The 56297-nt window shown below is 72.5% G+C and carries 53 protein-coding genes and 1 riboswitch (1 of these 54 running past the window's edge); of the genes, 19 read left to right on the forward strand and 34 right to left on the reverse strand.

The window, feature by feature from the left end:
- Positions 1-109: 109 nt before the first annotated feature.
- The 13 genes from IF88_RS0104105 to rsmH form a co-directional block, all read right to left on the reverse strand.
- Complete coding sequence (locus IF88_RS0104105; protein ID WP_030707334.1) at positions 110-829, reverse strand: YggS family pyridoxal phosphate-dependent enzyme; 720 nt, start codon at positions 827-829, stop codon at positions 110-112.
- Entirely contained in the window at positions 816-1604 is a 789-nt protein-coding gene (gene pgeF, locus IF88_RS0104110; protein ID WP_420710903.1) for a peptidoglycan editing factor PgeF, read from the reverse strand. The genes IF88_RS0104105 and pgeF overlap by 14 nt, the downstream gene beginning before the upstream one ends.
- Positions 1601-2806: a cell division protein FtsZ gene (gene ftsZ / locus IF88_RS0104115; protein WP_030707337.1), complete on the reverse strand. Its 1206-nt coding sequence runs from the start codon at positions 2804-2806 to the stop codon at positions 1601-1603. The genes pgeF and ftsZ overlap by 4 nt, the downstream gene beginning before the upstream one ends.
- Positions 2807-3085: 279 nt before the next feature.
- Positions 3086-3940, reverse strand: coding sequence for an FtsQ-type POTRA domain-containing protein (locus IF88_RS0104120; protein WP_078892705.1), 855 nt, complete (start codon positions 3938-3940; stop codon positions 3086-3088).
- Between the two features lie 29 nt (positions 3941-3969).
- Positions 3970-5064 (reverse strand): undecaprenyldiphospho-muramoylpentapeptide beta-N-acetylglucosaminyltransferase, encoded by a 1095-nt coding sequence (murG, locus tag IF88_RS0104125; protein ID WP_030707339.1) that lies wholly within the window; start codon positions 5062-5064, stop codon positions 3970-3972.
- Positions 5065-5070: 6 nt separating this feature from the next.
- Positions 5071-6432 (reverse strand): putative lipid II flippase FtsW, encoded by a 1362-nt coding sequence (gene ftsW, locus IF88_RS0104130; protein WP_030707340.1) that lies wholly within the window; start codon positions 6430-6432, stop codon positions 5071-5073.
- A gap of 70 nt (positions 6433-6502) precedes the next feature.
- Positions 6503-7942 (reverse strand): UDP-N-acetylmuramoyl-L-alanine--D-glutamate ligase, encoded by a 1440-nt coding sequence (gene murD, locus IF88_RS0104135; RefSeq protein ID WP_051836424.1) that lies wholly within the window; start codon positions 7940-7942, stop codon positions 6503-6505.
- Entirely contained in the window at positions 7924-8994 is a 1071-nt protein-coding gene (gene mraY, locus IF88_RS0104140) for a phospho-N-acetylmuramoyl-pentapeptide-transferase (RefSeq protein WP_030707344.1), read from the reverse strand. The genes murD and mraY overlap by 19 nt, the downstream gene beginning before the upstream one ends.
- Positions 8991-10421: a UDP-N-acetylmuramoyl-tripeptide--D-alanyl-D-alanine ligase gene (locus IF88_RS0104145; RefSeq protein ID WP_030707346.1), complete on the reverse strand. Its 1431-nt coding sequence runs from the start codon at positions 10419-10421 to the stop codon at positions 8991-8993. The genes mraY and IF88_RS0104145 overlap by 4 nt, the downstream gene beginning before the upstream one ends.
- Complete coding sequence (locus IF88_RS0104150) at positions 10418-12139, reverse strand: UDP-N-acetylmuramoyl-L-alanyl-D-glutamate--2,6-diaminopimelate ligase (protein ID WP_030707348.1); 1722 nt, start codon at positions 12137-12139, stop codon at positions 10418-10420. Before IF88_RS0104150 ends, IF88_RS0104145 begins: the two co-directional genes overlap by 4 nt.
- A gap of 44 nt (positions 12140-12183) precedes the next feature.
- Entirely contained in the window at positions 12184-14193 is a 2010-nt protein-coding gene (locus tag IF88_RS0104155; RefSeq protein WP_107050463.1) for a peptidoglycan D,D-transpeptidase FtsI family protein, read from the reverse strand.
- A 330-nt stretch (positions 14194-14523) separates the two neighbouring features.
- Positions 14524-15024, reverse strand: a complete 501-nt coding sequence (locus IF88_RS0104160) for a hypothetical protein (RefSeq protein ID WP_030707350.1) — start codon at positions 15022-15024, stop codon at positions 14524-14526.
- Positions 15021-15950: a 16S rRNA (cytosine(1402)-N(4))-methyltransferase RsmH gene (rsmH, locus tag IF88_RS0104165; RefSeq protein WP_030707351.1), complete on the reverse strand. Its 930-nt coding sequence runs from the start codon at positions 15948-15950 to the stop codon at positions 15021-15023. Before rsmH ends, IF88_RS0104160 begins: the two co-directional genes overlap by 4 nt.
- Before the next feature lie 341 nt (positions 15951-16291).
- Here rsmH and IF88_RS0104170 point away from each other — a divergent pair, with 341 nt between their 5' ends.
- The 4 genes from IF88_RS0104170 to IF88_RS0104185 all read left to right on the forward strand — a co-directional run bounded on the left by IF88_RS0104170 (position 16292) and on the right by IF88_RS0104185 (position 21784).
- Positions 16292-16843 carry a beta-class carbonic anhydrase gene (locus tag IF88_RS0104170; protein WP_030707352.1) on the forward strand — a complete coding sequence of 184 codons (552 nt, stop codon included), beginning with the start codon at positions 16292-16294 and terminating at the stop codon, positions 16841-16843.
- A 137-nt stretch (positions 16844-16980) separates the two neighbouring features.
- Positions 16981-17991: an AAA family ATPase gene (locus IF88_RS0104175; protein ID WP_037805485.1), complete on the forward strand. Its 1011-nt coding sequence runs from the start codon at positions 16981-16983 to the stop codon at positions 17989-17991.
- Positions 17991-19367 (forward strand): DUF58 domain-containing protein, encoded by a 1377-nt coding sequence (locus tag IF88_RS0104180; RefSeq protein ID WP_030707356.1) that lies wholly within the window; start codon positions 17991-17993, stop codon positions 19365-19367. Before IF88_RS0104175 ends, IF88_RS0104180 begins: the two co-directional genes overlap by 1 nt.
- Positions 19364-21784: a transglutaminaseTgpA domain-containing protein gene (locus tag IF88_RS0104185; protein ID WP_030707361.1), complete on the forward strand. Its 2421-nt coding sequence runs from the start codon at positions 19364-19366 to the stop codon at positions 21782-21784. Before IF88_RS0104180 ends, IF88_RS0104185 begins: the two co-directional genes overlap by 4 nt.
- A gap of 526 nt (positions 21785-22310) precedes the next feature.
- On the opposite strand, the gene IF88_RS0104190 is transcribed toward IF88_RS0104185, so the two are convergent.
- The 3 genes from IF88_RS0104190 to IF88_RS0104200 are packed head-to-tail and all read right to left on the reverse strand — an operon-like array spanning position 22311 to position 26018.
- Positions 22311-22943 (reverse strand): TetR/AcrR family transcriptional regulator, encoded by a 633-nt coding sequence (locus IF88_RS0104190; RefSeq protein WP_030707363.1) that lies wholly within the window; start codon positions 22941-22943, stop codon positions 22311-22313.
- A gap of 29 nt (positions 22944-22972) precedes the next feature.
- On the reverse strand, positions 22973-25066 hold the full coding sequence (locus tag IF88_RS0104195) for a YhgE/Pip family protein (protein ID WP_030707365.1): 2094 nt from the start codon (positions 25064-25066) through the stop codon (positions 22973-22975).
- Positions 25038-26018: an ATP-binding cassette domain-containing protein gene (locus IF88_RS0104200; protein ID WP_030707367.1), complete on the reverse strand. Its 981-nt coding sequence runs from the start codon at positions 26016-26018 to the stop codon at positions 25038-25040. The genes IF88_RS0104195 and IF88_RS0104200 overlap by 29 nt, the downstream gene beginning before the upstream one ends.
- 172 nt (positions 26019-26190) lie before the next feature.
- Here IF88_RS0104200 and IF88_RS0104205 point away from each other — a divergent pair, with 172 nt between their 5' ends.
- The 5 genes from IF88_RS0104205 to IF88_RS0104225 all read left to right on the forward strand — a co-directional run bounded on the left by IF88_RS0104205 (position 26191) and on the right by IF88_RS0104225 (position 30438).
- Positions 26191-26685, forward strand: coding sequence for an SAV_6107 family HEPN domain-containing protein (locus IF88_RS0104205; protein ID WP_051836428.1), 495 nt, complete (start codon positions 26191-26193; stop codon positions 26683-26685).
- Between the two features lie 88 nt (positions 26686-26773).
- Positions 26774-27532 (forward strand): methyltransferase, encoded by a 759-nt coding sequence (locus IF88_RS0104210; RefSeq protein ID WP_030707372.1) that lies wholly within the window; start codon positions 26774-26776, stop codon positions 27530-27532.
- A 297-nt stretch (positions 27533-27829) separates the two neighbouring features.
- Positions 27830-28231: a DUF3040 domain-containing protein gene (locus tag IF88_RS0104215; protein WP_030707374.1), complete on the forward strand. Its 402-nt coding sequence runs from the start codon at positions 27830-27832 to the stop codon at positions 28229-28231.
- A gap of 127 nt (positions 28232-28358) precedes the next feature.
- On the forward strand, positions 28359-28985 hold the full coding sequence (locus IF88_RS0104220; RefSeq protein ID WP_037805486.1) for a DUF4126 domain-containing protein: 627 nt from the start codon (positions 28359-28361) through the stop codon (positions 28983-28985).
- A gap of 37 nt (positions 28986-29022) precedes the next feature.
- Positions 29023-30438: a phytoene desaturase family protein gene (locus IF88_RS0104225; protein WP_199808024.1), complete on the forward strand. Its 1416-nt coding sequence runs from the start codon at positions 29023-29025 to the stop codon at positions 30436-30438.
- A 61-nt stretch (positions 30439-30499) separates the two neighbouring features.
- Here IF88_RS0104225 and IF88_RS0104230 read toward each other — a convergent pair whose 3' ends face one another.
- The 5 genes from IF88_RS0104230 to IF88_RS0104250 all read right to left on the reverse strand — a co-directional run bounded on the left by IF88_RS0104230 (position 30500) and on the right by IF88_RS0104250 (position 34882).
- Entirely contained in the window at positions 30500-31372 is an 873-nt protein-coding gene (locus IF88_RS0104230) for a hypothetical protein (RefSeq protein WP_030707379.1), read from the reverse strand.
- Between the two features lie 50 nt (positions 31373-31422).
- Complete coding sequence (gene metF / locus IF88_RS0104235; protein WP_030707380.1) at positions 31423-32337, reverse strand: methylenetetrahydrofolate reductase [NAD(P)H]; 915 nt, start codon at positions 32335-32337, stop codon at positions 31423-31425.
- 151 nt (positions 32338-32488) lie between these two features.
- A complete protein-coding gene (thiE, locus tag IF88_RS0104240; RefSeq protein WP_030707381.1) occupies positions 32489-33124 on the reverse strand; it encodes a thiamine phosphate synthase in 636 nt (211 codons plus the stop codon).
- 76 nt (positions 33125-33200) lie between these two features.
- A complete protein-coding gene (locus IF88_RS0104245; RefSeq protein ID WP_030707382.1) occupies positions 33201-33566 on the reverse strand; it encodes an Rv2175c family DNA-binding protein in 366 nt (121 codons plus the stop codon).
- 77 nt (positions 33567-33643) lie between these two features.
- Positions 33644-34882 carry an NAD(P)/FAD-dependent oxidoreductase gene (locus IF88_RS0104250; RefSeq protein ID WP_030707383.1) on the reverse strand — a complete coding sequence of 413 codons (1239 nt, stop codon included), beginning with the start codon at positions 34880-34882 and terminating at the stop codon, positions 33644-33646.
- An 81-nt stretch (positions 34883-34963) separates the two neighbouring features.
- A riboswitch (TPP riboswitch) is annotated at positions 34964-35075 on the forward strand.
- Between IF88_RS0104250 and thiO the strand changes: the two genes are divergently transcribed.
- The 6 genes from thiO to IF88_RS0104280 all read left to right on the forward strand — a co-directional run bounded on the left by thiO (position 35073) and on the right by IF88_RS0104280 (position 40899).
- A complete protein-coding gene (gene thiO / locus IF88_RS0104255; RefSeq protein ID WP_030707385.1) occupies positions 35073-36242 on the forward strand; it encodes a glycine oxidase ThiO in 1170 nt (389 codons plus the stop codon). Its footprint overlaps the riboswitch before it by 3 nt.
- Entirely contained in the window at positions 36239-36451 is a 213-nt protein-coding gene (gene thiS / locus IF88_RS0104260; protein ID WP_030707386.1) for a sulfur carrier protein ThiS, read from the forward strand. The genes thiO and thiS overlap by 4 nt, the downstream gene beginning before the upstream one ends.
- A 5-nt stretch (positions 36452-36456) precedes the next feature.
- Positions 36457-37251 (forward strand): thiazole synthase, encoded by a 795-nt coding sequence (locus IF88_RS0104265; RefSeq protein ID WP_030707387.1) that lies wholly within the window; start codon positions 36457-36459, stop codon positions 37249-37251.
- Between the two features lie 241 nt (positions 37252-37492).
- Positions 37493-39406, forward strand: a complete 1914-nt coding sequence (gene pknB / locus IF88_RS0104270) for a Stk1 family PASTA domain-containing Ser/Thr kinase (RefSeq protein WP_030707388.1) — start codon at positions 37493-37495, stop codon at positions 39404-39406.
- A 9-nt stretch (positions 39407-39415) separates the two neighbouring features.
- On the forward strand, positions 39416-40273 hold the full coding sequence (locus tag IF88_RS0104275) for a deoxyribonuclease IV (protein WP_030707389.1): 858 nt from the start codon (positions 39416-39418) through the stop codon (positions 40271-40273).
- Between the two features lie 92 nt (positions 40274-40365).
- Positions 40366-40899, forward strand: coding sequence for a DUF4396 domain-containing protein (locus IF88_RS0104280; RefSeq protein WP_030707391.1), 534 nt, complete (start codon positions 40366-40368; stop codon positions 40897-40899).
- Positions 40900-40917: 18 nt separating this feature from the next.
- Here IF88_RS0104280 and IF88_RS0104285 read toward each other — a convergent pair whose 3' ends face one another.
- Entirely contained in the window at positions 40918-41550 is a 633-nt protein-coding gene (locus IF88_RS0104285) for a sulfite oxidase-like oxidoreductase (RefSeq protein WP_030707393.1), read from the reverse strand.
- A gap of 201 nt (positions 41551-41751) precedes the next feature.
- Between IF88_RS0104285 and bfr the strand changes: the two genes are divergently transcribed.
- The gene (gene bfr / locus IF88_RS0104290) at positions 41752-42228 is read left to right on the forward strand and encodes a bacterioferritin (RefSeq protein WP_030707395.1); all 477 of its coding nucleotides are present in this window, start codon (positions 41752-41754) and stop codon (positions 42226-42228) included.
- Positions 42229-42274: 46 nt separating this feature from the next.
- On the opposite strand, the gene IF88_RS0104295 is transcribed toward bfr, so the two are convergent.
- Together IF88_RS0104295 and IF88_RS0104300 are read right to left on the reverse strand one after the other, a co-directional pair.
- Positions 42275-42526: a (2Fe-2S)-binding protein gene (locus IF88_RS0104295; RefSeq protein ID WP_030707397.1), complete on the reverse strand. Its 252-nt coding sequence runs from the start codon at positions 42524-42526 to the stop codon at positions 42275-42277.
- Positions 42527-42687: 161 nt separating this feature from the next.
- Positions 42688-44043 (reverse strand): class II 3-deoxy-7-phosphoheptulonate synthase, encoded by a 1356-nt coding sequence (locus IF88_RS0104300; RefSeq protein WP_030707400.1) that lies wholly within the window; start codon positions 44041-44043, stop codon positions 42688-42690.
- A 329-nt stretch (positions 44044-44372) separates the two neighbouring features.
- Between IF88_RS0104300 and IF88_RS0104305 the strand changes: the two genes are divergently transcribed.
- Entirely contained in the window at positions 44373-46289 is a 1917-nt protein-coding gene (locus tag IF88_RS0104305) for an anthranilate synthase family protein (RefSeq protein WP_051836430.1), read from the forward strand.
- Positions 46290-46425: 136 nt separating this feature from the next.
- Here the strand turns inward: IF88_RS0104305 and IF88_RS0104310 are convergent, their stop codons facing one another.
- From IF88_RS0104310 to IF88_RS0104325, 4 genes are all read right to left on the reverse strand, one after another.
- Positions 46426-47454, reverse strand: coding sequence for a 6-phosphofructokinase (locus IF88_RS0104310; RefSeq protein ID WP_030707405.1), 1029 nt, complete (start codon positions 47452-47454; stop codon positions 46426-46428).
- 155 nt (positions 47455-47609) lie between these two features.
- Entirely contained in the window at positions 47610-48287 is a 678-nt protein-coding gene (locus IF88_RS0104315) for a response regulator (protein WP_030707406.1), read from the reverse strand.
- Entirely contained in the window at positions 48284-49495 is a 1212-nt protein-coding gene (gene macS / locus IF88_RS0104320; protein ID WP_030707408.1) for a MacS family sensor histidine kinase, read from the reverse strand. Before macS ends, IF88_RS0104315 begins: the two co-directional genes overlap by 4 nt.
- A gap of 33 nt (positions 49496-49528) precedes the next feature.
- Positions 49529-50269, reverse strand: a complete 741-nt coding sequence (locus tag IF88_RS0104325) for a lysophospholipid acyltransferase family protein (RefSeq protein ID WP_030707410.1) — start codon at positions 50267-50269, stop codon at positions 49529-49531.
- 170 nt (positions 50270-50439) lie between these two features.
- Here IF88_RS0104325 and IF88_RS0104330 point away from each other — a divergent pair, with 170 nt between their 5' ends.
- Both IF88_RS0104330 and IF88_RS0104335 read left to right on the forward strand, forming a co-directional pair.
- The gene (locus IF88_RS0104330) at positions 50440-51219 is read left to right on the forward strand and encodes an alpha/beta hydrolase (protein ID WP_030707412.1); all 780 of its coding nucleotides are present in this window, start codon (positions 50440-50442) and stop codon (positions 51217-51219) included.
- On the forward strand, positions 51212-51796 hold the full coding sequence (locus IF88_RS0104335) for a hypothetical protein (protein ID WP_030707414.1): 585 nt from the start codon (positions 51212-51214) through the stop codon (positions 51794-51796). Before IF88_RS0104330 ends, IF88_RS0104335 begins: the two co-directional genes overlap by 8 nt.
- A 207-nt stretch (positions 51797-52003) precedes the next feature.
- Here the strand turns inward: IF88_RS0104335 and IF88_RS0104340 are convergent, their stop codons facing one another.
- The 6 genes from IF88_RS0104340 to IF88_RS0104365 all read right to left on the reverse strand — a co-directional run.
- Positions 52004-52765 carry an endonuclease/exonuclease/phosphatase family protein gene (locus tag IF88_RS0104340; RefSeq protein WP_030707419.1) on the reverse strand — a complete coding sequence of 254 codons (762 nt, stop codon included), beginning with the start codon at positions 52763-52765 and terminating at the stop codon, positions 52004-52006.
- A 112-nt stretch (positions 52766-52877) separates the two neighbouring features.
- Positions 52878-53819, reverse strand: a complete 942-nt coding sequence (locus IF88_RS0104345) for an ROK family glucokinase (protein ID WP_030707421.1) — start codon at positions 53817-53819, stop codon at positions 52878-52880.
- A 61-nt stretch (positions 53820-53880) separates the two neighbouring features.
- The gene (locus IF88_RS0104350; RefSeq protein WP_030707423.1) at positions 53881-54336 is read right to left on the reverse strand and encodes a DUF5304 domain-containing protein; all 456 of its coding nucleotides are present in this window, start codon (positions 54334-54336) and stop codon (positions 53881-53883) included.
- 79 nt (positions 54337-54415) lie between these two features.
- Positions 54416-55570: an ArsA family ATPase gene (locus tag IF88_RS0104355; RefSeq protein ID WP_030707425.1), complete on the reverse strand. Its 1155-nt coding sequence runs from the start codon at positions 55568-55570 to the stop codon at positions 54416-54418.
- Between the two features lie 34 nt (positions 55571-55604).
- Positions 55605-56045 (reverse strand): SRPBCC family protein, encoded by a 441-nt coding sequence (locus tag IF88_RS0104360; RefSeq protein ID WP_030707427.1) that lies wholly within the window; start codon positions 56043-56045, stop codon positions 55605-55607.
- Positions 56046-56181: 136 nt separating this feature from the next.
- On the reverse strand, positions 56182-56297 hold the end of the coding sequence (locus IF88_RS0104365; RefSeq protein ID WP_078892709.1) for a metallophosphoesterase family protein. 706 nt of this gene lie beyond the right edge of the window; the window shows 116 of its 822 coding nt (coding positions 707-822); the start codon falls outside the window, past its right edge — the gene reads right to left on this strand; its stop codon occupies positions 56182-56184.

Genomic DNA, 56297 nt, shown 5'->3' on the forward strand with positions numbered 1-56297 from the left:
GGTGCCGCCGTGTCACGAATGTCACCAACTGCCCGCGATCCACGTGGTCTGCCCGCTCATCGGCGGGAATGACCATATTTTCTGCTGTGGTCCGACTTTCTTCGCGACGTTACCCGAGCCGGGGTCTCGCGCCGAGTACCGCAGTGCCGACGCGTACATGTGTCGCACCGGCCGCAACGGCCTGTTCCAGGTCTGCGCTCATCCCGGCCGACACCATCGTGGCAGCAGGATGGTCCGCGCGCATGCGGGATGACAATTCCATCAACCGCTCGAAGGCGGCCTGTTCGCGTCCCGCGTAGGGGCCGGACAGCGGAGCGACGGTCATCAGTCCGTCGATCCGCAGCCCCGGTGCCCCGGCGACGAGGTCCGCCAACTCCGCGAGCTGCTCCGGCGCCGCGCCGCCGCGGGCCCCGCGCTCCCCCGACTCGGCGTCGAGGGCGATCTGCACGAGGCAGCCGAGTTCCCGGCCGGCGTTCGAGGCGGCGGCCGAGAGGGCGGTCACGAGCCTGGGGCGGTCGACCGACTGCACCACATGCGCGTATCCCGCCACGGAACGGACTTTGTTCGTCTGCAACTGGCCGACGAAGTGCCAGCTGAGCGGCAGATCCGCGCAGGCCGCGGCCTTGGGGGCGGCGTCCTGGTCGCGATTCTCCGCAACATGACGGACGCCCAGGTCCGCCAGCAGTCGTACGTCGCTCGCGGGATAGGTCTTGGTGACCACGATGAGCGTCACCTCGTCCCGCGCCCGGCCGGCCGCCGCGCACGCGGACGCGATGCGTTCCTCGACCCGCGCCAGGTTCTCGGCGAGCACCGACTTACGATCCGTCATTCTGCTTTCCCCCCGGGGGTCCGGGGGGCGTCCCCCGGGAAGACTCCGTCAACCAGACATATCCGGCGAGCCGTCCGGTCACCCGGTCTCGGCGGTACGAGAAGTGGTCCCGCGACTCCAGTGTGCAGACCGGGGAGCGGCGGCTGTTCACCACCCCCGCCTCCGCGAGCTGCGCGTGCACTCCGGCGACCACGTCCACGGCCGGTGTCCCCCAGCTGGTCTCGGCCCGGGCGGCGGGCACCACTTCGGCCACCGCCTCCCGCATCTGCGCGGGCACCTCGTAGCAGTGCCCGCAGACCGCGGGTCCGGTACGGGCGATGATCCGCCCGGGTTCGGCGCCGAGGGAGACCATCGCCTCGACGGCCGCGGGCACCACCCCGGCGACCAGTCCCGGCCGTCCGGCGTGGGCGGCCCCGGCGACCCCGGCGACGGGGTCCGCCAGCAGGACTGGCGTGCAGTCGGCGGTGAGCACCGCGAGGGCGAGCCCCCGACGTGCGGTCACCACCGCGTCCACCGCGGGGATCTGCTCGTCCGGACCCCAGGGCCCGTCCACCACGGCGACGTCGCGGCCGTGCACCTGGTTCATCCAGACCACCCGGTCCGGGGCCAGCCCCAGGGACTCCGCGGCCCGTGCCCGGTTCGCGCGAACGGCGGCCGGGTCGTCTCCGACCGCGCCGCCGAGGTTGAGCTCTTCGTACGGAACGGCGCTCACCCCGCCCCACCTGTCGGTGAAGGCGAAGTGGGCGCCGCCCACGTGGTGCTGCTCCGGTGTCACTTCAAGAAGTCCGGGACGTCCAGTTCCTCGGCCGGGCTGTCCTGGTACGGGCGGGCCGTGGGGACCTGCGGCGCGGGGGCCTGGGTCTCGACCGGGGCCGGCTCGACCGGAGCCGGCGGGTCCTCGCGCGGGGTGACCGTGCCGAGTCCGCCGAAGGCCGGGCGGGCCGGCTCGGCGGCGCGGACCGGAGCCGGGGCCGGCTCCTCGCGCTTGGTGGACGCCGCGCCGACGACGTTGTCCCGGCGGGCCGGGGGCTGTCCGCCGTCGAACCCGGCCGCGATGACGGTGACCCGTACCTCGTCGCCGAGCGCGTCGTCGATCACGGCACCGAAGATGATGTTCGCCTCGGGGTGCGCGGCCTCGCTCACCAGCTGCGCGGCCTCGTTGATCTCGAAGAGACCGAGGTCCGAGCCACCGGAGATGGAGAGCAGCACACCGCGGGCGCCGTCGATGGACGCCTCCAGCAGCGGCGAGGAGATCGCCATCTCGGCCGCGGCCACCGCGCGGTCGTCGCCGCGGGCCGAGCCGATGCCCATCAGGGCCGAGCCGGCCTCGGACATCACGGACTTGACGTCGGCGAAGTCGAGGTTGATCAGACCCGGGGTGGTGATGAGGTCGGTGATGCCCTGGACGCCCGAGAGCAGGACCTGGTCGGCCGACTTGAAGGCGTCGAGCACGCTGACCTGGCGGTCCGAGATGGACAGCAGTCGGTCGTTGGGGATGACGATGAGGGTGTCGACCTCTTCGCGGAGCTCGGCGATGCCGTCCTCCGCCTGGTTCGCGCGGCGCCGGCCCTCGAAGGTGAACGGCCGGGTGACCACACCGATCGTCAGGGCGCCCAGCGAGCGCGCGATGTTGGCCACGACGGGTGCGCCGCCGGTGCCGGTGCCGCCGCCTTCACCGGCGGTGACGAAGACCATGTCGGCCCCCTTGAGGACCTCCTCGATCTCCTCGCGGTGGTCCTCTGCCGCCTTGCGGCCGACGGCCGGGTTGGCGCCGGCGCCGAGGCCGCGGGTGAGTTCACGGCCGACGTCGAGCTTGACGTCGGCGTCGCTCATCAACAGCGCCTGGGCGTCCGTGTTGATGGCGATGAACTCGACGCCCTTGAGACCGACCTCGATCATTCGGTTGATGGCATTGACACCACCGCCGCCGACACCGATGACCTTGATGACTGCGAGGTAGTTCTGCGGTGCTGCCACGTCGAAGGCCTCTCGCCTCGAGTTACGTGTCGCCGCCTCGCGGGCCTGCGTTGCGACGACTGATGCCGAAATAGGGACGGTCCGAACGCGCCGACCCGAACCCTCACCCTGAAGTTTAGGGTTAGGGGTGTGTCTGTTCCTTGGACTCTTCCGAACAGGACACTAAGTCGACAAGTAGCGCGTGTTCAACGAACACGCCGAACCTCCCGTTTTTCTTTTCACCCTATGTGATCACCCGTATCGCTGGCCAACCAGGGTGCGTCGTTGTTCGACCGGGAGTCAACTCCCGGACACCGCAGGGGCGGTGGGGACGCTCACGTCGAAGTGACCGGCCTCGGGCGCGGCTTTCAGCAAAGCGGTCAGCGCACGCCCCTTCGCCTCGCTCTGTTCACCGCTCCCCCACGTCACGGAGCGGCCCCTCGTCAGCTCCAGGACCACGGAATCATAGGAACCCACCTTGACCTGCACGGTTTCCCTGGCGACCGGTTCCGGGAGGGCGCCGGCGACGAGGACGGCCTCGTGCAGCAGCCGTTCCTCGTCGAAGCGACGGGCGCTCGGGGATCGTGCGGCGTTCAATTCGAGGACCGGAACGCCCGCGGGTGCTTTCGGAACCGTGTCGAATCGCACACCCGAAGCGTCCACTTCGACGAAGTTGGCGTCCTTTTTGATGAGCAGGACGGGTTTGCGTTCCGTCACTTTCAGCCCGATTCCATGCGGCCAGGCCCGCACCACGTCGACCGAATCGATGCGGGGCAGCCGGCCGCGGACGCGGCTCTCGATCTCGTCGGTGTCCACGCTCACCAGGGGCGCGCCGACGGGCACGGTCGCGGCCGCCAGGACCTGCTCGGGGGTGAGCACCTCCGTGCCGGTGGCGGTGACCTTCTCGACGCGGAGCCAGGAGGAGCCGTAGAGCGCCCAGGTCCCGCCCGCGACGAGGAACACCGCGGCGGCCAGGGAGGCCAGCACGGGGCCCCGGCGCAGGCGTGCGCCGGGGCCCTGCGAACCGGATCCCTTCGCTGACGTGCCGGACTTGGGGGGCTTGGGTGGTTTGGGAGAGCCGGCGCCCTTGCGGGCGGGCCGGCCGGACCCGCCGGGACCAGGGGCCCCGCGCTGTGCGGTCGTCTCTCCGGCCACTCCTGTGCCTCCTGCGTCTGGGCTCCGCGTCAGCGGTTCCGGTGGGCTGCGATCGCCTCGTACACCATGCCGACCAGCAGTTCGTCGGCGTCGCGCCGGCCGAACTCACCGGCGGCGCGGGACATCTCGTACAGGCGGTGCGGGTCGGACAGCACCGGGAGGACCTGGCTGAGCACCCACTCGGGCGTCAGTTCCGCGTCGTCGACGAGGAGGCCGCCGCCGGCCTTGACCACCGGCTGGGCGTTGAGCCGCTGTTCGCCGTTGCCGATCGGCAGCGGGACGTAGGCGGCGGGGAGCCCGACGGCGGAGAGTTCGGCGACGGTCATCGCCCCCGCGCGGCACAGCATCATGTCGGCGGCGGCGTACGCGAGATCCATCCGGTCCACGTACGGTACCGGTACATACGGCGGCATCCCGGGCATGTTGTCGACACGCGGCAGTTCGTTCTTCGGGCCGACGGCGTGCAGGATCTGGACGCCGGAGCGCTGCAGGGTCGGAGCGGCCTGCTGGATCGTCTCGTTGAGCCGGCGGGCGCCCTGTGAGCCGCCGGAGACCAGCAGCGTCGGCAGGTTGGGGTCCAGGCCGAAGGCGGCGCGCGCCTCCGGGCGGACCGCGGCCCGGTCGAGGGTGGAGATGGTGCGGCGCAGCGGGATGCCCACGTAGCGGGCGCCGCGCAGCTTGCTGTCGGGGGTGGAGACCGCGACGGCGTGCGCGTACCGGGAGCCGATCTTGTTGGCCAGTCCGGGCCGGGCGTTGGCCTCGTGGACGATGATCGGCACCCCGAGCCGCTTGGCCGCGAGATAGCCGGGCAGGGCCACGTAACCGCCGAAACCGACGACGCAGTCGGCCTTGGTGCGGATGAGGATCTCCTCCGCGGCCTTGATGGTGCCGCGCAGCCGTCCGGGGACGGTGATCAGTTCCGGGGTCGGCTTGCGGGGCAGCGGCACGGCGGGGATCAGCCCGAGCTCGTAGCCGCGCTCCGGCACCAGGCGGGTCTCCAGCCCGCGCTCGGTGCCGAGGGCGGTGATGCCCACTGAAGGGTCCTGCCTGCGCAGGGCGTCCGCGAGGGCGAGCGCCGGCTCGATGTGGCCGGCGGTCCCCCCACCGGCGAGTACGACATGCACCGAAATTCACCGCTCTCCGGACGGACGCTTCTTCACGCGCCGTCTCATCGACTTCCATCTCACCCCGGTCCGCCACCAGCCGGTCTTCGGCTGTCGCATCGCGAGGGCCGCGCGCGCCGCCGGCTCCTCACGCGCGAAGGCGATGAGCAGTCCGACCGCGAACATGGTCGGCAGCAGGGCTGACCCCCCGTAGGAGAACAGCGGGAGCGGGACTCCGGCGATCGGCAGCAGGCCGAGCACCGCACCGATGTTGATCACGGCCTGGGCCGTGATCCAGGTGGTCACGCCTCCCGCGGCAAACCGTACGAAGGAGTCCTCCGTGCGTCCGGCCACGCGGATACCCGCATAGCCTAGAGCCGCGAACAGGGCGAGCACCGACAGCGTCCCCGCGAGACCCAGTTCCTCCCCGGTGATGGCGAAGATGAAGTCGGTGTGGGCTTCGGGTAGTTGCCCCCATTTTTCCACACTTGCACCCAGCCCGGAACCGAACCATCCGCCCGAGGCGAGGGCGTAGATCCCGTGCACGGCCTGCCAGCAAAGGTCGTTCTTGCCCGGGTCTGTCGCACCGAGGCACTCCAGCCGGTCCATCCGGTGCGGACTGGTCTTGATGAGCAGGGCGACGATCGCACCCGCGAAGGCCAGCACCCCGACGAACATCCGGGTCGGGGCGCCCGCGAGCCAGAGCAGGCCCAAGAGGATGGCACCGAGGATCATCGCGGTGCCCATGTCCCCGCCCAGCATGATCAGCCCGAGCAGCAGGAAGGCCACCGGGACCAGCGGCACCAGCAGGTGCTTCCACTGGCTGAGCAGCCCCTTGTCGCCCTTGCGCGCCAGGAGGTCGGCGCCCCACAGGATCAGTGCCAGCTTGCCGAACTCACTGGGCTGCAACATGAACGGACCGCCGAGGGAGATCCAATTCTGGTTGCCGTTGATCGAGACCCCTATCCCGGGGATTTGGACCAGGACCATCAGGAAGAGCGTGCCGGCGAGCACCGGATAGGACAGCGCCCGGTGCAGTTTGACCGGCATTCGGGAGGCGACCAGCAGCAGTCCCGTGCCGATGAGGGCCGCGAGGAACTGCTTCTTGAAGAAGTACGCGTCACCGAGGCCGAGCTGGAGGGCCTTGATCATGGAGGCCGAGTACACCATCACCAGGCCGAGCACGGTGATGAGCAGCGAACTGCCGAAAATCAGGTAATAGGCAGTGAGCGGACGGTCCCAGGCCTTGCGCAACTGCCGCTGCGTACGCCGCAGCCCGGCCAGCGGCCCGCGCCCCGCGGGCCGCTTCACCCGCATCACGGGCCGCTTGCGGCCCTGCGCCTTCACGGCGGACGGCCGCCGCCCCGGCAGCATCTGCTTGGCCGGCATCTGTGATCTTCCCCTCCACTCGTACGAGGCGAGCAGCCGGCCGGAGGGAACCCTGTCCCGGAGCCCCGGCCTAGACCGTGTCCGCGGCGCTCTCGGCGGCCAGTTCGCGCACCGCGTCGGCGAATGCGTCCCCACGCTCGTTGTAGTTCGCGAACATGTCCATCGAGGCACAGGCAGGTGCCAGCAGGACCGTGTCGCCGGGCTCGGCGAGCGCGGCCGCCTCCCGGACCGCTGCGAGCATCGCCCCAGTGTCGGTCCGGTCGAGGTCGACGACCGGGACCTCGGGGGCGTGTCGCGCCAGCGCCTCGGCGATCAGCGCCCGGTCGGCGCCGATCAGCACCACGCCGCGCAGCCGCTCCGCCGACTTCTGCACGAGCTCGTCGAAGGTCGCGCCCTTGGCGAGGCCGCCGGCGATCCACACGACCGGCTCGAAGGCGGCCAGCGAGGCCTCGGCCGCGTGCGTGTTGGTGGCCTTGGAGTCGTCGACGTAGGTGACCCCGCCGACCTCGTCCACGTGCGCGACGCGGTGGGCGTCGGGGCGGAAGTCGCGCAGCCCGTCGCGGACCGCGCGCGGCTCCACGCCGAAGGCGCGGGCCAGGGCCGCCGCGGCGAGCGCGTTGGCGATGTTGTGCGGGGCGGGCGGATTGACGTCCTTGACCTCGGCGAGCTCCTGGGCGTTCTTCTGCCGGTTCTCCACGAAGGCGCGGTCGACGAGGATGCCGTCGACGACGCCGAGCATGGAGGGGCCGGGGGCGCCGAGGGTGAAGCCGATCGCCCGGCAGCCCTCTTCGACGTCGGCGTTCTCGACGAGCTTCTCGGTGGCGGGGTCGGCCACGTTGTAGACGCAGGCCACCGTGTTGCCCTCGTAGATCCGGCCCTTGTCGGCGGCGTACGCCTCCATCGAGCCGTGCCAGTCGAGGTGGTCCGGGGCCAGGTTGAGGACGGCGCCGGAGTGGACGCGCAGCGAGGGCGCCCAGTGCAGCTGGTAGCTGGAGAGTTCGACGGCGAGCACGTCGTACGGCTGATCGCCGAGCACCACGTCGATGATGGGGGTGCCGATGTTGCCGACGGCGGCGGTGCGCAGACCGGCGGCCCTCAGGATCGACGCCAGCATCTGGGTGGTGGTGGTCTTGCCGTTCGTACCGGTGACGGCGAGCCAGGGCGCGGCGTTCTCGCCGCGCAGCTGCCAGGCGATCTCGACGTCCCCGACCACGTCCACACCCGCGGCGGCGGCGGCCGCGAACAGCGGGCTGTCGGGCTTCCAGCCGGGCGAGGTGACGACCAGCTCGGTGCCCTCGGGGAGGGTCTCGGCGTCCGCGAGGCGTACGGAGATCCCCAGCTCGCCCAGTTCGGCGGCGCGGGCCCGGTGGCCCTCGCCGTCGCCGCCGTCGACGACGGTCACGACGGCGCCGAGGCCGGCCAGGGCGCGGGCGGCACTGATGCCACTCACGCCGAGACCGGCCACGGTGATGTTCTTGCCCTGCCAGGAGGTCACTTGTCGGCTGCCCATCCCGCGTAGAAGAGACCGAGACCCACGATCACGCACATGCCCTGGATGATCCAGAAGCGGACCACCACAAGGACTTCGGACCACCCCTTGAGTTCGAAGTGGTGCTGCAGCGGAGCCATCCGGAAGACGCGCTTGCCGGTCATCTTGAACGAGCCGACCTGGATGACGACCGACATGGTGATGAGGACGAAGAGGCCGCCGAGCAGGGCGATCAGGAACTCCGTGCGGGAGCAGATCGCGAGACCGGCGAGCGCGCCGCCGAGGGCCAGCGAGCCGGTGTCACCCATGAAGATCTTGGCGGGCGAGGTGTTCCACCACAGGAAGCCGAAGCAGGCGCCCATCAGGGCGGAGGCGACCACCGCGAGGTCCAGCGGGTCGCGCACCTCGAAGCAGGCGTTCGGGCTGGGCAGGGTCTGCGCGTTGACGCAGGACTCCTGGAACTGCCAGACGCCGATGAAGGTGTAGGCGCCGAAGACCATGACGGCGGCGCCGGTGGCCAGACCGTCCAGACCGTCGGTCAGGTTCACGCCGTTGGACATGGCCAGGATCATGAACAGCGCCCAGACGACGAACAGCACCGGGCCGATCGACCAGCCGAAGTCCGTCACGAACGACAGCTTGGTGGAGGCCGGGGTCAGCCCGCGCGAGTCCTTGAACTGCAGCGCGAGCACCGCGAAGGCGATGCCGACGATCAGCTGGCCGGACATCTTGGCCTTGGCCCGCAGACCGAGCGAGCGCCGCTTGACGATCTTGATGTAGTCGTCGAGGTAGCCGACCAGGCCCATGCCCGCCATCAGGAAGAGGACGAGCAGGCCCGAGAAGCTCACCGCCTCACCGGTGATGACCTTCGTCAGGGCGTACGCGACGAGCGTGGCCAGGATGAAGGAGATGCCGCCCATGGTGGGCGTGCCCTTCTTCCCGGCGTGGCCGCGCGGGCCGTCGTCGCGGATGAACTGGCCGTAGCCCTTCCGGGCCAGCAGCTTGATCAGCAGCGGGGTGCCGACAACGGTGAGGAACATGCCGATGACACCGGCGAACAGGATCTGCCTCATCGGCCGGGGACCTCGCCCTCGACAGTGCCCTCGAGCAGGGCCTGGGCCACCCGCTCCAGACCGGCCGACCTGGAAGCCTTCACCAGCACGACGTCACCCGGGCGCAGTTCACTGCGCAACAGGTCGACCGCCGCCTGCGCGTCGGACACGAGCACCGACTCCTCACCCCACGAACCCTCGTTATATGCGCCCAGTTGCAGCCAGGAGGCTTCCCTGCCCCCGACTGCGACGAGCTTGCTCACGTTGAGCCGGACGACAAGTCGCCCGACCGCGTCGTGCTCGGCGAGCGCGTCGTCCCCGAGCTCGGCCATCGGGCCGAGCACCGCCCACGTGCGTCCCCCGTTCGCCCTGCCGGCACCGCCCATCGCGGCGAGCGCGCGCAGTGCGGCCCGCATGGACTCGGGATTCGCGTTGTAGGCGTCGTTGACGATCGTCACACCGTCCGCGCGCTCGGTGACCTCCATCCGCCACCGGGACAGCGTGCCCGCTCCGGAGAGCGCGGTGGCGATCTCCTCGACGGACATGCCCAGTACATGGGCGACGGCGGCCGCGGCGAGCGCGTTCGACACGTGGTGCTCACCGTACAGCCGCAAGGTCACGTCGCTGCACCCGGTCGGTGTTCGCAATGTGAAGGAAGCCTGTCCCCTGTCCGTCATGCGGACTTCGGTGGCCCGGACGTCGGCGTCCTCGGCCTCACCGAACAGCACCGTACGGGCCTTCGTGCGCCCGGCCATGGCGCGGACCAGCAGGTCGTCCGCGTTGAGGACGGCGACACCGCCCTCCGCCTCGGCCGGCAGCGCCTCGACCAGCTCCCCCTTGGCCTGGGCGATCTGCTCCCGGCCGCCGAACTCGCCGATGTGCGCGGTGCCGACGTTGAGGACCAGGCCGATCCGCGGGGGCGTCAGCCCGGTGAGGTAGCGGATGTGGCCGATGCCGCGGGCGCCCATCTCCAGGACCAGGTGCTGCGTCTCCTCGGTGACGCGCAGCGTCGTGATCGGCAGGCCGATCTCGTTGTTCAGGTTCCCGGGGGTCCACACGGTGGGCGCGTGGTGCTGCAGCACCTGCGCGATCAGGTCCTTGGTGGAGGTCTTGCCGGCGGAGCCGGTGAGGGCGACGACGTCCGTGCCCAGGCGGGCGACGACGGTCCGGGCGAGCGCCCCGAGGGCGGCCACCACGTCGGGTACGACGATCGCCGGTACGCCCACGGGCCGGGTCGCGAGGACGCCCACGGCGCCGGCGGCGAGCGCGCGTTCGGCGTAGTCGTGGCCGTCGACCCGCTCGCCGACGAAGGCGGCGAACAGGCTGCCCGGCCGGACCTCCCGGGAGTCGTAGACGACGGGACCGGTGACCTGGACGGACGGATCCGGTATGTCGTGGGGCCGCCCGCCGGTGATGTCGGCGATCTCGGCGAGGGAAAGGGCGATCACTGGTTCACCTCGGCCTGTCGGACCGTAGTCGTTTGATCGGCCGCCTGGTCGAGCACGGCCTGGTGCTCGATCGCGGCGCGGAGCACGGTGCGGTCGTCGAAGGGCCGTACGACACCGGCGGTGTCCTGTCCCTGCTCGTGGCCCTTGCCCGCCACCAGCACGGTGTCGCCGGGCCGGGCGCGCGCGACGGCCGCGGCGATGGCCGCGGCCCGGTCGGCGTCGACCAGGACGGTGCCCCGCTCGGCGGGCGGTACGGACACGGCGCCTTCGAACATCGCGGCGAGGATCGCGAGCGGGTCCTCGGAGCGCGGGTTGTCGGAGGTCAGGACGGCCACGTCGGCGTACCGGGCGGCCGCGGCGCCCATCGGGGCGCGCTTGGTGGTGTCGCGGTCGCCGCCGCAGCCGAGCACGACGTGCAGCTTGCCCTCGGTGACCTCGCGCAGCGCGCGCAGGACCGATTCCACGGCGTCCGTCTTGTGCGCGTAGTCGACGACGGCGAGGTACGGCTGTCCCGCGTCCACCCGCTCCAGCCGGCCGGGCACCCCGGGGACCGCGGCGACGCCGTCGGCGGCGGTCTGCGGGTCGAGGCCGGCGGCGGCGAGGGTGACGATCGCGGCGACGGTGTTGGCCACGTTGAACGGGCCGGGCAGCGGCGCGGCCGCCCGTACGCGCTGTCCCTCGGGGCCCAGCAGGGTCAGGGTGGAGCTCGCCGGCCCGAACACCACGTCCTCGGCGCGCCAGTCGGCGGCCGGGTCGCCGGCGGCGGAGAAGGTGACGACCGGGATCGTCGCCTCCTTGACCAGGCGGCGGCCGTACTCGTCGTCGAAGTTGACCACGCCCAGGCGGGCCCGACGGGCGGTGAAGAGCCCGGCCTTCGCCTGGAAGTAGTCCTCCATGTCGGAGTGGAACTCCATGTGTTCCGGACTCAGGTTGTTGAAGACGGCGACGTCGAAGACGCAGCCGTCGACGCGCCCGAGCACCAGGGCGTGGCTGGAGACCTCCATCGCCACGGCCTCGACGCCGCGTTCGCGCATGACCGCGAAGAGGGCCTGGAGGTCGGTGGCCTCGGGGGTGGTCCGCTCGGACTTGATGCGCTCGTCGCCGATGCGCATCTCGACGGTGCCGACCAGTCCGGTGCTGCGGCCCGCCGCGCGCAGGCCGCCTTCGACGAGGTACGCCGTGGTGGTCTTGCCGGAGGTGCCGGTGATGCCGATCTGGAGCAGGTCCTCGCCGGGGCGTCCGTAGATCGCGGCGGCGAGCTCTCCCATCCGGCCGCGCGGGTCGGCGACCGTGAGGACCGGCAGGCCGGTGGCCGCGGCGCGTTCCGCGCCCGCGGGGTCGGTCAGCACGGCGGCGGCGCCGAGACCGGCGGCCTGGGCGGCGAAGTCGGCGCCGTGCGTCCTGGCTCCGGGCAGGGCCGCGTACAGGTCTCCGGGGCGGACCGCACGGGAGTCGTGCGTGATCCCGGTGATCTGCGCCGCGGCGGGCGCCGGGATGCCCAGCAGGGTGGCCAGCTCGCCCAGAGGGGTCGGGCGGGCGGACGCGGGCCTGGGCGCTCCCGGCGGCGCTGCCGGGGCGTCTTTCTGGGTGGTTCTGGGCTGATCAGCGTGGGGCACGGCGGTGAGCGTACCGGGCGCGGCGGGCCGGTCGCGAAGTGAGGGCCCGGCCTCGGCGTCGGCAACCGGCTGGTTCCCGGGTTTCGGGGTGATCGTTGTCACTGATGGTGCCTCACGCTTTTCTGGCGGGCCGACCGGGCTGTGGGTCACTGACCGGGCTGCGGACTGGGCTGCGGGGCGGGCTGCGGGCCGGGTTCGTAGGTGACCGGCAGTCCGGCGGGGGCGGTTCCGGTGGGGGCGACCTGAAGGGTCTTGAGGGCGAACTCCATGACCTTCTTGTAGATGGGGCCACAGATCTGGCCGCCGAAGTAACTGCCCTTCGTCGGGTTCTGGATGGCGCAGTAGACGGTGATCCGCGGGTTGTCCGCGGGTGCGAAACCGGCGAAGGAGGCGGTGTAGCCCTTGTACCGGCCGGTGGCCGGATCCACCCGGTTGGAGGTGCCGGTCTTGCCGCCGACCCGGTAGCCGGGGATCTTCGCCTTGGTGCCGGTGCCCTCCTGGTCGTCGACGACGGATTCGAGCATCGCGGCGAGGGTCTTGGCGGTCTCCTGGCTGATCACGCGGTGCTGCTCGGGGGCCGGGGCCGGGGTGAGGCGGCCGTCTGGGCCCTTGGTGCCGCGCACCAGGGTCGGCTCGATGCGGACCCCGTCGTTGGCGATGGTCGAGTACACGGAGGCCGCCTGCATGGCGTTGAGGGACAGGCCCTGGCCGAAAGGAATCGTGTACTGCTGCGACGTGGACCAGTCCTCGGGATTGGCGAGGATGCCGCGGGACTCGCCCGGGTAGTCCAGCCCGGTGGGCCGGCCGATGCCGAACTTGCTCAGGTAGGAGTGCAGGACCTTGTTGGACTCGGGCTGGGTGGGCCCGAGCTGGCCGGTGGCCAGGATGGTGCCGATGTTGGATGACTTGGCGAGGACCCCGTTGAGGGTCAGGTACCAGGTCGGGTGGTCGATGTCGTCCTTGAACAGCCTGTCGCCGCGGTGCAGCCGGTTGGGGACCTCGACGCGGGTCTCGGGCGTGGCCTTCTTCTCCTCCAGCACGGCGGCCATCGACATCACCTTGGCGGTGGAGCCGGGCTCGTACACGTCCTGGAGCGCGGCGTTGCCCATGGCGGCGGAGCTGGCCCGGGTCAGGTCGTTGGGGTCGAACCCGGGGGCGTTGGCCATGGCCAGCACCTCGCCGGTGCGGGTGTCCTGGACGATGACGTACCCGCGGTCGGCCTCGGACTTCTGGACCTGCTCGGCGATGGCGCTCTGGGCCGCCCACTGGATGTCGCGGTCGATGGTCAGCACGATGTCCTCGCCGGGGACGGCGGGCTTCTCACTGGAGCCGGCCGTGGGGACCTTGCGGCCGCCGGACTGGGCGTAGGTGATCTCGCCGTCCTTGCCGGACAGCTTCTTGTCGAGGGAGGACTCCAGGCCGCCGCCGCCCTTGCCGTCGGCGTTGACGTAACCCAGTATCCCGGCGGCGAGGTCGCCGTTCGGGTACACGCGCTTGCTGCTGTCCTTCTTGAACACGCCGGCGAGGACGTTGGCGCCGGGGCCGTTGTTCTTCTTGTCGGCCGCCGCCTTGTCCCTGAAGACCCGCTGGAGGTCCTTGATCTGGTTCCAGACCTGCGGGGTCTGGCGCTGGGCGAGGACCACGTACCGGGTGTTCTTGGTGCTCAGCCGGGCGGCGAGCTCCTTGGCGTCCTTGCCGAGGATGGGCGCGAGGAGGGCGGCGGCCTGCGCCGGGGCGTCCGGGGCCTTGCTCTCCTGCGGCGTGAACATCTTCGGGTCGGCGGTGATGTCGTACGCGTCGACGCTGGTGGCGAGGGCCACGCCGCGGCGGTCGGTGATCTCGCCCCGCTCGGCGGCCAGCTTGACGCTGGTGTAGCGGTTCTTGGAGGCCTCGGCGGAGAAGGTCGAGGCGTCGACGGCCTGCACCTGGAGCAGCCGGACGACGAAGGCGAGCATGACGAGGGTCAGGCCGACGCTGACGAGGCGCAGCCGGGGGCGGGGGCTGCCGAGCCGGATGGTGTGGGGCCGCCTGGCCGCCGCCGGCCGCCGGGTCGCCGGGCGCGAGGCCGGGCGGGCCGTCGCCCGCGCCCGGTCACCCGGCCTGGGCGGCCGGGCCGGCCCCGGCACCCGCCGCCGCGGCGGCTCCTGCGGGCTCACGCGACCACCGCCTGCGGCGTGCCGATGGCGCCGCGGCGCCACTGCGCGAGCGCCCTGTGGCTCCGCCCCGGACCCTGCGTCTCGAACTCCCCCGGACTCCGTCCGGGGGTGCCCCCAGGCGGGGCTGAAAGATCCGGGGCTCCGCCCCCGGCCCCGCGCCTCGAACGCCGGCGAGGCCGGATGTGCCCGGCGAGGCTGAATCCTTCAGCCCGTCCGGCGTTTGAGGACCGGGTCCGGGCAGAGCCCGGGTGGGGGCTCCTCCCGGACGGGGTCTGGGGGAGGTGGAAGGGCGGGATGGGGGAAAGCCCCGCAGGGGTCCGCGTCACGACGTCACCTTCCAGAGGTCGGGTTGGACTGTGGCGGCCCGCTGGGGGCAACGGGCTGGCCCGGCGAGGCGGGCGCCGGGGGTGCGGCCGCAACGGTCGGGCTCGGGGAGGCCTCGGCCGGGACGGCGGTGCCGGCGACCTTGCCGTCCGGGCCGATGAAGACGGGGCTGCCGCCCGGGACCAGGCCGAGCTCCTGCGCCCGCCGCTGCAGCGCGTCGGGGGCCGAGTAGGCGTCCACGTCCCGCTGCAGCGCCTGCTCCTCGTCGGTGAGGGCGGTGGTCTCCTTCTTCAGCCTGGTCAGCTGGAAGGAGCCCTCGTTCAGCGCCGAGTTCAGCAGCAGCAGGCTGATCAGGCCGCCGCCGAGCAGCGCCACGACCAGCAGGACGAACGGCATCCGCGCGGCCTGCCCGCCGGGGCGGGGGCGGGCCGGGCGGCCGCCGAGAGCCCGGCCGAGCCGGGCCGCCTGCCCGCGGGTCAGCGTGGCGACCTTCCCGGCCTTGGTCACAGCCGCGCCTCCCGGATGCGTTCGACGCCGCGGAACCTCGCCGGGGCGGCCCGCCGGTTCTCGGCGATCTCCTCCTCGGTCGGCAGTTCCGCTCCGCGCGTCAGCAGCTTCAGCTTCGGCTGGTACTTCTCCGGTACGACCGGCAGCCCGGGCGGGGCCGTGGAGGTCGCACCGGCCGCGAAGACCTGCTTGACCAGGCGGTCCTCCAGCGAGTGGTACGAGAGCACCGCGATCCGGCCGCCGACCGCGATCCGGTCCACGGCCGCCGGGATGGCCTTCTCCAAGCCCGAGAGCTCGCCGTTGACCTCGATCCGCAGGGCCTGGAAGGTCCGCTTCGCCGGGTTGCCGCCGGTGCGCTTGGCGGCCTGCGGCAGGGAGTCGCGGATCAGTTCCACGAGCCGGGCGCTGTTGGTGAAGGGCTCCTTGTCCCGCTCCCGGACGATCGCGGACACGATCCGCTTGGCCTGCTTCTCCTCGCCGTACTGGCGCAGGATCCGGACGAGCTCGCCCGGGGCGTAGGTGTTCAGGACCTCGGCGGCGCTGATGCCCGTCGTCTGGTCCATGCGCATGTCCAGCGGCGCGTCCTGCGCGTACGCGAACCCGCGGTCGGCCTCGTCCAGCTGCATGGAGGAGACGCCCAGGTCGAAGAGGATGCCCTGGACGGCCGGGATGCCGAGCCCGTCGAGGACCTCGGCGAGGTCGGCGTAGATCGCGTGGACGAGGGTGGCCCGGTCGCCGAAGGGCGCGAGGCGTTCGCCGGAGAGCCGCAGGGCCTCCTTGTCGCGGTCGAGGCCGATCAGGTGGGCCTCGGGGAACCGGGTCAGCAGGGCCTCGCTGTGGCCGCCGAGGCCGAGGGTGCAGTCGACGACGACGGCCCCGGGCCTCTCCAGCGCCGGGGCCAACAGGTCCAGGCACCGCTGGAGCATCACCGGGACATGTCGGGACTCGCTAGTCAAAGCGCCCTCTCAGATAACGGCGCGGCAGGCATACGCCGCGCCGCGCACGCGGAGTGTTACCAGGGGGCCGGGCGGCCGGTCAGGGCCGGGCTCCGGCCGGTTCGCGTCACTTTAGTGCAACGGTCGCCGCGGTCAACGAACCGCCCCGCGTGCCGTCCACGCCTCTCGGACCGAACCGGCAAAAGCCGCTAATCACCCGAACAGCCGCCGCATACCCACCCCTGTGGGTTAGCTCACAACAAGGCTCGTTGACGTTCTTTGTCCCACCTCACGCACGGCCTTTACCGGCCGTGACCATTAACGTCGTACCCATGACGACTTCCGCATCCCTGCCTGCAGAGTCCGCGTCCGAGGCGCCCGCCGGCGGATCCGTCACCGACCGGCTGGTCGAGGCGAACCGGCGCTACGCCGCGGAGTTCACCGACCCCGGGATGGACGCCCGGCCCGTGCTCCACGTGGCCGTCGTGGCCTGCATGGACGCCCGACTCGACCTGCACAAGGCGCTCGGCCTGGAGCTGGGCGACTGTCACACGATCCGCAACGCCGGAGGCGTGGTCACGGACGACACCATCCGCTCCCTCACCATCAGCCAGCGGGCCCTCGGCACCCGCACGGTGATACTCATCCACCACACCGGCTGCGGTCTCGAAAGCCTGACCGAGGACTTCCGGCACGAGCTGGAGGACGAGGTCGGTCAGCGTCCCGCCTGGGCCGTCGAGGCCTTCCGGGACGTGGACCAGGACGTCCGCCAGTCCATGCAGCGGGTCCGCACCAACCCGTTCCTGCCCCACAAGGACGATGTGCGAGGCTTCGTCTTCGATGTGCACACCGGGCTCCTGCGGGAGATCGATCCCAGCTCTTGAGTGACACAAGGCCGTAACGCCGTCAAGAATGCGGGGTGGCACCACCCGGGATCCCCCGGGACCGGTGTCCGTGTTTCGGGGTGGGCCGGTCATGCGCCAAGGGCGTCGGCCCTGGGAATGGGCCGAGGAGAACCAAGGTGACGACGTATGACGACCGAGCGAGCCTCGCGGATCTGACCAGCACGGCGGAGCGGGTGCGCCAGTCGGTCGAGAGCGTGATCGAGGGCAAGCCCGAGGTCGTACGCCTCGCGCTCACCGTGCTGCTCGCCGAGGGGCACCTGCTGATCGAGGACGTACCCGGCGTCGGCAAGACGATGCTCGCCAAGACGCTCGCGAAGTCCATCGACTGCTCGGTACAGCGCATCCAGTTCACACCGGACCTGCTGCCCTCCGACATCACCGGTGTCAGCATCTACGACCAGCAGCGCCGCGAGTTCGAATTCAAGCCGGGCGCGATCTTCGCGCAGATCGTCATCGGCGACGAGATCAACCGCGCCTCGCCGAAGACCCAGTCGGCGCTGCTGGAGTCGATGGAGGAGCGCCAGGTCACCATCGACGGCACGACCTACACGCTGCCCAGCCCCTTCATGGTCGTCGCCACCCAGAACCCGGTGGAGATGGAGGGCACGTACCCGCTGCCCGAGGCCCAGCGCGACCGCTTCATGGCCCGCGTCTCCGTCGGCTACCCCAGCCCCGAGGCCGAGCTCCAGATGCTCGACGTGCACGGCGGGGTCTCCCCGCTCGACGACCTGACGGCCGTGGCGCACGCCCACGACATCATCAAGCTCATCGAGGCCGTCCGCGAGGTGTACGTGGCCGAGCCCGTCCGGCGCTACGTCGTCGACCTCGTCGCCGCCACCCGCAGCCACCCCGACCTGCGGCTCGGCGCCTCCCCCCGCGCCACCCTGCACCTGCTGCGCGCCGTGAAGGCCTCCGCCGCGCTCGCCGGCCGGGACTACGTCCTGCCCGACGACGTCCAGGCCCTGGCCGCCCCGGTCCTCGCGCACCGGCTGCTGCCCACCGCCCAGGCCCAGCTGAACCGGCGCACCGCCGAGCAGGTCGTCCACGACATCCTGCAGCGCACCCCCGTCCCGGCCGCGCACGCCCGCGGCGAGATGCCGCCCGGCGCGGGCATCCGGGGCTTCTGATGAGCGCCGGTGCCCCGCGCGGCGCCGGCGGCCCGGGGGACGGCGGCGGGTTCCGCGCTTCGCTGTCCGGGCTGACCACCCGCGGCCGCTCGTTCCTGGCCGCCGGGATAGCCGCGGCCGCCTGCGCGTACGTCCTGGGCCAGGGCGAACTGCTCCGCGTCGGCCTGCTGCTCGCCGTCCTCCCACTGATCTGCGTCTACGCCCTGCACCGCACCCGCTACCGGGTCTCCGGCAGCCGCCGGCTGAGCCCGGGACGGGTGCCCGCGGGCGCCGAGGCCCGGGTGCAGCTGCGCATGGACAACGTCTCCCGGCTGCCCACCGGGCTGCTGATGCTCCAGGACCGGGTGCCCTACGTCCTGGGCCCGCGCCCCCGCTTCGTCCTGGACCGGGTCGAGCCCGGCGGACGCCGCGAGGTGTCCTACCGGGTCCGCTCCGACCTGCGCGGCCGCTATCCGCTGGGCCCGCTCCAGCTGCGACTGACCGACCCCTTCGGACTGGTCGAGCTGACCCGCTCCTTCAGCACCTACGACACCCTCACCGTCATCCCGCGCACCGAGCCCCTGCCGCCGGTCCGGCTGACCGGCGAGTCCAACGGCTACGGCGACGGCAGCCGCCGCTCGCTGGCCCTGGCCGGTGACGACGACGTGATCCCGCGCGGCTACCGGCGCGGCGACGACCTGCGCCGGGTGCACTGGCGCTCCACGGCCCGCTACGGCGAGCTGATGGTCCGCCGCGAGGAACAGCCGCAGCGCAGCCGGGCCACCGTCCTGCTGGACACCCGGCGCCTCGCCTTCGACGGCGCCGGCCCCGACTCCGCCTTCGAATGGGCCGTCTCGGCGGCCGCCTCCAGCCTCGTGCACGTGCTGGAGCAGGGCTTCTCCGTACGGCTGCTCACGGACACCGGGGACTCGGTGCCCGGCGACGGCGGGGGCGGCTTCACCGCCGGCGGCCAGGAGTCCGCGGAGGCCGCCGGACTGATGATGGACACCCTCGCGGTGATCGGGCACTCCGACGGCGCCGGGCTCTCGCGGGCCTACGACGCCGTGCGCGGCGCCGGCGCGGGAGGCTTCGGCGGAGCCGGCGGTGACGGGCTCCTCATCGCCTTCCTCGGCGACCTGGACGACGTACAGACGGAACTGGCGGCCAGGATGCGCCAGCGCACCTCGGGTGCGGTGGCCTTCGTACTGGACTCCGCGGCCTGGGGCGGGCAGCCCGCACCCGGGCACGCCGTGTCCCCGCTGGAGGAGCGGCTGCGCAGGCTGCGCGACGCCGGCTGGACGGCGCTGGCCGCCCCGCCCGGGGTGGCCTTCGGCGAGCTGTGGCGACAGGCCGGTACCGCTCGCGTCGGTACGGGGACTTCCGGAGGTCGGGCATGAGCGGGCGGGCGAAACTGACGCTGTTCGCGGCACTGGCGACGCTGCTCACCTCGTGGTCGCTGGCCCCGCTGGTCGAGTCCCAGGCCTGGCTGCTGCAGGGGGCGCTGCTGCTGGGCGTCCAGAGCGCGGTGGGGGCCGGGGCCCGGCGGGTGCCGCTGGCGCGGTCGCTGACCGTGGCCGCGCAGCTGCTGGTGTCCCTGCTGCTGCTCGTGTTCCTCTTCGCCGGCAAGGGCGAGTCCACGGGGAGCGGGCCGCTGGCCTACCTGGTGGACGATTTCGGTTCGCTGTTCGGACAGGGCGTCCGGGACGTCGGCGAGTACGCGATCCCGGCCCCGCTGACGGACGGCATCCGGCTGCTGCTGGTGTCCGGGACGCTGCTGATCGGGCTGCTCGTGGACACGCTGGCGGTGGCCGCGCGGACGGCCGCCGCGGCCGGACTGCCGCTGCTCGCCCTGTACTCGGTGGCCGCGGGTCTGTCGGGCGGCGGGGAGGCCTCCTGGTTCTCCTTCCTGCTGGCGGGCTGCGGGTACCTGCTGATGCTGCTGGCCGAGGGCCGCGACCGGCTCGCGCAGTGGGGCCGGGTCTTCGGCGCGGCCCCGCGCGGCAAGGGCTCCGCCGACTCCGGTCTGAGCAGTGGTGCGGGCGGGCAGGCGACGGCCCCGGCACGGTTCGGACGGCGGATCGGCGCGGTGGCCCTGGGCGTGGCGCTGGCGGTGCCGGCGGCGCTGCCCGCCCTCGGCGGCGGGCTGCTCGGCGGCAATCAGGACGGCGGCGAGGACGGCGGCGGTGCGGGCGGGACCATCTCGGCGGTCAACCCGCTGGTCTCCCTGCAGAGCAACCTGAACGCGCAGGACAACCGGGTCATCCTCAAGTACCGGACGAACAGCCCGCAGCAGAGCGAGCAGTACCTGCGGATCCTCGCGCTGGACGAGTTCAACGGCGTCAAGTGGGAGGCCTCCGGGCGGGCCCTGACCGATGTGCCCGAGGTGCTGCCGAAGCCGACGGGGCTCAGCGACCAGGTGCGGGTGACCTCGACGGAGGTGACCACCACCCTCTCGGCCGCGGACAGCTACACGCAGCGCTACCTCCCCATGCCGTATCCGGCGACCTCGGTGAAGATCGACGGGAAGTGGCGGTTCGAGCCCGCCGGCCGGACCCTGGTCGGCGACCAGCTGGGCAGGGACAAGTTCCAGAACGTCCAGGGCGCGGGCTACTCGGTGCAGAGCCTGCTGCTGAGGCCGACGGCGCAGCAGCTGCAGAAGGCCCCGGAGCCGGACCGGGCCGTCCGCGACGAGTACACGAAGGTGCCGGACAACCTGCCGGCGGTGGTCGCCGACACGGCCCGCCAGGTGACGCAGGGGGCGAAGGACGACTACACGCGGGCGGTGAAGTTGCAGGACTACTTCGCCGTGAACGGCGGCTTCCGCTACAACACGAGGACGGCCTCGGGCACGGGCCCGCAGGCGGTCGCGCGGTTCCTCGCCGACAAGGAGGGCTTCTGCATCCACTTCGCCTTCTCGATGGCGGCGATGTCCCGCAGCCTGGGCATCCCGGCGCGGGTGGCGGTGGGCTTCACACCCGGTGAGAAGCAGTCCGACGGCAGCGTGAACGTGTCGATGCGGGACGCGCACGCCTGGCCGGAGCTGTACTTCGAGGGCGTGGGCTGGACGCGGTTCGAGCCGACGCCGCGCTCCGGCATCAACGTGCCGGACTACTCCCGGCCGCAGACCCCGGCGGCCCAGCAGCCGTCCGCGCCGGCGCCGGTGCCCTCGCAGAGCTCCGCGCAGCCGTCGGCGGCGCCCTCGGCGTCCGCCGAGTGCCCGCCCGCGCTGAAGAAGCTCGGCGAGTGCGGGACGCCGGCGGCCGCGCAGGGCCCGACCCACGGCGACGGGCCGTCGCTGACGACGGTGCTCGGCTGGACGGCGGCCGTGCTCGCGGTCCTGGCGGTGCCGCTGCTGCCACTGCTGTGGCGCAGCCGGCTGCGGGCCCGCCGCCTGGGGACCGGGGAGGTCCTGACGGCGTGGCGGGAGCTGGGCGACGCCGCCTGGGACGTGGGCGTGGTCCCGGACGAGGCGCTGTCCCCGCGCCGGGCCGCAGGCCGGGTCGTGGACCTGGGCCGCCTGGATCCGGAGGCCGCGGCCGCGGTCCACCGGGTCGCGGGCGCGGTGGAACGGGCCCTGTACGCGCCGCCGGGCGCGGAGGTCTCGTACCCGGGGCTGGCGGACGACGTACTGCTGACCCGCGCGGGCCTGCTGGCCGCGGTGAGCCGCCCGGCCCGCCTGCGCGCCCTGCTCCTCCCCCGCTCGGCCACCCGCCTGGCCTGGTCGGCCTCGACCCGCTGGTCCGCGGTGACCTCGTGGGTCTCGGCCCACCTGACCGCCGCCCGCCTCCGGCTCCCCCTCCGGGGCCGCGGCTGACCTCCGGCCCTGCGGCCGTCCTCCTGGGCTCCGCCCAGACCCGCGCCTCAAACGCCGGCGGGGCTGAAGTACAGCCCCGCCGGCACGAATCCAGCCCCTCCGGCGTTTGAGGAGCGGGGTCCGGGGCGGAGCCCCGGGTCTTTGAGGGGCGCCGGGCCGAGCCCGGGAGGAGACGGCCGAGCCCGGGAGGAGACGGCCGAACCCGCGGACGCGAAAACGCGGCGAGGCTCGATCCCCCCGAGCCCCGCCGCGTTCGCGTACTGCGTCACCGGGTTCCATGTCCCCCGCCCGGCCACGGTAGGAGGTACCCGGTCCGCTCCGCAGCCCCGTGTCGGCGGTGCGGACCGGGTCTCCTGTCCGTTGCTCCCAGTCTGGCGTCTGCGCAGGTGGGAGCCATCCGCGCACGTACTCATCTCCGCGCCTAGGTACGGATACTCAGCCGTCGCGGCAGGCCCCCACCAGTTGTACGGGCTGCCGCGCCCCCGCGGCACCGCCGACCGGGGGGTGCTCGCCGCGGCGTGCGGGCTCAGCGGTTGCCGCTGACCCGGCCCCGCAGCAGCAGGGACAGCGCCGAGTGGACGTCGTCGAGGGACCGCTCGCTCTGGAAGGACTGCCAGTCCAGCGCGGCCACCAGCACCATCCCGACCATCGCGGCCGCGGTGAGCGGCACGTCGATCTCGGCGCTCAGCTCACCGCGTTCGACGCCCTCCCGCAGCACCTTCTCCACGACGGCCACCGCCTCCTGCCGGACCACCATCAGCGTGGACTGCCACGCGCGGTTGGTCCGCCACAGCTCGGCGACGTACAGCTGGGTGAAGGCCGGGTAGCGGTCGATGAAGACCAGGCCGGCGCGGATCATCGCGTCGAGCGCCTCGACGCGGCTGCCGCCGCGCGCCTCCGTCTCCTCCGCCGCCGTCCGCAGCGAGACCGTCAGCAGCCCGACACCGTGCCGCAGCAGCTCCTCGAAGAGGTCGTTCTTGCTCGCGAAGTTGTAGTAGACGGTGCCCTTCGCGACGCCCGCCCGCTCGGCGATCTCATCGACGGTGGTCGCGGAGAACCCCTGCTCCGCGATGAGGGTGACGGCCGCTTCGTAGAGCTTCTGCCGGGTGGCCTGCCGACGGGCCCCGCCGGTACCCGTACCGGTGCTGCTGCTGTCCATGGCGCTGATTGTCACAGGTCAACACATCCCTACAGGCTCAGTTCGGGGTGCAGTCGGTCCATGGTCCACACCTGCTTGCCGCGGGCGGCGAGCGAGGTCAGGGCGAGCGCTCCGACGGTGAAGGCCGCGAGGACCGCGAATCCCTGCCACACCGGGGCGAGGTCGCCGCCGGTGATGAGGTGGCGCAGGCTCTCGACCACGTACGACATCGGCAGGTAGGGGTGGATGTCGTTGAAGAAGTCCGGGCTGGTCTGCACGGGGTAGGTGCCGCCGGCGGAGGTCAGCTGGAGCATCAGGACGGCGAGGACGAGGATCCGCCCGGCCGCGCCGAACTTGGCGTTGAGCCACTGGATGATCGCCGCGAAGCAGGCGCTGACCAGCAGCAGGAAGGTGATCGTGAGGGCCGGGTGGGCCATCTTGAGGCCGAGGTCCGGGGCCCAGCGGAGCACGGACATCAGCAGCGCGACCTGGGCGGCGCCGATCCCCACCACGGGCAGCCAGCCGGCGAGGGCGATCCGCCACGGCGAGGCGCCGGCGGACAGGGCCCGCCGGTTCATGGGCGCGATCAGCATGTAGGCGACCATCGCGCCGACCCAGAGGGAGAGCGGGATGAAGTAGGGCGCGAAGCCGGTGCCGTAGTTGGGCGCCTTGTGCAGGGACTGGTTGGCGAGCCTGATCGGGTCGGCCATGACCTCGGTGCGGGCGTCGCGCTGCTGCTCGTCGTAGTCGGGGATCTTGCCCGCGCCCTCGTGCAGGCCGCCGGCGAGCTCGCCGGTGCCGTCGACGAGCTTGTACATGCCGCCGTCGAGGCGGTGGGCGCCGTCGCCGAGCTTGCCGACGCCGTCGCTGAGCTTGCCCGAGCCGGTGGTGGCGGAGCCGAGGCCGGTGTGCAGCTGGGCCATGCCGGTGGCGACCTTGTGGGCGCCGGTGTTGAGGGCGTTGACCTTGGCCACGGCCGCGTCGAGGTCGCCCGCGAGCTGCGGGGCCTTGACGACGAGTTCCCGGGCCTTCTTCTCCAGGTCGGTCAGCTGGGTGCGGAGCTTGCCGACGTCCCCGTTGGCGTTCTTGACCAGGGCGCTGACGTCACCGGCGAGCTCGGCGGCCTCGGCCGCGTCGTCCCTGACCTTCTTCAGGTCGGGGCAGGAGGCGAGGTGCGGTTCGCCGCCGGGGGTGACGCAGTGCTTGGTGTAGTAGGCGTCCGCGCCGGTGGAGGCTCGCTTGGCGGCGGCCGCGGCGGCCGGTGCCTTCTCGGCGAACGTGTCGAGGTGGCCGTTGACCACCTTCGCGCTGTCGGCTACCAGCTCGGCGGTGTCCGCCAGGTTCTTGGGGTCCTTGACGAAGGGGCGGGCCTTGTCGGCCGCCCCGTTGACCTTGTCGGCGAGGGCCTGGGTGCCGTCGGCGACGTCCTTCGACCCGGTCTCCAGCTTCCCGGCGGCCGTGTTGAGCTTCTTCAGGCCGCTGTTGAGCTCGCCGGTCTTCTCCTCCGCCGTGTCGAGGCCCTCGGCGAGCTCCTTCGCGCCCTCCTGGGCCTTGCCCGCCCCGTCCTTGAGCTTGTCGGCGCCGTCGGCGGCCTCGGCGGTCTTGTCGTGCAGGTCGGAGAAGTTGACGAAGATCTTGTCGAGGAACCCGCGGGAGGCGTTGGCGGACGCCGCCGAGCGGACCTCGGAGAAGACGGAGCGCGAGATGGAGCCGACGACGTAGTTGTTGGAGTCGTTGGTGCGGACCTGGAGGGCTCCGGTGGCGGGGTCCTCGCCCGCGCTGGAGGCGATCTTCGCGCTGAAGTCCTCGGGCATGGTCAGGGTCAGGTAGTACGTCCCGTTCTCCAGGCCCTTGGCCGCCTCCTTGGGGCTGACCTCGCGCCAGTCGAAGGTCCTGCTGTCGCGGAGCTTCTTGGTGAGTTCACCGCCCGCGTCCAGGTGCTTGCCGTCGACGGTCGCGCCGCGGTCGGAGTTGACGAGGGCGACGGGCACCTTGTCGAGGCGGTGGTACGGGTCCCAGAAGGACCAGAGGTACAGGGCTCCGTAGAGCAGCGGGAGCAGGAGCAGCGCGATGAGGGCGGCGACGGGCAGCTTCCCCCGCCCGAACCGCTTCATCTCAAGCGCGGCCAGCTTCGGCGACCTCATCGTCCGCCCCCTTCGTGTCGTCGTTCTCGGTGTCGTTCTCGGTGTCGTTCTCGGCGGTGGCGGCGGTGTCCGGGCCGGCTTCCGCCTCGGCTTCGGCTTCCGCCTCGGCTTCGGCTTCGGCTTCGGTCTCGGCCTCGGCCTCGGCCGCGGGGGCGCTCTTGGCGGCGCTTCCCCAGGTGATCTTCCGGTCGGCGGCCGCCGGTGGGCCGGTGACGGCCGCCTCCGGTGCCTCCGGTGCGGCCGCCGCGTCCGGCTCCTTCGGGGAGGTCCGCAGGACCACCGCGTCGGCCGGCGCCTCGCTGCACGCCGCGAGGACCGTGGTCCCGCGGGCCGCGATCGAGCGGAGCAGGGCCCAGGCCTCGGTGCGCTCGGTGTCCGAGAGCTTGAGGTCGAGGTCGTCGAGGGCCAGCAGCCGCGGGGACCCCAGCAGGGCGATGGCGACGGAGAGCCGTACGGCCTCCAGGCGTTCCAGGTCCCGTACGGAGGTGCGCTCGCCCTTGGGCAGGGTGGCGAGGTCCAGTCCGGCGGCGGCCAGGGCCTCGTCGATCCGGGCCGCGGCGCGGGCGCGGCGCTCGGCGCGGGGCCGCAGCAGGGCGCGCACCGGGGCGTCGTAGCGGCGCTGGAGCAGGGCGCCCTCGCGCAGCTGTTCCGCGACGGTGAGGGCCTGGTCGAGGTCGTTGACCCCGGGGACGTGGGCGAGGGCGGCGATCCGGCGGACGGCGGCCATCTTCTTCGGCAGCCGGTGCTGGTCGATCTCGGCGTGGCCCTGAGTGGGCTTCATCCGTCCGGTGAGGGCCAGGAGCAGGCAGGTCCGGCCGCTGCCGGAGGGGCCTTCGACCGCGATGAGCGAGCCGGGCGCCGCGTCGATGCCGATTCCCCGGAACACCCAGCCGCGCGGGCCCTTGAGTCCGAAGTCCTCGGCTTTGACGGCCGCGCCGTGCGGGCTGTCCACGCCGTCCCCCTTCTTTTTGAACTGACCGGTCAGTTCAAAAACTAGCATCCTCTTGCGCACCAGGTGTGCAGGAGGGGGCAGTTGCAGGGGATACGACCATAAAAGTGCAGGTCAGGGCGATTGTCAGTGGGGCAGGTCACGATGGGGGCAACGCATCGACAGGAGGTTCGTCATGGCCACACCGTCCCCGTCCCCTGTCCACCCCGTCCTGCGCAAGTCGACGGCCGATCCGGCGGCGCTCGACCTGCTCGCCAAGGCCCGCAGCGGCCTGACCGAGGCCGCCCTGCTGACCCGGCCCAACGAGCGGTACGCCACCGCGCACCTGGCCGCCCTGCGCACCGCCGCGGCCGTGCTCGCCGCGCGCGGCCGGCCCGAGCCGGTGAACCCGCGGCGGCGGCCCCGGATCCGCAGCGCGTGGGAGCTGCTGCCCGAGCTGGCGCCGGAGCTCGCCGAGTGGAGCGCGCTCTTCGCCTCGGGTGCGGCCCGCCGGGCCCGGGCCGAGGCGGGCATAGCGGACGCGGCGAGCGGCCGGGACGCGGACGATCTGGTGCGCGCCGCCTCGATGTTCCTGCGCCTGGTGGAGCGGATGCTCGCCGCCCGGGCGCCCGCTCCGAGCCTGCAGCAGGCCCTGCCGCCCCCGCGCCCGGAGCGTCCGGACGCACGATGAGCTGCCCGGCTGCGGAAGGCCATAAGGTAGACCGGGGTGGGGCACGGACCGCTCACCCCTTCCCTACCGCGCCGAGGAGCCATCAGCCGTGTCGGACACTTCCCGCCCCCGTGCCTCCCTCCGCACCGCCGTGGTGTGGGAGGTCCTCAAGGAGGCGCTCGACCGCCGGGTGAAGGCGACCGGGCAGGACGTGCTGGACGTGCTCGACACAGGTGGCGGCACCGGCAAGTTCGCCGTGCCGGTGGCCCGTCTGGGCCACCGGGTCACCGTGGTCGACCCCAGCCCGAACGCGCTGTTCGGGCTGGAGCGCCGGGTGTCCGAGGCCGGCGTCGCCGATCTGGTCCGCGGCGTCCAGGGCGACGCCCAGGGTTTGCTGGACGTGGTCGAGCGGGACGCGTACGACGTGGTGCTCTGCCACGGCGTGCTGGAGTACGTGGACGACCCGGCCGAGGGCGTGGCCAACGCCGTCGCGGCCCTGCGGCCCGGCGGCACGCTCAGCCTGCTGGCCGCCGGCCTCGGCGGAGCGGTGCTCGCCCGCGCGCTGGCCGGGCACTTCACCGAGGCCCGCACCGCCCTGACCGACCCGGCCGGCCGCTGGGGCTCCGGCGACCCCGTGCCGCGGCGCTTCACCGCCGAACAGCTCTCCGAGCTCGTCGGCGGCTCCGGCCTGGCCGTCGGCGCCGTCCACGGCGTGCGGATCTTCGCCGACCTCGTCCCCGGGGTCCTGGTGGACACCGAGCCGGGCGCGGTGGAGGCGCTGCTGCGTCTGGAGGAGGCCGCGGCGGAGCTGCCCGCCTTCCACGCGGTCGCCACCCAGCTGCACGTCCTCGGCCAGAAGCAGGCCTGAACTGCGATCTTCCGCGCACGGAGTCGGCCGCAGACCCTACGTTCCGGCGGTCGGCCCCGTATGATCGAGTGCAGTGACCGGCATGGTGGACGGACCATTGGGGAATAAGGGCCTCAGTGACCGCTCCCGCGGCGGTACGGTTTTCGAGCAGTGGTTTTACCGGCTGTGTCATTTCTGGGCTGTGTGTCTTTTTGGAACGTGGCGTAGAGGGCGGGTGTCACGGGGGCGATTCCCCGCCTATCCTGAAGGGGACCCCTGGTCGCTACCCCCCGCGACCGACGGATGAGGAGGACTCCCGTGCCGCTCTCGGAGCACGAGCAGCGAATGCTCGAGCAGATGGAGCGAGCGCTGTACGCCGAAGATCCCAAGTTCGCGACAGCGCTTGAGGGAAGCGGACTGCGTACGTACACCCGGCGACGGGTCTACCAGGCAGTCGCAGGCATTGTGGTGGGTATCGCGCTCCTCATGACCGGTGTGATCATTCCGAACGTGCTCTGGATCAGCGTGGTGGGATTCCTCGTCATGCTGGGTTGTACGGTCCTGGTGGTCACCGGTTGGCGCAAGGCACCCAAGCCTGGCGAGCAGCCCGTCTCCGGAAGTGCAGACGGTGCGGCCCACGGCCGCAGCCGGCAGCGTCGGTCGATGATGACCCGCATCGAGGAACGGTGGCAGCGCCGCCGTGACGAGCAGGGGCAGTAGCCCCCGAAGAGTGTGAGCGAGGGGACGGCCGCCGCCGGGCGACCGTCCCCTCGCCGTTCTGTCCCCGTTCTGTCACCGTGCCCGCGTTCTGTCCGCCGGACCGGTGCCCGTACGACATGATGATCCAATGAGTGTGCTCCCCCTGGTCTTCACCAGCGGCTGGGCCAGTGGGATCAACGCCTATGCCGTGGTCCTCCTGCTCGGCGTCTTCGGCCGGACCGGTCTGACCGACGAGGTCCCGGCGTCCTTGCAGCGCACGGACGTGCTGATCGTCGCCGCGGTGCTGTTCCTCTGCGAGGCGGTCGCCGACAAGATCCCGTACGTCGACTCGATATGGGACGCCGTCCACACTGTGATCCGCCCGCTCTCCGGAGCCGTGATCGGTGCGCTGCTGGCCGGGCAGAGCGGCTCGCTGTCCGACATCACCGCCGGTGCGATCGGCGGCTCCACCGCGCTGGCCAGCCATTTCGTCAAGGCCGGCACCCGGATGGCGATCAACACCTCACCCGAGCCCTTCACCAACGTGGCCGTGAGCATCGCCGAGGACCTCGGCGTGGCCGGCCTCGTCACCTTCGCGATGTTCAACCCGCAGGCCGCCGCGATCATCGCGGCCGTCCTGCTGGCCGCCGGACTGGCCATACTCGTCTTCCTCTGGAGCCGGATCCGCCGCTTCCTGCGCCGCCGCGCGCAGCGCCGCGAGGAGAAGCGGCTGGCCGCCGAGGCCCGCGAGGTCACCGGGGCCCCACCCCTCTGACGACGGGCGGCCCGAGGGGGTCGATAGGCTCGGCCCCATGGCACGAATTGCGGTGATCGGCGCCGGGATGGGCGCGATGGCGACGGCGGCCCGGCTGGCCGTGGCGGGGCATCAGGTGGCGGTGTACGAGCGCGGGGCGACCTACGGCGGGGCCGTCGGCCGGTACGAGCGCGAGGGCTTCGCCTTCGACACCGGCCCCGGGCTGCTGCACCTGCCCGCCGTCTACCGCGACCTGTTCGTGAAGACCGGCAAGCGGTCCCTGGAGGACTGCGTCGACCTGGCCCAGGTGGACCCGGCCGTCCGGCACGTCCTGCCCCACCACGGCATCGACGTCGCCCTGCCGGGCGCCTCGCACGGCGGGGTCGCCGGCGCCCTCGACACCGCCTTCGGGCAGGGCGCGGGCGAGCGCTGGAACGCCCTGCTGGGCCGCGCCCGGGACGCCTGGGACGCCACCCGCCGCCCGCTGCTGGAGGAACCGCTGCGGGACGGGGCCCGGCAGGCGCTGTGCGAGGACCCGTACCCGGCCCTGCGCCGCGCCGGGCTGTTCCGCCGCCGCCCGCCGACCCTCGCCGAGGTGGCCGACCGGGAGCTGGGCGGCGCCCTCGGCGAGCTGCTGACCGGCGTCGTGCGCACGTACGGGATCGACCCCGCCACCGCGCCCGGTTCCGCCACCGTGCTCCCGTACATGGAGCAGACCTTCGGCAGCTGGTACGTGCGCGGCGGCATGCGCGCCCTCGCCACCGCCGTGTACGAGCGCTGCCTGGAGCGGAAGGTCGCCTTCACGTTCGGGGCGGAGGTGCGCGAGGTGCTGGTCCGCGACGGTCGCGCGGCCGGATTGCTGCTGGCCGACGGCAGTGAGGTGGCCGCCGATCACGTGGTCTGCGCGGTCGACCCCCGGCAGCTGTCCGCCCCGCCGCTGCGGCCGGCGGACGCTGCCCCGGCCCGCGGGTCGCAGGCACCCGGCCGGATCACGCTGCTGCTCGCGCTGCGCGGCGCCCGCCCCGCCACGGCCGTCCACCGCACCCTGGTGCACGCGCCGGGGGCGCAGGCCACCGTGCTGCGCCCGGACGACCCCGCCACCCGGCCCGACGCGGAGCACGAGGCGGTCACCGTGAGCGCCGTGTACGGGCCCGGGACCTCGGAGCCCGGGGAGCTGCTGGAGCTCGCGGAGAAGGCCGTCCAGGGGCTGCGGGAGCGGCTGTTGTGGCACGAGGTGCGTACGCCGGCCGATGTCGAGGCGGCGACCGGTGCGCCGGGCGGCGCGGTGCCGCCGCCCGCCCTCGCGGGGGCCGGCGGCCGGCTGCTCCGCCCGGCCAACACCACGGACGTGCCGGGGCTCTACCTGGCGGGCGGCTGGGCGCATCCCGGCGGCGGGCTGCCGCACGCCGGGATGACCGGGGCGCTGGTGGCCGGGCTGATCGTGGAGGGCGCGGAGTTCCGCGGCTCGCAGTGACCGCGCGCAGGGATGGGCGGACCGGTCCGGGGACCGGTCCGCGGACCGGTCCGCGCGGGGGTCAGTAGCGGTACTGCTCGTACTCGCCGGGCTGGGAGTACGGGTACTGCTGCTGCGGCGGCTCGGCCTGCTCGTCCGCGGGGTAGGGCTGACCGGCCCCGTCGGTGGACCGCTGCTGGGGGACCCAGACCCCGCCGGGCGGGGTGTCCGTGGAGTACTGCTGCTGCCCGTAGCCGGCGTACGCGCTGTAGTCGTACGGCTGGGGCGGGGCGACACCGCCGCCGGTGCCGATGTACGGGTCCGAGTAGGCGGCGTAGACCTGCTGCTGCCCGCCCGTCGGGTAGCCGCCGGAGTAGTCGTACCCGCCGCCCTGGTTCTGCTGGTCGTAGTACGCCGCGTACTGGTGGGCGTCCTGCTCCGCCGTGGTGAACGGCGAGGCGAAGGCCGCCGTCTGGCCTGCCTCGGGGGCCTGCGCGAAGCTCTGTATCCCGTAGGACCCGGTCTCCTCGGGCACCGGCTCCGGGCTGTAGACCTCATCTTCGGCCGCGGCCCGGTACGGGCGCTCGTCCGCCGCCCCGTCCGCGTCCTCGTAGGCGAGCGCGGTGACCTGGAGCGCCGGCTCCTGCCGCGTCGCCGGGCTTCCGGACCGGCGGCGTCTGGACTGCCGTACGGGTTCCCCGCCACGGCGCAGGGCCCAGCCGGCGACGAAGCCCTTGCGGAAGGAGAGCGTCACCAGGGTCTGGCCCACGGCGAACGCCGCCGCGCCGACCCCGATGACCAGCACCGACGGCAGCACCACTCCGGCGACCACGCCGAGGAAGCCCGCGAAGGCGAGCAGGCGCCAGCGGAGCCGGGCCTTGTACTGCATCAGGACCTCGGCAAGCAGCCACAGCGCGACGAAACCGAACGCGATGTAGAGGACCGTCATTCCCATGCATGGCCCCTCTCGGTACGGCCGCCGGCGCGGGAACGGGGGGCGGCCGCTCAGGCCCGCTGGTGCAGGCCCAGGTTCTCGTAGATTTCGAGAGTCGCCGTGGAATTGTTCAGCGTGATGAAGTGCAGCCCCGGGACACCCTCGGACAGCAGCCGCGCGCAGAACTCCGTGGCGAACTCGATGCCAATGGAGCGTACAGCGGCCTGATCGTCCTTGACGGCGAGCATGCGTTCTTTCACGTGCGCGGGGAAGACCGCGTTGCTGAGTTGGGGCAGCCGGTCGAGCTGCTTGATCGCCACAACAGGCATGACCTCGGGGATGATCGGGGTCTCGCAGCCCGCCTTCTCGACGCCGTCGCGCAGCCGCAGATAATTCTCCGGATCGAAGAACATCTGGGTGATCGCGTAGTCGGCGCCCGCGCGGCACTTGTCCACGAAGTGCCGGATGTCCGTGTCCCAGTCCGTCGAACGCGGGTGCATCTCGGGGAAGGCCGCGACGCCGACGCAGAAGTCGCCGGACTCCTTGACGAGGCGGACCAGGTCGGCGGCGTAGTGCACGCCCTCGGGGTGCGCCACCCACTCGCCCATCGGGTCGCCCGGCGGGTCTCCGCGCACGACGAGCATGTTCCGGATCCCGGCGTCGGCGAACTGCCCGATGACGTTGCGCAGCTCGGCGACCGAGTGGTCCACGGCGGTGAGGTGCGCGACGGGGGTCAGGGTGGTGTCCGCGGCGATCTCCTGGGTGGCCTTCACGGTGCCGCCGCGGGTGGAGCCGCCGGCTCCGTAGGTCACGGAGACGAAGCTGGGGGATACCGCCTCGACCCGGCGCAGGGCGTTCCAGAGGTTGCGTTCGCCCTTCTCCGTCTTCGGGGCCCAGAACTCGAAGGAGTACGAGCGCCCGGACGCGAGGAGGTCGCGGACCGTGTGTGCACGATCCGACCAGGTGGAAGCGGTACCAGAGGCCATGGGGGCAGGTTAGACGCGGCCGGCCGGTCACCGAAGCGCCGTCCGCCTTTTGGACACGTTTTTGGACACCTGGAGGGCCGGCTCTGGTCAAGCGGCGGTCCGAGGCGCTAGGGAGCGTCCTGCCCCCGCTCTCTGTCCGGGCGGACAGGACTCAGCCGAGCCGGGCCCGGACGCGCTTGGCGAGCTCGGCGGCGGCCGCACCGGGGTCGGTGGCCTCGGTGAGGGCGCGGACGACCACGACGCGGGTGGCGCCGGCGTCCAGCACCTCGTCCAGGTTCGTGCTGTCGATGCCGCCGATGGCGAACCAGGGGCGGTCCTGCTCCAGCGAGGCGGCGTACCGGACCAGCCCCAGGCCGGGGGCGTGGCGGCCGGGCTTGGTGGGCGTGGGCCAGCAGGGGCCGGTGCAGAAGTAGTCCACGCCGGGCTCGGCGACGGCCGCGTCGACCTCGTCCTCGGCATGGCAGGAACGGCCGATCAGCACTCCCTCGCCGAGGATGGCGCGGGCCGCGGGGACGGGGATGTCGCCCTGGCCGAGGTGGAGGACGTCGGAGCCGATGGCGTGGGCGACGTCGGCGCGGTCGTTCACGGCGAGGAGCTTGCCGTGGCGGCGTGCGGCCTCGGCGAACACCCGGAGGTGTTCGAGTTCCTCGCCCGCCTCCATGCCCTTGTCCCGGAGCTGGACGATGTCCACGCCTCCGGCCAGGACGGCGTCGAGGAACTCGGGGAGGTCACCCTGCCGCTTGCGGGCGTCCGTGCAGAGGTAGAGCCGGGCGTCGGACAGCTGCATGGGTGAACCCCCCGTGGTGGAGGCGGTGTACGGGCGCGGGGCCCGTACACCGCGGTGGAGCGAACTGCGGATCAGGTCAGAGGGCGAGCGCCTGAGCGCGGCGCTTCACCTCCGTGCCGCGATTCTCGCTCAGCGCCTGCACGGGCGTGCCGGGCAGGGTCGGATCCTCGGTGAAGAGCCACTCCAGGATCTCCTCGTCGGTGAAGCGGTCGTCGCGCAGCACGGTCAGCAGCCCGACCAGGCCCTTGACGACCTTGTCACCGTCGATGAAGGGGGCCGGCACCTGCAGGGCGCGGTTCTCGCCCCGGCGTACGGCGATGAGCTGCCCTTCCTTGACCATCTGGCGGACCCGGGTCACCTCGATGTCCAGCTTCTCCGCGATGTCGGGGAGGTACAGCCACGAGGGGACAAGGGCATCGATCTTTGCGTCAATCTCGGTCACGGACACAAGCCTGCCATCTCGGCTCCGCCGTCGGTACCTGGGCGGCCCGTACGGGTCGCCGCCGCGCCCCGGAGCCGTCAGGCGGTGGCCGACTTCAGGGGGGTGGCCGGGTCCGCCACCTTGGACGGGTCCAGCGGCACCGCTGCCTCGATGAGCTTGCGGCCCTGCGCCACATCGCGGGGGCGGCCCACCGCCAGGACCGCGACCAGCGCGCCGGCCCGCAGCCAGCACACCGACCAGGCCGCCCCGGCGGGGTCACCGCGCCAGAGCAGGGTGTCGGCCCCGCCGTGGTGCCCGGCGTACTGCACGAACCGCCCGAACTGCTCCGACCAGAAGTACGGCACCGGGTCGTAGACCTCACCCGCCTCCCCGGCCCCGGCCCCGACCTCGGCCAGGATGTTCGCCGCGACCGTCCGCGGCCCCTGGAGCGCGTTGTCCCAGTGGTGGACGAGCAGCCGCTTCCCGTACCGCCCGGAGGGGAAGGAGGCGCAGTCGCCGACGGCGTACACCCCGGGCAGGGAGGTGCGCAGGTACGCGTCCGCGGTGACCGAGCCGTCGGGGCCCCGTTCCACCCCGCTCCCGCCCAGCCATCCGGTGGCGGGCCGGGCGCCGATGCCCACGACGACCGCGCCGGCCGGCAGGGCGCGCCCGTCCGCGAGCAGGACGCGGCCCTCCTCGATCCCGGCCACCTTCGCGCCGGTGATCAGCTCGGCGCCGGCCTCCTCGTACCAGCGCGCCATCGGCGCGGCGACCTCGGCGGGCAGCGCCCCCGCCAGCACCCGGTCCGCCGCCTCGACCACGGTCACCGCGCAGCCCGCCTCGCGGGCCGCGGTGGCGAACTCGGCGCCGATCCAGCCCGCCCCGACGACCACCGCCCGGGGCGCGGCCGCCAGGACCGGGCGCAGCCGTGCCGCGTCGTCCAGGGTGCGCAGCAGGTGGACGCCCGGGACGCCCTCGGTGCCGGGCAGGGTCAGCGGCTCGGCGCCGGTCGCCAGCACGAGGACCTCGTACGGGACGGGGCCGGCCTCGGTGTCCAGCTCGCGGTCGGCGGCCCGCAGTCCGGTGACCTCGGTGCCGAGGCGCAGCTCGATGCCGAGCTCCTCGAAGTCCACGTCGAAGGCGGAGTCCTCGGCCTTGCCGAGCAGGACCGCCTTGGACAGCGGGGGGCGGTCGTAGGGCTGGTGGGGTTCGGCTCCCAGCAGGGTCAGGGGGCCGTCGAAGCCCTGCTCGCGCAGGGCGACCGCGGTCTGCACCCCGGCCATTCCGGCGCCGACGATCACGACGCCGCGCTGATTGTGTTCCGTCTGCTCGCTCACCCGGCCACCCTAGTCATCTGACGCTCCGTCAGGAATAGGTGCCGCCTTACCGGCCGTCCGCGGCCGGGTTAGTCTGGCCACCGTACCTATCGCGGGAGTCCGGCGCACCGGGCTGAGAGGGAGGCTGGCCGGCCTCCGACCGTACGAACCTGATCCGGGTCATGCCGGCGAAGGGAGGGGCTGGACGCCCATGCACTCATCTCTGAAGGGATCCGACGTCCTCGTCATCGGGGGCGGGATCATCGGCCTGGTCACCGCCTGGCGGGCCGCGGCGCGCGGACTGCGCACCGTACTCGCCGACCCGGCACCCGGCGGCGGCGCCGCCCAGGTCGCGGCCGGCATGCTCGCCCCCGTCACCGAGCTGCACTACGGCGAGGAAGCCCTGCTGGGCCTCGGCCTCGCCTCCGCCGCGCGCTATCCCGAGTTCGCCGCCGAGCTCGCCGACGCGAGCGGCGGCATCGACATCGGCTTCCGCACCTGCGGCACCCTCGCCGTCGCCCTCGACGCCGACGACCGGCTCCACCTGCGGGAACTGCACGCGCTGCAGCGCCGCTGCGGCCTGGAGTCCGAGTGGCTCACCGGCCGCGAATGCCGCCGCCTGGAACCCATGCTCGCCCCGGGCGTACGCGGCGGCCTGCGCGTGGACGGCGACCACCAGGTCGACCCGCGCCGCCTCGCGGCCGCCCTGCTGGCCGCCTGCGAGCGGGCCGGCGTGATCATCCACCGGGCGGCGGTGGAACGGCTGCTGGTCACCGCCGACCGGGCGGCCGGGGCCGCGCTCGACGACGGTACGGAGCTGCGCGCCGGCCAGGTGGTGCTGGCGGCGGGCTCGCTCAGCGGCCGGCTGGCGGGCGTACCGGCGGAGGTGGTGCCTCCCGTACGGCCGGTCAAGGGACAGGTCCTGCGGCTGGCGGTGCCCCCGGCCTACGCGCCGTTCCTCTCCCGGACCGTCCGGGCGGTCGTCCGCGGCAGCCACGTCTACCTGGTGCCGCGCGAGAACGGCGAACTCGTCGTCGGCGCCACCAGCGAGGAACTCGGCTGGGACACCACGGTCACCGCGGGCGGGGTCTACGAACTCCTGCGCGACGCCCACGAACTGGTCCCCGGCATCACCGAACTCCCCCTCACCGAGACCCGGGCGGGGCTGCGCCCCGGCTCGCCCGACAACGCCCCGCTGCTCGGCCCGACCGACCTGCCGGGCCTGCACCTGGCCACCGGGCACTACCGCAACGGGGTGCTGCTGACCCCGCTCACCGGTGAGGTGCTCGTCGAGCTGCTGGCCACCGGTGAACTTCCGGAGATCGCGCGCCCCTTCAGCCCCCGCCGGTTCTCCGCCGCACGTCAGGAGTCGTACGCATGAGCCTGCCCGTATCCGTCTCCGTCAACGGCGAGCCGCGCGAGGTCGCGGCCGGCACCACGCTCGACACGGTGGTCGCCACCCTGACCGCGGCCCCCGCCGGCGTCGCCGCGGCCCTCAACGAGACCGTGGTCCCGCGCGGGCAGTGGCCGGCCACCCCGGTGGGCGACGGCGACCGGGTCGAAATCCTCACCGCGGTCCAGGGGGGCTGAGCCACATGGCTGACGACCTCTTCACCCTGGGCGGCCGGACCTTCTCCTCCCGCCTGATCATGGGCACGGGCGGGGCCCCGAGCCTGGACGTGCTGGAACGCTCCCTGGTCGCGTCCGGCACCGAACTCACCACGGTCGCGATGCGGCGCCTCGACCCCACGGTCCAGGGCTCCGTCCTCTCCGTCCTGACCAAGCTCGGCATCGCGGTCCTGCCCAACACGGCGGGCTGCTTCACGGCGGGCGAGGCCGTGCTCACGGCCCGGCTGGCCCGGGAGGCACTGGGCACGGACTGGATCAAGCTGGAGGTGGTCGCGGATGAGCGGACCCTCCTGCCGGACGGCGTCGAGCTGCTGGACGCCGCCGAGATCCTGGTGGACGAGGGTTTCACGGTCCTCCCGTACACGAACGACGACCCGGTGCTCGCGCGGAAGCTGGAGGACGTGGGCTGCGCGGCGATCATGCCGCTCGGGTCCCCCATCGGTTCGGGGATGGGCATCCGCAACCCGCACAACTTCGAGCTGATCACGGAACGGGCGTCGGTACCGGTCATCCTGGACGCGGGCGCGGGCACGGCGTCGGACGCCGCCCTCGCGATGGAGCTGGGCTGCGCGGCGGTGATGCTGGCCTCCGCGGTGACGCGGGCGCAGGAGCCGGTCCTGATGGCGTCCGCCATGCGGGACGCCGTCTCGGCGGGGCGGCTCGCGTATCGCGCGGGGCGCATTCCGCAGCGCCGCTTCGCCGAAGCCTCCTCTCCTGCGGAGGGCCGCGCAGTCCTGGACCCCGAACGCCCGGCGTTCTGACCGCGGGTCCGCTCCTGGGGCTCCGCCCCAGACCCCCAACGGCGCTCCGCGCCCGCGCCTCAAACGCCGGCGGGGCTGAAATGCCCAGCCTCGCCGCACCATCCAGCCCCTCCGGCGTTTGCGGAGCGGGGTTCGAAGCGGAGCCCCGGGAGCGTGGCCGCGGGCGGCCCGGACGTCACAGCTGCGCTGCAAGGAGGACCACCCAGGCGGGGGAGGCGCGAGGCCCCAATAGAATCGCGGCGTGGATACGACCCTGGATGACCCCCTCGTCGGGCGCGTGCTCGACGGCCGCTACCGCATCGACGCCCGCATCGCGGCCGGCGGCATGGCCACGGTCTACCGGGCCGTCGACACCCGCCTCGACCGCGTGCTCGCCCTGAAGGTGATGCATCCGGCCCTCGCCGCCGACGCCGCCTTCGTCGACCGCTTCATCCGCGAGGCGAAGTCCGTGGCCCGGCTCGCGCACCCCAACGTGGTCGCCGTCTTCGACCAGGGCACGGACGGGCCGTACGTCTACCTCGCCATGGAGTACGTCTCCGGCTGCACCCTGCGCGACGTGCTCCGCGAGCGCGGCGCGCTCCAGCCGCGGGCCGCGCTCGACATCCTCGAACCCGTGCTCGCCGCGCTCGGCGCCGCCCACCGGGCCGGCTTCGTCCACCGCGACATGAAGCCCGAGAACGTCCTGATCGGCGACGACGGCCGGGTGAAGGTCGCGGACTTCGGGCTGGTCCGGTCCGTGGACTCGGTCACGAACACCACCGGATCCGTCCTCGGCACCGTCTCCTACCTCGCCCCCGAACAGATCGAGAGCGGCGTCGCCGACACCCGCGTGGACGTCTACGCCTGCGGTGTCGTCCTCTACGAGATGCTCACCGGCGCCAAGCCCCACCTCGGCGACAGCGCCGCGCAGGTCCTCTACCAGCACCTCAACGAGGACGTCCCGCCGCCCTCCGCCGCGGTCCCGGGGCTCCCCGTCGGGCTCGACGAGCTCGTCGCGGAGGCCACCGCGCGCAATCCCGAGCTGCGCCCCTACGACGCCGCCGCGCTGCTCGGCCTCACCCGTGAGGCCCGCGGCCGGCTCAGCGACGCCGAGCTGGACGCCGTACCGCCGCAGGCGCGCGCCGAGGTGCGGTCCTCCGCCGAGGACCGCACGGGTGTGATCCCGCGCCCGGTGGCCGCGCAGCCCGTGAACCTCACCTCCCGGCTGGAGACCCTGCCCCCGCCGCCCGCCGCGCCCGCTCCGCACCGGCAGGCTCCCGCCGGGCGGCCCCGCCGCGGCGTGTTCCTCGTCATCGCCGGGGTGCTGCTGGCCCTGGGGGTGGGCACCGGCGTCTGGTACATCAACTCCGGCCAGTTCACCAAGGTCCCGAACCTCCTCGGCAAGACCGAGGCGCAGGCCCGCTCCCAGCTGTCCGCGGCGGGGCTCGGCGTGAAGGGGGTCGACCGGAAGTTCAGCGACGCCTTCGACCGCGGGACGGTGATGAACACCGATCCCCCGGGCGGCCGCCGGATCCGCGGCAACGGCGCGGTGACCCTCACCATCTCCCGCGGCCCCGAGGTGGTGGCCGTGCCCAACCTCAAGGGCAGGCCGCTGGAGGAGGCCAAGGCCGAGCTGACGAAGGCCGGGCTGGCACCCGGCATCGTCACACAGGCCTTCAGCCAGGACGTCGCGCAGGGCACGGTGATCAGCTCCGATCCGGCGGTCGGCGACAAGCGGGCGCCCGACACGGCGGTCTCGCTCGTCGTCAGCAAGGGCCGCCCGGTGCAGGTCCCGACCGTGACCGGGCTGCCCGTCGACCAGGCGACGGCCGGCCTGCAGGCGCTGGGGCTCAAGGTGGCGACCGCCCCCGAGCAGGTCAACTCCCCCGCGGCGGCCGGTACGGTCGCGAACCAGTCGATCGGCGCCGGCAGCCAGGCCGCGGCCGGTGACACGGTCACCCTGACCGTGTCCAAGGGCCCGCGTCTGCTTCCGGTCCCGAACGTGACCGGCCAGGACGTGGACGCGGCCCGCAAGGCGTTGGAGGCCGCCGGCTTCAAGGTGAAGGTGGAGCGGCCCTTCCTCTCCTTCAGCAACACGGTGGACTCCCAGTCGGTGCTGGGCGGACTGAACGCCCCCGAGGGCTCCACCATCACCATCCGGACCAAGGGGCTGTAGGCCGCAGTGATACGCAATCCGGTCGGCGGGCACGTCCCCGTCGCGGGCGGCCTCGCCAAGGTGGGGCTGGCCTACGCCCGCGAGATGGGCGCCGAGGCCGTCCAGGTCTTCGTCGCCAATCCGCGCGGCTGGGCCACCCCGGTCGGCAATCCGGCCCAGGACGAGCTGTTCCGGGCGGAGTGCGCGGCCGAGTCGATCCCGGCGTACGTGCACGCGCCGTACCTGATCAACTTCGGCTCGCACACCGAGGCCACCGTGGAGAAGTCGGTGGAGTCGCTGCGCCACTCACTGCGCCGCGGCCGGGAGATCGGCGCGCTCGGCGTGGTCGTGCACACCGGGTCGGCGACCGGGGGCCGGCCGCGCGAGGCCGCGTACGCGCAGGTCAGGGAGCACATGCTGGCGCTGCTGGACGAGCTGACGCACGAGGACGACCCCTTCCTGCTGCTGGAGTCCACGGCGGGGCAGGGCTCCTCGCTGTGCTCGCGCACCTGGGACTTCGGCCCGTACTTCGAGGCGCTCGACCACCACCCGAAGCTGGGGATCTGCCTGGACACCTGTCACATCTTCGCGGCCGGTCACGACCTGGCGGAGCCGGGCGGGACGAAGGCGACGCTCGACCTGCTGGTGGACACCGTGGGCGAGGGCCGGCTGAAGCTGGTCCACGCGAACGACTCCAAGGAGGGCGTGGGCGCCCACAAGGACCGGCACGCCAACATCGGGCAGGGCCACATCGGCCGGGAGGCCTTCGCCGAGCTGTTCACGCACCCCGCGATGGAGGGCGTACCGCTGATCACCGAGACCCCGGGCGGCAAGGAAGGGCATGCGGCGGACGTGGCGCTGCTGAAGGAGCTGCGCGGCCCGCAGTGATCCGGTGATCCCTTGAGGAATACCCCAGGGGGGTATACGGTTCTGTCACATCGACAGCACCGCTACTCGGCATTTCCCACCAAGGGGTCGTCATGGAGCAGGCACACGCGGACCACGAACATCACGAGCACCACCAGCACCACGGCGGGCATGGCGGGCACGGTCACGACACCGGCCCCCACGCGGGCAAGGCCAGCTGGGCCATGGCCGCCCGGGCCACGCTCCACTGCCTCACCGGATGTGCCATCGGCGAGGTGCTGGGCATGATCATCGGCACGGCCCTCGGGTGGGGGAACGTGCCCACCATGATCCTGGCGATCGTTCTGGCGTTCTTCTTCGGCTACGCCCTCACCCTGCGCGGGATCCTCTCCGCCGGCGTCGACCTCCGCACGGCCGTCCGGGTGGCCTTGGCCGCCGACACCCTTTCGATCGCCGTCATGGAGCTGATCGACAACGGAGTGATCGCCCTGTGGCCCGGCGCGATGGACGCGCACCTCTCGGAGCCGCTGTTCTGGACGGTGCTCGCGCTCTCGCTCGCCGTCGCCTTCGTGGTCACGGTCCCCGTCAACAAGTGGATGATCGGCCGCGGCAAGGGCCACGCGGTCGTCCACCAGTACCACCACTGAGGGCGCAGGCCCCGCGGCCTACACCTCGGGACCGTCCCCCGGCTCTTCCTGGTACGAGTAGCGCTGCTCGCGCCAGGGGTCGCCTATGTTGTGGTAACCGCGCTCCTCCCAGAAGCCACGACGGTCGGCCGTCATGTACTCGACGCCGCGGACCCACTTGGGGCCCTTCCAGGCGTACAGGTGCGGAACCACGAGCCGCACGGGGAAACCGTGCTCGGCGGTGAGCAGTTCACCGCCCTGGTGGGTGGCGAAGACGGTTCGCTCGGAAGCGAAGTCGGCCAGCCGCATGTTGGAGCTGAAGCCGTACTCGGCCCACACCATCACATGCGTGACCTGCGGCGCGGGCGGCGCCAGGGCCAGGATCTCGCGGGCGAGCACACCGCCCCATTCGGCGCCCTGCATGCTGAACTTGGTGACGCAGTGCAGGTCAGCCACGACGGAGTCGAACGGCAGGGCCGTGAACTCCTCGTGGTTCCAGCAGTGCTTGTCCCCGCCGGCCGTCGCGCCGAAGACCCGGAATTCCCAGCGGTCCGGCTTGAACTTGGGGACGGGCCCGTAGTGGGTGACCGGCCAGCCCCGCTGCAGCCGCTGCCCCGGTGGAAGCTCCAGCGGCTCTGCTCCCGGAGATTCCCGGCTTTCCGGCTGACCCATGACTCCATGGTGACAGACTGGGCAGGGTGGTCATGACCAGGTCTGGACCGATTCGGGCAAGTCGTGCCAACTCCCACTAAGGAGGCACTTACTGGACGGCCCCCGACGGCAGTGCAAGGATGCGCGCAGATCCCCCAGTGAGCACTGGGAGGTACCCCAGCCCCGTCACGTGACTGACATTGCCTGGAAGGAGCCTCTGCGATGCAGGGCGACCCCGAGGTCCTCGAGTTTCTGAACGAGCAGCTGACCGGCGAGCTGACGGCCATCAATCAGTACTGGCTGCACTACCGCATCCAGGACAACAAGGGCTGGACCAAACTCGCCAAGTACACGCGTGAAGAATCCATCGACGAGATGAAGCACGCGGACAAGATCACCGAGCGCATCCTGATGCTCGACGGTCTGCCGAACTACCAGCGGCTCTTCCACGTGCGCGTCGGACAGACGATCACGGAGATGTTCCAGGCCGACCGCCAGGTCGAGGTCGAGGCCATCGACCGGCTCAAGCGCGGTATCGAGGTCATGCGCGGCAAGGGCGACATCACCTCGGCCCGCCTCTTCGAGGAGATCCTGGAGGACGAGGAGCACCACATCGACTACCTCGACACCCAGCTGGAGCTCATCGAGTCCCTGGGCGAGCCGCTCTACATCGCCCAGCTGATCGAGCAGCCGAGCTGACAGCCGGCCATCGGTCGTCGGGCGTCCCAGGGGCCGGCCCGGCCGATCAGGCCGCTTCGGCCAGTGCGGGCGAACGCTCCGTCCCGGCGGCGAGCACGGCCGCCGCGTCACCCCTCTCCAGCAGCTCCCGGCGCGGGCAGGCGCCGCGGCCGAGGATGCCCTGGATGGTGCGCACACAGGAGCCGCAGTCGGTTCCGGCCTTGGTGGCCGAGGCGATCTGGCGCGGGGTGCAGGCCCCGGCTGCCGCGTGGTCCTTGACCTGCTTGTCGGTGATCCCGAAGCAAGAGCAGACGTACACGCGGTCCTCCCTGGGCGGAATGGTTCGAAGCCATCCCCTATTCGGTGAGGCTTACCTAACCGTACCTAAAGTTAGGGTGACCTAAAAGCCCTGGATACGACTGTGGGGCGCGGATCACATCGATCCGCGCCCCACAGTCGTACGAACGTACTGCGTGATCCCTACTGGTCGCGGTACATCTCGGCGACGAGGAATGCCAGGTCCAGGGACTGGCTGCGGTTGAGCCGCGGGTCGCAGGCCGTCTCGTAGCGCTGGTGCAGGTCGTCGACGAAGATCTCGTCGCCGCCGCCCACGCACTCGGTGACGTCGTCACCGGTGAGCTCTACGTGGATGCCGCCCGGGTGGGTGCCCAGGGCCTTGTGGACCTCGAAGAAGCCCTTGACCTCGTCGAGCACGTCGTCGAAACGGCGCGTCTTGTGGCCGGAGGCCGCCTCGAAGGTGTTGCCGTGCATCGGGTCGGTGACCCAGGCGACGACCGCGCCGGAGGCGGTGACCTTCTCGACCAGCTCGGGCAGCTTGTCGCGGACCTTGTCGGCGCCCATGCGGACGACGAAGGTCAGCCGGCCCGGCTCGCGCGCGGGGTCCAGGCGGTCGATGTACGTCAGCGCCTCGTCCACCGTGGTGGTCGGGCCGAGCTTGATGCCGATCGGGTTGGCGATCTGCGAGCAGAACTCGATGTGCGCGTGGTCCAGCTGGCGAGTGCGCTCACCGATCCAGACCATGTGGCCGGAGGTGTCGTACAGCTTGCCGGTACGCGAGTCGGTACGGGTCAGCGCGCCCTCGTAGTCGAGCAGCAGCGCCTCGTGGGAGGCGTAGAACTCGACGGCCTTGAACTCGGCCGGGTCGGTGCCGCACGCCTTCATGAAGTTCAGCGCGTTGTCGATCTCCCGCGCCAGCTGCTCGTACCGCTGACCGGACGGGGAGGACTTCACGAAGTCCTGGTTCCAGGCGTGCACCTGGCGCAGGTCGGCGTAACCACCGGTGGTGAAGGCACGCACCAGGTTGAGCGTGGAGGCGGAGGCGTTGTACATGCGCTTCAGCCGCTCGGGGTCCGGGATCCGGGCCTCTTCGGTGAAGGCGAAGCCGTTGACGGAGTCGCCGCGGTAGGTCGGCAGGGTGACACCGTCGCGGGTCTCGGTGTCCTTGGAGCGCGGCTTGGAGTACTGGCCCGCGATGCGGCCGACCTTGACGACCGGCACGGAGGCCGCGTACGTCAGTACGGCACTCATCTGGAGCAGCGTCTTCAGCTTGGCGCGGATGTGTTCGGCGGACACGCCGTCGAAGGCCTCGGCACAGTCGCCGCCCTGGAGGAGGAACGCCTCGCCCTTGGCGACGGCTCCCAGACGGGCACGCAGCTGGTCGCATTCACCCGCGAAAACGAGCGGAGGATACGACTCGAGGTCCGCGACGACAGCGCGCAGAGCCTCGGCATCGGGGTACGAAGGCTGCTGCGCCGCGGGAAGGTCTCGCCAGGTCGCCTTGACGGCGGGGGCTTGGGTTTCAGCGTTCACGGTCACCTCGTACACATTACGGCGTCATACGTCTCATCCCGCCCTCCGCCCACAACGTGAGACGCCCTGCTCGAAGGCAGGGGGACCCCAACGGAACGGAATCCATGGTTCAGCCCACGCCGTGAGACGGCTCCGGCGCCGGAGGGCCGCACTGGGCTAGGGTGCCTCCCATGTACGCGCACTCGAACCAGAACTGGTGGTGGCCCGCTCCCGGCGGCCCACCTCTCGCGCGTACCTGAAGACGACACGCGACGACGCGAAGGCCGCCCCGAGGGGCGGCCTTCCGTGTTCTCCGACGCGGGCGCCGCTCCTCCCACCGGAAGGACGCCCCGCCCATGGACCCCAGGCCCCTGAACCGACCGAGCCGACCCGGCCGGCTGAGCCGCCTGCTCGACGACTCCTGCCCGCCCTTCGCCCTGCTGCGCCGGCGGACCCCCGGCCGCGACCACGACACCGTCGAGGTGCTGATCGGCGCGGTCCACGAGGCCGAACACCTCGCCGACCTGCCCGTACGGGAGCTGCCCACCCTCGCCCTCGTGCCCTTCCGGCAGATCCGGGAGCGCGGGTTCGACGTACGCGACGACGGCACGCCGCTGAGCGTGCTGGTCGCCGAGGAGGCCTACGAGATCCCGCTCGCCGAGGCGCTGGCCGCGCTGCCCGCGCACGAGGTACGGGTCGAGGACGGTGGCTTCGACGTCCCCGACGCGCAGTACGCGGCCACGGTCGAGCGGGTCATCGAGGACGAGATCGGCCGCGGGGCGGGCGCGAACTTCGTCATCCGGCGCACCTACGAGGGCCGCATCGACGGCTTCGGCCGCGCCGACGCGCTCGCCCTGTTCCGGCGGCTGCTGCTGGGCGAGCGCGGCGCGTACTGGACCTACGTCGTCCACACCGGCGAGCGGACGCTGGTCGGGGCCAGCCCCGAGGTGCACGTGCGGATGTCCGGGGGCACGGTCGTGATGAACCCGATCAGCGGCACCTACCGGTATCCGGCCGCCGGACCCACCGTGGACTCCCTCCTCGCCTTCCTCGGCGACCGCAAGGAGACCGAGGAGCTGTCTATGGTCGTCGACGAGGAACTCAAGATGATGTGCACCGTCGGCGACCGCGGCGGGGTCGTGGTCGGACCGCGGCTGAAGGAGATGTCCCACCTCGCGCACACCGAGTACGAGCTGCGCGGGCGCTCCTCGCTGGACGTGCGGGAAGTACTGCGCGAGACGATGTTCGCGGCGACGGTCACCGGCTCGCCGGTGCAGAACGCCTGCCGCGTGATCGAGCGGTACGAGAGCGGGGGCCGCGGCTACTACGCGGGGGCCCTGGCGCTGCTCGGGCAGGACGCGGCCGGAGCGCAGACCCTGGACTCCCCCATCCTGATCCGCACCGCCGACATCGCCCCGGACGGCGTGCTGCGGGTGCCGGTCGGTGCCACGCTCGTACGGCACTCCGATCCGGCGGGCGAGGTCGCGGAGACGCACGCGAAGGCGGCGGGGGTGCTGGCGGCCCTCGGGGTGCGGCCGGCCGCGACCCGGCCGGCCTTCGACGGCGCGCGGCTGGCGGACGACCCGCGGGTGCGGGCGGCCCTGGCGGCCCGGCGGTCGGACCTGGCCCCCTTCTGGCTGCGCATGCAGGAGCGGCCGTCCTCCCTGACCGGCCACGCGCTGGTGGTGGACGGCGAGGACACCTTCACGGCGATGCTGGCACACGTCCTGCGGGTGGCCGGGCTTGAGGTGACCGTACGCCGCTACGACGATCCGGGGCTGCGGGCGGCGGCCCTGTCCTGGCCGGGCCCGATCGTCCTCGGCCCCGGTCCGGGCAACCCGGCGGACGCCTCGGACCCCAAAATGCGGATGCTGCGCGCGCTGGCCGCGGAACTGCTGGCCGGGCACCGCCGCGGGCTGGTCGGGATCTGCCTGGGGCACGAGCTGCTGGCGGCCGAGCTGGGGCTGCCGCTGATCCGCAAGGCGGAGCCGGCGCAGGGGGCGCAGACCCGGATCGACCTGTTCGGGGCGCAGGAGGTGGTGGGCTTCTACAACACGTACACCGCGCACTGCGACGAGCCGCGGGCCGCGCGGCTCGCCGTGGACGGGGTGGAGGTGTCCCGCGACCCGGCGACCGGGGAGGTGCACGCGGTCCGCTCCGTCGGGGGCGGCTTCGCAGGGGTCCAGTTCCACCCGGAGTCCGTCCTCACCCTCCGCGGCGCGGACCTGCTGCGCGAGCTCCTGACCGGCGTGATGACCCCCGCCCCGGCATAGCCGCCGGGCCGCCGCTGCGCGGGTCTCCCGGGGCTCCGCCCCAGACCCTCCCCCGGACTCCGTCCGGGACCCCCGCCTCAAACGCCGGCGGGGCTGGATCCTTCAGCCCGTCCGGCGTTTGAGGGCGCCCGGCGGCTCAGCCGAAGAAGACCCCCACCTCCTTGTAGAGCGCGGGGTCCACCGTCTTCAGCCGCGCCGTCGCCTCCGCGATCGGCACCCGGACGATGTCCGTCCCCTTGAGCGCGACCATCTTGCCGAAGTCCCCGTCGTGCACCGCGTCGATCGCGTGCAGCCCGAACCGGGTCGCCAGCCACCGGTCGAAGGCGCTGGGCGTGCCGCCCCGCTGGATGTGCCCGAGGACGGTCGTACGGGCCTCCTTGCCGGTCCGCGCCTCGATCTCCTTGGCCAGCCACTCGCCCACGCCCGACAGCCGGACGTGCCCGAAGGAGTCCTTGGTGGCGTCCTTCAGCACCAGGTCCCCGTCCTTGGGCATGGCGCCCTCGGCGACCACGACGATCGGGGCGTAGCTCGCCTTGAAGCGGGAGGTCACCCAGGCGCACACCTCGTCCATGTCGAAGCGCTGCTCCGGGATGAGGATGACGTTGGCGCCGCCCGCGAGCCCCGAGTGCAGGGCGATCCAGCCGGCGTGCCGGCCCATGACCTCGACGACCAGCACCCGCATGTGCGACTCGGCAGTGGTGTGCAGCCGGTCGATCGCCTCGGTCGCGATGCCGACGGCGGTGTCGAAGCCGAAGGTGTAGTCCGTGGCGGACAGGTCGTTGTCGATGGTCTTGGGCACGCCGACGCAGGGGATGCCGTAGTCCTCGTACAGCTTGGCGGCGACCCCGAGGGTGTCCTCGCCGCCGATCGCGACGAGGGCGTCGACCTCGTACTTGGCGAGGTTGTCCTTGATGTCGCGCACCCCGTTCTCCGTCTTGAACGGATTGGTGCGCGAGGAGCCGAGGATGGTGCCGCCGCGGGGCAGGATGCCGCGGACGGCGGGGATGTCGAGCGGGACGGTCCTCCCCTCGACCGCGCCCCGCCAGCCGTCCTTGAACCCGACGAACGCGCAGCCGTACTCCTGGGTGCCCTTGCGGACGACGGCCCTGATCACCGCGTTGAGCCCGGGGCAGTCTCCGCCACCGGTCAGCACTCCGACCTTCATTGCATCTCCCTTCGCCATGACGGTCACGCTAGTGGTGACGCAGGTCACAGCAAGGGTCCTGAAGGGGTCAATTCCGGTGGAATCGCGGGGCGTTGCGTACGCCCGTTCACTCGTACGAGGGCGAAAGTACGATCGACGCCCGGTGACCGGGGTGCCTACGCGTCGTCGAGGCCCCGCTCTATGGCGTACCGGACCAGCTCCACCCGGTTGTGCAACTGCAGCTTGCCCAAGGTGTTCTGGACGTGGTTCTGCACGGTGCGGTGGGAGATGACCAGCCGCTCCGCGATCTGCTTGTACGAGAGCCCCTTGGCCACCAGGCGCAGCACCTCGGTCTCGCGGTCGGTCAGTTGTGGCACCTTCGGCTCGTCGGATGCGGTCGGCACCGGGTCGGTGGCGAGGCGCCGGTACTCGCCGAGCACCAGACCGGCCAGGCCCGGGGTGAAGACCGGATCGCCGGCCGCGGTGCGGCGGACCGCGTCGATCAGCTCCTGGGCACCGGCGGACTTCAGCAGGTAGCCGGTGGCGCCGGACTTCACCGCCTCCAGGACGTCCGCGTGCTCACCGCTGGCGGACAGCACCAGGACGCGCAGCGCCGGGTGGGCGCCGACCAGTTCCTTGCAGACCTGCACGCCCGGCATGCCGGGCAGGTTGAGGTCGAGGACCAGGACGTCGGGGGTGACGGCGCGGGCCCGGCGTACCGCCTCGGGGCCGTCGCCGGCGGTCGCCACGACGTCGAAGCCGGCGGCGGCCAGGTCGCGGGCGACCGCGTCCCGCCACATCGGGTGGTCGTCGACGACCATCACCCTGATCTCGTGCGGTTCCTTCGTGCTCATTGGGTCCTCCCCCTCGGTACCTTCAGTTCCACTTCGGTGCCCTGTCCGGGGACGGACACCAGATCGGCGCTGCCGCCGAGGTCGCGCAGTCGGCCGCGGATGGACAGGGCCACTCCCATCCGGCCCTCGCCCTCCGCCTGGTCGAGCCGGCCCGCCGGGATGCCCGGGCCGTCGTCGCGGACGGTCACGATCACCTCGTCGCCCCAGTCCTCGACCAGGATCCAGGCCCTGGCCCCCTCGCCCGCGTGCTTGCGCACGTTGTCGAGGGCGGCGCCGACCGCCGCGGCCAGCTCCTTCGCGGCGGGCACCGGCAGCGGGACCGGGGTGCCCGGCTCGGCGAAGCTCACCCGGGACCCGGCGTGCGGGGCGAGGAGCGTGCGCAGGTCCAGCTCGCCGTCGTCGGCGCCCGGCTCGTCCACCTCGTACGTGTCCACCAGCGCGCCGCGCGACTCGTCGGAGGAGACCCGGGAGGGGTGCGCCAAACCGGTGCTGACCAGCGTGCGCAGCGCCACCTCCTGCTCTCCCGCCATCCGGCCCAGCTCGGCGGCCTCGCCGCCCACCTCGGCGCCGCGCCGCTGGACCATGGCGAGGACCTGGAGGACCCCGTCGTGGATGTCGCGGGCGAGGCGTTCGCGCTCGCGGGTGACCGCCTCGATCTCCAGGGCGCGGGCGAGGGTGTTCTCACTGGCCCGGGCGACCTCGACGACGTAGCCGATGGCCACGGAGGAGACCCAGACGAGCAGCACGTTGTGCAGGGCGTCCCGGGTGGGCTGGCCGCCGTGGATGAGGATGGTGGCCGCGGCCACGAAGGTGGACGCGAAGCAGGCCCAGCGCCAGCCGCCCTTGATGGCGAATCCGAGGACCGCGCCCCCGGTCCAGATCGTGGGCAGGGTGGGACCGCCCCCGGTGATCCGCTCGTGGGTGTCGGCGAGCGGGGTCAGTCCGATCCCGACGATGGCGACGGTGAGGTCGGCGACGAGGAAGCCCTTGGTGCAGCTGGCGGCGTTGGCCACCTTCGAGGTGGTGGCCAGGGTCCAGACGGCGAGGAAGGCGAGGTAGCCGGCCGCGATCCAGGGGTGCGGGTACCGCTTGTAGGCGGATGCGAACAGCAGCACCGCGTAGACCATCGTCAGCAGCCGGTACGCCGTCAGGGCACGCCAAAGCGGCTGCTCGACCGACATGCGTACGACGCGTTCGCGTTTCGCCATCTCCCCCACCCCCTGCGGGCGGTACCGCCCGACCTACTCCGGCTTGCCGTCGGCCTTCTCGGCCTTGCCGGTCCTCTCCGCCCGCTCGGCCTTCTCGGCCTTTTCCGCATCGGCGATCTGGCGCTTGGCCGCCGTCGCGTAGATGTCGACGTACTCCTGGCCGGAGAGCTTCATGATCTCGTACATGACCTCGTCGGTCACCGAGCGCAGGATGAAGCGGTCGCCGTCCATGCCCTGGTAGCGGCTGAAGTCCAGGGGCTTGCCGATCCGGATGCCCGGGCGCATCAGCTTGGGCACCACCTTGCCGGGCGGCTGGATCTTCTCGGTGTCGATCATCGCCACGGGGATCACGGGTGCGCCGGTGGCCAGCGCCACCCGCGCCAGCCCGCCGGGCTTGCCGCGGTACAGGCGTCCGTCGGGTGAACGCGTGCCCTCGGGGTAAATACCGAACAGCTCCCCCCGCTCGATGACCTCGATGCCGCTCTTGATCGCGGCCTCGCCGGCCCCGCGCGCACCGGAGCGGTCCACCGGGAGCTGGCCGACGCCCTTGAAGAAGGCGGCCGTCAGCCTGCCCTTGACGCCCGGGGAGGTGAAGTACTCCGCCTTCGCGATGAAGGTGACCTTCCGGTCCAGCACGGCCGGAAGGAAGAAGGAGTCGGAGAAGGACAGGTGGTTGCTCGCGAGGATCGCCGGCCCCTCCGCGGGAATGTTCTCGAGGCCCTCCACCCACGGCCTGAAAGCAAGCTTCAGTGAACCGCCGATGGAGAACTTCATTGCGCCGTAGATCAACTCGAAAGCCTTCCTGTGTCTGTCGAACAGACCATATCCCCTGGCTCCCGCGGCAGCGGCCCGACGACCCTGGCCGGTGCCACCCCGGTCGCGTACGGTGAAGTCACACAGAGCAACGCACCCACCCGGCGTACATCATGATCAAGGAGACCCTGGTGCCCGTCCTCCCTGGAGCCGAGCCGTTCCGCCACGAGGGCGGAGAGGTCGGCGTCCTCCTCTGCCACGGCTTCACCGGTTCCCCGCAGTCGCTGCGCCCGTGGGCCGAGTACCTCGCCGGGCAGGGGCTCACGGTGTCGCTGCCGCTGCTGCCCGGACACGGGACGCGCTGGCAGGACATGCAGCTCACGGGCTGGCAGGACTGGTACGCGGAGGTCGACCGCGCCCTGCGGGAACTGCTGGACCGGTGCGAGCAGGTCTTCGTCTTCGGGCTGTCGATGGGCGGCGCGCTGACCCTGCGGCTGGCCGCCAAGCACGGGGACGCCATCAGCGGCATCGTGCTCGTCAACCCGGCGAACAAGGTGCACGACCCGCTGGCCGTCGCCCTTCCCGTGGCCAAGCACTTCATCCGGTCGACGCCGGGCATCGCCAGCGACATCGCGAAGCCGGGCTCGGAGGAGGTCGGCTACGACCGGGTCCCGACCCGGGCCGCGCACTCGCTGCGGAAGTTCCTGCAGCTCGTGGACGCCGACCTGCCGCAGGTCACGCAGCCGCTGCTGCTGCTGCACAGCCCGCAGGACCACGTCGTACCGCCCGTCGACTCCGCGCGCATCCTGGCCCGGGTCTCCTCCACGGACGTCACCGAGACCCTCCTGGAACAGAGCTACCACGTCGCGACGTTGGACCATGACGCGGAGCGGATCTTCGCGGACAGCTATGCGTTCGTCGGCCGACTGGCGGAGAGCGTGGGCAGGGAGGGGGCGCAGGCCGGTGGCTGAGCACGAGGAGCAGTCGGGCGGAGTCCCGCCGCTGGACGAGGAAGCGGCATGGGCGGCGATCGTCGCCGGGTACGGGCAGGAGCCGCCGGACCCGCCGGGGGCCCGGCCGTTCAAGCCGATCGAGAACCTCCTCCTGCCGGAGGAGGACGTCAAGCCGCTGCCGGCCGACCCGGAGGCGGGACCGGAGCCGAAGCCCGAACCGAGGCCCGAGCCCGGGCCGCCGGCCGCGGGGCTGGGCAGCTCGGTGGTCTTCGCCCCGGGCGTGGGCATGGCGGGCCCCCGGGACCACTCGCCGGCGCAACCGCAGGAGGACGACCTGACTCCGGCGGACGAGGGCCACTTCGTCCCGCCGGAGCCGGAGCTGCCGCCGGCGGACACGACGTCGAAGTTCGCGTGGCTCGCGGTGGTCGGCGGGCCGGTGCTGCTGCTGCTCGCGGTGCTGCTGCAGTGGGAGATGACGTGGTGGCTGACGACGCTCGGCATCGGCGGCTTCCTGGGCGGGTTCGCGACGCTGGTCGCACGCATGCAGCACGGTGACGACGAGGATGACGACCCCGGCCGCGGAGCCGTGGTCTGAGCCCCTGGGCTCCGTCGGCGAGGCTGACATACCGGGGCTCCGCCCCGAACCCCGCCGGGCTCCGCCCGGGCCCGCTCCTCAGACGCCGGAGGGGCTGAAAGATCCAGCCCCGCCGGCGTTCGAGGCGCTGGGGGTCCCCCCGGACGAAGTCTGGGGGAGGGTGTGGGGGCAGCGCCCCCGCAACGGCGGCGCACCCGGACCGCAGAGCTACGGCGCGGCCGGCAGGTGGAGGGCCGCCAGGACCGGGAGGTGGTCCGTGGCCGACCGGAGGTCGGTGGACGAGACGCCCGGCAGTCCCACCGGGACACCGCACGCCAGCACCTCCACGCCCCCGCTCACGAAGACCGCGTCGATACGGCGGTCCGGCGCGGACGCCGGGAAGGTCCGTTCTCCGCCCCAGGGGGCCGCTGACCAGCAGTCCCGCAGCGTGCCCGCGAGGCGGCCGAAGGCGGGACCGCCCGGGCCCTCGTTCACGTCGCCCGCGGCGATCACGTGGGGGACGTCCATCGCCGCGGCCCGCTCCAGCAGCATCTCCGCCTGCGCGACCCGCTCCGCCCGGTCCAGGGACAGGTGCGCGCTGACCAGCCCCGCGCGGGCGGCGCCGACACGGACCACCGCGGTGGCGAAGCCCCTCCGGTGCAGGCCGGGAGTGCGCGGCAGCAGGACGTCCTCCGTCCGCTCCACGAAGACCCGCAGCGAGCACAGCAGCAGCGGCCCGGCCGCCGTCCCGCCCCCGCTCAGCACCACCAGGTCACATTTCGCGGCGAGTCGCGCCGCGTGTTTGCGCCACCGGAAGAACCGCGGCGCCTCCTGGACGAAGACGAGGTCGGGCTCGCACGCCCGGATGACCCGGGCCAGCGCCTCCTCGTCGTCGCGCAGCGAGCGGATGTTGTAGCTGAGTGCCCGGATCACGGCAGAACCGTCGGGCTCCGTACGGGACTTCGGCAGCGAGGGCAGCAACTGGTCCATGCACCGCAAGATACGCAGCCGCCCGCCGCTCCCCCAAGGGGCGCGGCGGGCGGGACGGGTGGAAGGCGGGTTGGCCCCGGCGGGTCGGCCCCGGTGGGTCGGCCCCGGCGCGTCAGCCCTGGCGGGCGAGGTCCGCTGCGCCGACGAGGCCGGCCTTGCCGCCGAGCTGTGCGGCGAGCACCTGCGCGTGCGGCCGCCAGGCGCCGCCGACCAGCCAGCGCTTGAAGGACTTGCGGATCGGGTCGAGGACGAGGTCGCCCTCGTCGGAGACCCCGCCGCCGACGATGAACGCCGACGGGTCGAAGAGCGAGGCCAGATCGGCGAGGCCGGCGCCGGCCCAGCGGGCCAGCTCGCGGAAGGCGTCGATGGCCACCAGGTCGCCCTGCCGGGCGGCCTCGCTGATGTGCTTGCCCTCGATGCCTTCGGGGGTGCCGTCGCCGAGCGCGAGGAGGACCGTCGCGTTCTCGGGGGTGGCGTTGGCGCGCTGCTTCGCGTACCGGACGAGGGCGCGCCCGGAGGCGTACTGCTCCCAGCAGCCCTGGCTGCCGCAGCCGCACAGCAGGCCGTCGGGGACGACCCGGATGTGCCCGAACTCGGCGGCGACGCCGAAGCGTCCGCGGCGCAGCTTGTTGCCGATGATGATGCCGCCGCCCAGGCCGGTGCCGAGCGTGATGCAGATGACGTCGTCGTGGCCCTGGCCGGCGCCGAAGCGGTACTCGCCCCAGGCCGCGCAGTTCGCGTCGTTCTCGACGACGACGGGCAGGCCGATGCGCTGCTCGACCTTGTCCTTGAGCGGCTCGTGGCGCCAGTTGATGTTCGGCGCGAACAGTACGGTCGCGCGCTTGTCGTCCACGTATCCGGCGGCGCCGATGCCGACGGCGTCGATGGTGTGGTTGCTGCTGACCTCGGAGACGGCGGCGCAGATGGCCTCCGTCACTCCGTCCGCGGTCGGCGGGGTGGGCACCTTGTACGTCTCAAGGATCGTGCCCTCTTCGTCGACCACGCCGGCCGCGATCTTCGTGCCGCCGATGTCGACGCCGATGGTGAGTCCCATTAGTCCCTCGGTTTCCGGTCAAACCCCGCCACGGCCAACGGTACCCGAGGGCGGCGGGCCCTCAGTCGAGATCGATCCGCTCGGCGGGGCCCGCGTCGGGGCCGTCGTCGCGGGGGTCGCGCTCCCGACGGGGCGCGGGAGGGGTGTCCTGGGTCCAGCGGCGCTCGTGGCCCTCGACGGCGGAGCGGTAGGCGGCGAGGAGCTCGGAGCCGGCGGCCGCGAGGTGGTCGAAGACCTCGGGGTTGCGTTCGATGACGGGCTTGGCGGCGGTTTTGGCCTGGTCGACGACCTGGCGCACCGCGCCCTGGGCGGCGGCGCCGAACAGCGGGTTGTTCAGCCCGGAGACCTTGTCGGCGACGGCTTCGAAGAGCTTGAACAGTTCCTCGGCGGCGGTTCCGGTGCCGGCCGAGCCGGCCCGGTCCTGTCCGCGCATGCGCTCCCTCTCGGCGGCGAGGTCCTCGGCACAGGCCTTGGCCCACGCGTCGTCGTCGGTGGGGCGGTCGGTGGCCTCGCTCATGGCGGACTCTCCTGCGGCGGCTGCTGGGCGTGCGGTACGGGCTACCTTCGACGGTACCTGAACGGGGGTACGCCGTTCACTACGCGCGGGGCCACAGCCCCGGGTCGGGGGTGAAGCGGATGCGGAGCTCGCCGGCGGCCAGGGCGGCGCCGGAGACGGTGCAGCGGCGCAGCGCCGCGGGAAGCGGAACGATCCTGCGGTACGGGCCGGCCGTGAGCAGCAGCTCGTCGCCGCGGCGTACGAGGTCGAGGTCGCTCTTGTGCGCGCCGGGCAGCGGTACCACCCACACGAGCACCCCGTCCGCGGCGAGCCGGTCCTCCACGGCCCAGGCCCCGCGGGGTGCGGGCGGCGCCGGGAGGAGCCCGTCCGCGGCGGCGAGCCGGTGCAGGTCCTGCGGGCCGCGCGGGTCCCGGCCGAGGTGGGCGAGCGTGACGACGGGGATCTCCCCGGCCCACTCGGCGGCGTACTTCTCCTGCTGGGCGGCGAGCCCGGCGAGCCAGGGGTCGGCGGAGTCCTGGGGCAGCGTCCGATTGGCGACGAGGTCGCGGACGGGCAGCTGGTGGAGGGCGAGCCCGAGCCGTCCGAGGCGCAGCGCGTCGGCGGCGGCCGGTCCCGGTTCGGCGACCAGGCGCAGTTCGGTGGTGTCGGCCTCGACGACGGCCTGGACGGCGGCGAGCTCCTCGTCCCAGCGGGCGGCGGCCTCGTAGAGCCACTGCGCGGGCATGGGCACGCCGGCGAGCTGGGCCAGTACGGGCCGCAGGGCGCGGGCGGCCTGCTTCTCGGCGGGGAGCAGGCGGGCGAGGTAGCGGCGCAGCTGGGCGGGCAGGGCCAGGGTGGAGAGGGTCTGGTGGAGCGGGGGCATGTCGACGACGACGAGGTCGGTGCCGGGCGCGTCGGCGGCCCGCCGCAGGGCGCGCAGCAGGGCGAACTGCTCGGCGCCGGGCAGCTCGGTGAGCTCCTCGGCCCCGAGCGGGCGGGCCCCGACCATGGCGAGGAGCGCGGATCCGCGCTCCTGCAGGGCGACGAGCTCCTCGCGGAACTCCTCGCCGGAGTCGACCCGGGCCACCCGCAGACCGGGGACGCGCTCCTCCCCGGTCAGGGCGGCGAGCGGGTCGCCGACGTCGCCGGACAGCAGCAGCACCCGCCGCCCGTGGCGGGCCGCGGCGAGGGCGGTGGCCGCGGCCACGGTGGTGCGCCCGGCCCCGCCGGGGCCGGTGATCAGCAAGGTGTGCATGTGCGGGTGCCTACTGCCGGGTTGCCACGAGTGCTCAGACGGATTCGACGCGCTTCTTCAGGCCCGCCAGCGCCCGGTCGATGATGACCTTCTCCGCCTTGCGCTTGATCATGCCGAGCATGGGGATCTTGACGTCCACGGTCAGCTGGTAGGTGACCTCGGTACGCTTGCCGCCGTCCACCGGGGCCAGCCGGTACGAGCCGTCCAGCTGGCGCAGCATCTGGGACTTGTCCAGGGTCCAGCTGACCTCGTCCGTACCCTTCCAGGTGTAGGCGAGGGTGTGGTCGTCCTTGATCGCGCCGGCGTCGAGCAGCAGGCGGACCTTCTCGGCGCGCCCCTCGGCGTCGGTGGCCAGCACCTCGGCCTCCTTCACCTCGCCGGTCCATTCGGGGTAGCGGGCGAAGTCGGCGATCACGGCCATCACGTCGCTGGGCGCAGCCTCGATCGTGATGCTTGAGCTGGTGTGTTCCGCCATCGCGGTGGCTCCTCCGTGGAGTGTTTCGAGGATGTGTGCGGCCTCCGGCCGCCGCGTGAAGGCTACCGCGCGTGCGGGCTCCGCCACTCCAGGGCCTCCCCCGGCCCGCTGGGGGCCGTCGGGAACCGGCCGCCGGTCACCATTCCAGCACCCACGGCCGGCCGGTCGCGGCGAAGTGGCCGACGTTCACGCACTCCGTGGCCCCGATCCGCATCCGCCGCGCCAGCGGCTGGTGCACGTGCCCGAAGAGGG

This window comes from Streptomyces sp. NRRL F-2580, assembly GCF_000720115.1.
GTDB lineage: Bacteria > Actinomycetota > Actinomycetes > Streptomycetales > Streptomycetaceae > Streptomyces.

What these genes read in the sequence shown, in the direction of transcription:
- IF88_RS0104105 (WP_030707334.1), bottom strand. Translation starts at nt 829, where the DNA reads ATGACGGATCGTAAGTCGGTGCTCGCCGAGAACCTGGCGCGGGTCGAG.
- ftsW (WP_030707340.1), bottom strand. Translation starts at nt 6,432, where the DNA reads ATGCCGGCCAAGCAGATGCTGCCGGGGCGGCGGCCGTCCGCCGTGAAG.
- murD (WP_051836424.1), bottom strand. Translation starts at nt 7,942, where the DNA reads ATGGGCAGCCGACAAGTGACCTCCTGGCAGGGCAAGAACATCACCGTG.
- mraY (WP_030707344.1), bottom strand. Translation starts at nt 8,994, where the DNA reads ATGAGGCAGATCCTGTTCGCCGGTGTCATCGGCATGTTCCTCACCGTT.
- rsmH (WP_030707351.1), bottom strand. Translation starts at nt 15,950, where the DNA reads ATGCTCCAGCGGTGCCTGGACCTGTTGGCCCCGGCGCTGGAGAGGCCC.
- IF88_RS0104170 (WP_030707352.1), top strand. Translation starts at nt 16,292, where the DNA reads ATGACGACTTCCGCATCCCTGCCTGCAGAGTCCGCGTCCGAGGCGCCC.
- IF88_RS0104180 (WP_030707356.1), top strand. Translation starts at nt 17,991, where the DNA reads ATGAGCGCCGGTGCCCCGCGCGGCGCCGGCGGCCCGGGGGACGGCGGC.
- IF88_RS0104185 (WP_030707361.1), top strand. Translation starts at nt 19,364, where the DNA reads ATGAGCGGGCGGGCGAAACTGACGCTGTTCGCGGCACTGGCGACGCTG.
- IF88_RS0104190 (WP_030707363.1), bottom strand. Translation starts at nt 22,943, where the DNA reads ATGGACAGCAGCAGCACCGGTACGGGTACCGGCGGGGCCCGTCGGCAG.
- IF88_RS0104195 (WP_030707365.1), bottom strand. Translation starts at nt 25,066, where the DNA reads ATGAGGTCGCCGAAGCTGGCCGCGCTTGAGATGAAGCGGTTCGGGCGG.
- IF88_RS0104205 (WP_051836428.1), top strand. Translation starts at nt 26,191, where the DNA reads ATGGCCACACCGTCCCCGTCCCCTGTCCACCCCGTCCTGCGCAAGTCG.
- IF88_RS0104220 (WP_037805486.1), top strand. Translation starts at nt 28,359, where the DNA reads ATGAGTGTGCTCCCCCTGGTCTTCACCAGCGGCTGGGCCAGTGGGATC.
- IF88_RS0104225 (WP_199808024.1), top strand. Translation starts at nt 29,023, where the DNA reads ATGGCACGAATTGCGGTGATCGGCGCCGGGATGGGCGCGATGGCGACG.
- IF88_RS0104230 (WP_030707379.1), bottom strand. Translation starts at nt 31,372, where the DNA reads ATGGGAATGACGGTCCTCTACATCGCGTTCGGTTTCGTCGCGCTGTGG.
- metF (WP_030707380.1), bottom strand. Translation starts at nt 32,337, where the DNA reads ATGGCCTCTGGTACCGCTTCCACCTGGTCGGATCGTGCACACACGGTC.
- thiE (WP_030707381.1), bottom strand. Translation starts at nt 33,124, where the DNA reads ATGCAGCTGTCCGACGCCCGGCTCTACCTCTGCACGGACGCCCGCAAG.
- thiO (WP_030707385.1), top strand. Translation starts at nt 35,073, where the DNA reads ATGCACTCATCTCTGAAGGGATCCGACGTCCTCGTCATCGGGGGCGGG.
- thiS (WP_030707386.1), top strand. Translation starts at nt 36,239, where the DNA reads ATGAGCCTGCCCGTATCCGTCTCCGTCAACGGCGAGCCGCGCGAGGTC.
- IF88_RS0104265 (WP_030707387.1), top strand. Translation starts at nt 36,457, where the DNA reads ATGGCTGACGACCTCTTCACCCTGGGCGGCCGGACCTTCTCCTCCCGC.
- IF88_RS0104280 (WP_030707391.1), top strand. Translation starts at nt 40,366, where the DNA reads ATGGAGCAGGCACACGCGGACCACGAACATCACGAGCACCACCAGCAC.
- IF88_RS0104285 (WP_030707393.1), bottom strand. Translation starts at nt 41,550, where the DNA reads ATGGGTCAGCCGGAAAGCCGGGAATCTCCGGGAGCAGAGCCGCTGGAG.
- bfr (WP_030707395.1), top strand. Translation starts at nt 41,752, where the DNA reads ATGCAGGGCGACCCCGAGGTCCTCGAGTTTCTGAACGAGCAGCTGACC.
- IF88_RS0104305 (WP_051836430.1), top strand. Translation starts at nt 44,373, where the DNA reads ATGGACCCCAGGCCCCTGAACCGACCGAGCCGACCCGGCCGGCTGAGC.
- IF88_RS0104310 (WP_030707405.1), bottom strand. Translation starts at nt 47,454, where the DNA reads ATGAAGGTCGGAGTGCTGACCGGTGGCGGAGACTGCCCCGGGCTCAAC.
- IF88_RS0104315 (WP_030707406.1), bottom strand. Translation starts at nt 48,287, where the DNA reads ATGAGCACGAAGGAACCGCACGAGATCAGGGTGATGGTCGTCGACGAC.
- macS (WP_030707408.1), bottom strand. Translation starts at nt 49,495, where the DNA reads ATGGCGAAACGCGAACGCGTCGTACGCATGTCGGTCGAGCAGCCGCTT.
- IF88_RS0104325 (WP_030707410.1), bottom strand. Translation starts at nt 50,269, where the DNA reads ATGAAGTTCTCCATCGGCGGTTCACTGAAGCTTGCTTTCAGGCCGTGG.
- IF88_RS0104340 (WP_030707419.1), bottom strand. Translation starts at nt 52,765, where the DNA reads ATGGACCAGTTGCTGCCCTCGCTGCCGAAGTCCCGTACGGAGCCCGAC.
- IF88_RS0104345 (WP_030707421.1), bottom strand. Translation starts at nt 53,819, where the DNA reads ATGGGACTCACCATCGGCGTCGACATCGGCGGCACGAAGATCGCGGCC.
- IF88_RS0104350 (WP_030707423.1), bottom strand. Translation starts at nt 54,336, where the DNA reads ATGAGCGAGGCCACCGACCGCCCCACCGACGACGACGCGTGGGCCAAG.
- IF88_RS0104355 (WP_030707425.1), bottom strand. Translation starts at nt 55,570, where the DNA reads ATGCACACCTTGCTGATCACCGGCCCCGGCGGGGCCGGGCGCACCACC.
- IF88_RS0104360 (WP_030707427.1), bottom strand. Translation starts at nt 56,045, where the DNA reads ATGGCGGAACACACCAGCTCAAGCATCACGATCGAGGCTGCGCCCAGC.